Genomic DNA, 57,671 nt, shown 5'->3' with positions numbered 1-57,671 from the left:
CAGCTGGCATATTCAGGTTCGGTGTCGGACATGCTTCGGGACAGATTTCATTTGAAGGCAGATGACATTCAGCCGCGGGCGGATGAAAGCGATACGGATTATGTACGGAAACATAAACACGCAATCTTGCGACAGGCAGTCATCGCACGGGACTGTTATTCGCGTTACTTGGATTCAGTGGCTATTCCAAGCGGAGCTCGCGTCGGATTTTTTGACTTTGTATCTTCGGGAACGTGTCAGAGAATGTTATCCAATGTAGTTGATTTTGAGCTATACGGACTTTATTTCTCTCGGATTAATGCTCAGAGCCAGTATAAGTCCGATTCAAAAATTGAAGCGATGTATGACATTCCCAACATTTATGAACCGAGTTGGCACTTCCTTGATGACTATTTCTTTATGGAGAATATACTTACGTCCTTTGAACCCTCCCTCTTGGAATTCGATAAGGACGGGAAGCCAGTCTTTGCGACTGAGCATCGGACAGCAGAGCAATTCGATCATTTAACCGAAGTTCAGATTGCTATCAAAGATTACGTTCAAGAAACTAAGCTTCGGCTAGAGCAAATAGGCGAGGTGGATTTGGAGATTCCGGATCTGCTTATTCGCTCTTTGCGAGAGCAGTACAGCATCATGCGGACAAACTATTTCGAGACGGAAGCTTTAGTTGATGCGTTTACGAATCGAAACTTCAGTTTGAAGGAAGGGTGAACAGGAAGATGGCTGCAAAGAATCGACTAGGCATCTTCCAGATGCATGATGCAGATGGAGTCGTGGACCGTTACATTGAATATCTGTTGGATGATTTGCGGCGTAATGTTAATCACTTGGTTATTGTTTGCAATGGCGGCATAAATGAAGAGGGCCGGTCTGCTCTTAAGAAATATACAACGGATGTATTCATACGCAAAAACGAAGGGTTCGATGCAGCGGCTATTAAAGAGACGCTGGAGGTTCTATTAGGTTGGGAGAGAGTTTATCAATACGATGAATTAGTGCTTGTTAATAACTCCTGCTTTGGGCCATTGTACCCCTTAGAATCAGTCTTTGAGACGATGGAACAGAAAGACGTTGACTTCTGGGGATTAACAGAGCAGCCTTCTCTTCCTAATTCATTCAGCTCACCGGCAATACATTCGCGATATTTGCCTTCACATATCCAAACTTATTTCTTGGTTATACGCCATAGACTGCTTCATAGTGAAGATTTTAGACGCATTTGGGACACGCTCCCCCAGATTTATAGCTGCGAAGAAGCAGTTATTCACTATGAATTAAGATTTACTGTCTTTTTTTCAGAGCTAGGATACATTCACGATACTTATGTGGATTCCGGACTATTTACCGTGATGAATCCTGAAGATAATTATGAGTATGTTATGTATGAATCCTATAGGCTGATCGCCGAGTGCAAGTGTCCACTAATAAAACGTGAGAATTTTTCCCGCCCCTTGAATAATACTCTGGAGGCTTCAGCCGGCGAGGATATGACGAGGGCTTTCGCCTATATTAGGGACAATACAACTTATAATGTGGACTTGATATGGAATCATCTGTTGCGTGTTTGTAATATTACCGATCTATATGAGATCATGCATTTGAATTTTATATTCCCGACCAAAACAAGGGGAAAATCTGAGTTTATTCATAAAAAATCAGCTATTATTATGCACATGTATTATCCGGACCTGGTCGAGGAATGTTTTAAATACATTAAGGGGATTCCTGAAGAGTTTGATGTGATTGTGACGACTAGTAGAGAGGATACTAAGCAGCAAATCGAGCAGTTGTTAGCTATGCATCGTATCCGTAACGGACGAATCGTATTGTCTCGCAATCGCGGACGGGAAATGAGTGCTTTGCTGGTAGAGTGTAAAGATTTACTCATGCAATATGAGTATCTTTGTTTTGTCCATGACAAGAAAGTAAGTGGGGCAGTGGGCGTTTCAAAAATAGGACAATCGTTCATGGATTTGTTATGGACAAACACACTGAAGAGCTCGGCATATATCTGGAATGTTTTAGATTGCTTTGAGGAGAATGCTCGTCTTGGCTGGCTAGCTCCTCCTGCACCCCACCATGCATCCTATCTAGGAGTAAATGCAGAGGGTTGGACATCAAGTTACCCGGCGACTAAGAATTTATCAGAACGTTTGGGTTTGACTGGCAGGCTAACGGAAGAGAAGGCTCCTTTTGCGCTTGGAACTGCCTTTTGGTGTCGTTCGCAAGCGTTAAGGCCGTTATTTGAACATGGGTTTGAGTATGAGGACTTTGCGGAAGAGCCGATGCCGATTGATGGTACGATTAGCCACGCGATCGAACGTATTTTCCCTTACGTCGCTCAGCACGAAGGATACTATAGCGGAGTAATGATGACGGACGAGTATGCTGCTATTCAGTCAGTAAATTACAGGTATATGCTCAATGAGTTGCTGAAACAAATAAAAAAAGAAAAAGGCATTCCTCACTACAGTTATACCTTTAAACAGGCAATGGATATGGCTAGCAGTGCTCACGTTCGAGAGTTTATTCTTCGACACAAGAAGGTTTTTATATACGGAACAGGAGATATCGCTTCAAGGTATGCTGCCAATTTGGTCGCCGAGAAGATTGATTTTGAAGGGTTTATCGTCTCGAATGGTCATCGTCAACAACAAGAACTCTTTAATCGGCCGGTTTATGAACTCACAAAGGATGAGCTCGACAGCGACATAGGAATTATCGTGGCTTTAAATCCGGTCCATCAGAGAGAAGTACTATTCTCGTTGAAAGAAAAGGGTTATAAGAATTTATTTATTATGTAATTTAAATAACAAATGCGAATGCGCAGGTGAGTTCATGGGGGCGAAAGTCAGCCTTGTTGTCGCTTGTTATAACAAGGCCCTATATCTTGGTGAAACACTTCGTTCAATTATGAATCAGGTGTGGGATAACATTGAAGTCGTACTCGTCAATGATGGTTCTACGGATGAGACAGTGCAGGTTCTCCATAAATGGCGACCGCGGTTGTTAGATAGAGGGTATGATGTCGTCATTATTAGCCAGCCCAATTCAGGGGTGGCAGCTGCACTGAAAAACGGACTGGTTCAATCAAGAGGACAGTATGTTTGTTTTCCAGATGCGGATGACGAATTGGATTCGGAATATGTTTCGTTGATGATTAATGCAATAGAAGCAGATAAAGGAGTTAATTTTGCAGTGTGCGGGTTGGCTGAAAGAAGTGTTGCAAACGGAACGCCGATGCCGATTAACTTCGCAGATAAAATTACGCCGAATACGACCATTGAAGAAGTTTTGTTGCAGAGAGTGCATAGTTCAATATGCGTATATCTCGTCAAACGTGAATATGCTGAGCGATGCGGGTTGACGAGTATGGTTACGGAAGACGCTACCTCGCAAGAACCGCAAATGACCACTCTGCTTTATGCAGGAGGTGGTAAATTAGTTCAGGTTGAAAAGTGCTTATATATCTATAACACCTTCGCAAGTAATTTGGCTGGAGGACGAGGGGAACAAAATGTTTCGGAGCACTACAGGAATCGCTTGAATTTATACAAACGAACAATTGCGCAACTTTCACGAAGCCCGTTTGAAAAGGAGCGGCTTATGGAGTTGGCTGCGATAGGATGCCGATATATGGCCGTCTCTATTGAAGGCGATGGTGAGAATGAAATCTTTTTACGTTCGTTGACTAATCGAATGCTTAGGATTGAGCCTAACCACTTACATTTAACCGGACGTATTATCGCTTACGGTGCACTGGGCCGGGTGGCAAGAAGTTTGTTACCGCTCATGAAAGGAACACCCCTACAGCCGGATATGTTATGGGATGCAGCAGCGGATGCTAGCTCTAAAGATTGCAATGGTTCTGTTGTAGTGAAGCCAGATGAAACGCAAGTAGAACGGGGTTATATTCTGATCTGTTTTCCGAAGTCTCATGTTGTGTTTGAAGAAGCAACGAAACTTGCTGCGTCTAAGGGTGCAAAAGTTCTTTCTTGGAATGATGTTATTGACTATCTTTCGAATTGGTATTATCCGGTGCGGAATGTCGTTTATTAAAGCCCTAAGAAACGAGCGTGAATATGACACAGTATATTTTCCCCTATCGTTCGATAGAAGCGGACAGCAGAATCGTTTTGTATGCTGCAGGCGATGTAGGACAGCAATACTATCGACAATTGCAGGCGACAGGTTACTGCGAAGTTGTACTTTGGTTGGATCGAACGCCCAACGGAAGTAACATTCAGATACCGGAATCCATTACTACACTTTCGAACGAAAGTTACGATTGGGTCGTGATTGCGGTTCAGCGTAAGGATCTAGTGGAGGAAATTAAAAATTCACTTGTCACGCTAGGAGTTCCGCTTTCTAAGATTATAGACGCAGCTCCTGTGGGAGTGTCTTTAAACAGTCATTACTCACGATTGACGCTTCGAGAATGGTTAGATGATACACGACGTGTGAAGGATGAACTATTGAGTTACTTTGTTAGGTCTCAAGGGGAAATTCAGTACTTTGACTGGCTGATACAAGAAATTAAAATAGGTTGTCTGGAAGACCAGCACCTTAAGCCTGTCGTTCAAAGACGTGCAATACAACTTGTCGAAGAAGCATGGGGTTCAACTGAGATGCGGTTAGTGCTTCTACGATTGATGCTTGAGGCAGATTGTTTCGACAAACGAATGATGCAGCTATTCGTAAAACATACCGGCGAGATGCATCATAATTCTGCGCAGAAGTACTGGCTGCTTAATGATATGTCAGGGATTTGGATGCATGCAGATGTTTTGTATGAGGATTTCTGGGTGGATAAACAGCGTGTAATGAAGGAATATGCCGAAGAGCTTGCTTTGATTTGGGATCCTCACCCGTATCGTAAAGAGAACAATAAAACGATATGTATGCTTACGATTGGATTTTATTTCGATTCGCATATGAGATTTACGTCTCCTATGGCGAAGGAGTTAATAAAAAGGAATTATCAGGTACATATTATCGATTTAATTCCATTTCGTAACGACTCGGGCGCTAATTTTTTGCAACCGAAGTATCCTCTGTCACTGTCAAATATTAGTGGGGATCATTATGACCAAATTCGAACGTATTATCCGGAGCCAATTCACCTGCATTATTCAGATGCAGCGACCATGAGGGAACGACAACAAGCTGTATTAGACTTGATTAGCAAGATTAACCCTAATTGTATTTTTGATCTAACAGATGAGTGGGGATTTATCTCGCCTTACTATTACCAAAATTATCCGACAATATATTTCCCAATTCGCAAACTACGAGAGTCGAGCTCGTTTTTTCATCGGTTCGTAATTCCGAATAATCTTCCGATCGAAGTCCAAGGGCCAATCCGGGAAGATCAATTGTTACCTGCCCCAATTCTTGTTGAATACGTAAATCCTAAGCGTGAATTTAAACGCATTGATTATGGATTTGAAAGTGATGACATTCTTGTAGTAACGGCAGGGACACGTCTGAATGTAGATATTAGTCCAGAGCTTATAGACACATTCTGCACGGCGATGAGTACTAATTCCAAGGTGAAGTGGATTTGTGTTGGCTCCGCTGAGCACCGCTATATGGTTGAGAATTATGCCCAATTCATTGGTAGCCAGATCTTTCTGTGGGGTTATGAAGATGACTTGCCGGGACTATATGGTATGTGTGATATCTATCTTAATCCGCAACGATTCGGCGGTGGGTTGAGCATTGCTTGGGCGATGCAGCATGGGCTTGCGCTGGCAACACCGCTAGGAGCCGACGGAGCGATGTTTTATGCGGGGGAAGAATTATCGTTACGAGACGAGAAAGAAGTTATTTCATATGTTATGAATATGGCAACTAATACTGAACTTCTCGTGCATAATCAAACAACTGTACGAGAGAAAACATCTGCTTGGAGTATAGAGAAGTATGTAGATGCGTTGTTAAACGGGGTGAATGACGTAATAGATGAATGTAACTTCGGAGGCGAATGAGTCAATGTACATTCCGTTCAATAAAGCACCAATCGTTGATACGACAATATCTTATATTTCGAAGGCACTAGGTGATCGGCAGGCTGGTGATGGAATTTTCACAGCACAGTGCTCATCTTGGATGGAGTCGCGATTCGATGTTTCAGGTGTGCTTTTGACGACTTCAGGTAGTCACGCTTTGGACATGTCGGCGTATCTATGTGAAATACAACCAGGTGATGAAGTGATTATGGCATCATATACATTCTCTTCGACTGCTAATGCATTCGCAGGACGAGGAGCGAAGATTGTGTTTGTTGACATCCGTCCTGATACGATGAACATAGATGAGTCGTTGATTGAAGAGGCAGTAACAGATCGCACCAAAGTTATAGTACCGATGCACTATGCTGGAGTATCCTGCGAGATGGATATGATTACTGATATCGCGCAGCGTCACGAGCTAATTGTAGTCGAGGATGCTGCGCAAGGTGTTATGTCGACCTATAAGGGCCGATCATTAGGTACAATTGGGGACTTCGGTTGTTATAGTTTCCATGAGACTAAAAACTATAGTATGGGTGAAGGTGGGGCACTTCTGATTCGTGACCCGTCCGTAATTCAGAAGGCAGAGATAATTCGTGAGAAGGGAACAAACCGCAGCCGTTTCTTTCGTGGAGAAATTGATAAGTATTCTTGGGTGGATTGGGGATCATCCTATTTACCCAGCGAGATGAATGCAGCATATTTATGGTCGCAATTAGAAGTAGCAGATGAAATTAATCTGATTCGACTAGCAAGGTGGCAGCAGTATTACGAAGCGCTTAAACCTCTAGAATATAATGGGTTGATTGAACTTCCACATATTCCCGAAGATTGTGTGCACAATGCCCACATGTTCTATATAAAGGTGGTAAATGAGAGTGTGCAGTCTGGATTAATAACTCATCTAAAGCAAATGGGCATCGCTGCAGTGTTTCACTATGTACCGTTGCACAGTTCGGAAGCAGGACGGAGGCTCGGGAGATTTCATGGTGAGGACAGATTCACGACGATTGAAAGCTCGCGACTGATCCGTTTACCGATGTTTTATTCGTTAACTAGTCAAAATGTCCAAGAAATCGTAGCTAGTATATACGGTTACTTTCAGAACTAAATACGCCATTCCAGACGGCTTACAAAGACTCTACAGTAATTTTTCCCAAATCGAATCTTTTTTCTATGCAGTGAAAATCAAATTCATGAAAAGTAGGCATGAATCATGAATCCGACGATTAGTGTACTGATGCCTGTCTATAATGGAGAGCTATACCTCCGAGAGGCTATCGAGAGTATATTAGGTCAAACGTTTACGGACTTCGAGTTTATCATTCTAGATGATGGATCGACGGACTACAGTGTGAATATTATAGAATCTTACCGTGATGCACGCATACAGATAGTCCGTAACAAAATAAATCTAGGTATAGTAGATACCTTAAATAAAGGACTGCAATTAGCTAAGGGTAAATATATCGCGAGAATGGATTGCGATGATATAAGTTTACAGGAACGATTCAGTGAACAAGTAGCGTATCTCGAAGAACACCCATATGTGGGAATTACCGCATCCGATATCCGATTTTTAGATGAGAATAATGAATTACTGGGCGCCTTAACTCCAGACGAAGTGAAATTGCATCTTTTATTTTATTGTTGTCTGGCTCATCCGGCAGTGATGATGCGTAAAAAGATGTTAGACCAGTATCAATTATCGTATAACCATGTTGTTGCGGAGGATTATGACTTATGGGTACGCTCATCTCGTTATTTCCAAGTTACTAGAACAAGCCAGCCTCTATTGCAATATAGAAGGCATGGAAGTCAACTAACCAAAACAAAGATGGTAGAAAATACTGAATCTACTGTCTCAATTCAAAAAAAGCAATTGCGAGAACTAGAAATTACTCCAGGTGCAGCGGACTTACTGATCCACAGCGAGATCGGACTACTATTTAACAGCAAGAAGGAATTGTATTTTTACAAGGATATGCAGATGAAATTAGAATGGCTGCATTTATTGCAGAAACAAAATGAAAAGAAATTATTATATAGTAAAAACAACGTCGTTGAGCTTATCGCTAGAATAGAATCTGAATATGCAAAATATATTCTGATTATTGATATGATTCAACAGAAGTCGAAACTGCATCGACTATATTTGTTTGGCGGTGGGGAAAACGGAGAGCGTTACCTCGAATTATTTAGAAGTTACGCAATTTCAGTAGAAGGCATTATTGATAACGCTGTAACAAAATGGGGTTCAACCATTAGGGGGGTAGAAGTAGTGCCGCCTAATGTATTAATTGAGGAGAAAGGAAATGTGTTTGTTGTTATTACTTCTATTTACGCAGTTGATATGGCAAAACAACTAGAAGGGTTAGGTCTAGTTATTTCAAGAGACTATATAATTCCTCATATAATAACGAATCATTAACGTAGGTATTAAAAGACAATGCTTACCTATAAATCCATTTGTTTGAGCAAGGAACATGAAGGAGGAGAAACGAACCGTTGACAGATAAGAAGTTGCTATGTTTTCTCATGACGGATAAAGGTCTGTCATCTTTGAAATATGCTATATATAGAGGATATAGTGAAAATATCGGCTGTGTCGTGTCCTACAACGATAAAAACATGAAAACGGATGATTCGCAGGGAATCTTCGCGCTTTGCGAGGAACATGGGATTCCGCACTATCTTTGGTTCGAAGTTAAGAACTATTTACCTGACATCATCGTAAATCACAAAATAACAAGTGCTGTGGCAATATCGTGGCAATATTTGATTGATCTGTCGATTAACGCTCTTTTACAAGATGATCTACTCATATTTCATGATTCCCTCCTGCCCAAATACAGGGGATTCGCACCTACTGTGACAGCTATGCTTTGTGGAGATAAGATAACGGGAGTATCTGTTCTTAAGGCATCTGAGCATGTGGATGCCGGCGATATCATTTTACAGGAACAAGTGGAAATATCCGATGCCGATTACATCAAAGATATTATTGAAAAACAGTCCCTGATCTATGCGGAATCCTTTGTAAAGATCATCAACAGATTAAGGAAAGGGAATTTAATAGCTTATCCTCAGGACCATGCCTTGGCAACTTACAGCGTATGGAGATCCTTGGAGGATTGTAAAATTGACTGGTCTCTTACTGCGTATAGGATTCATATCTTAGTTCGCGCCGTTAGTTCCCCATACCCAGGAGCTTATACATTCTACGAAAATAAGAAAATCATTATTAATAGAGCTGAAATGCTAGAAAAAGATATAAACTTTGCCATTCGTGACTTTGGGAAAGTCTGGGCCATCCAAAATGGGATACCCGTTGTAATTTGCGGTAGTGGAATGTTGCAGATTACCGATGCTTCATATGAGAATGGTGAAAAAGTGTTTTTTAATAAGTTACGGGTACGATTGAGTTAGGGAAAGTCGGTTGGTGGTATTATGCAAGTTGTATTCCATCAGAGCGTAATGCGTCATTGATTTGGCATCGCTGGACATGAGGATTAAAGATTACGACGTGAAATGATGGTATGTGAAGTACTTCCACCATAGAAGGCAAGGAGCTTACTATTATTTTAAGAAAGGGTAAGAGGAGCGCTGAGATGTCTACTTACAAGTGCATCGTATGGGGAACCGGTTACGATTATGAAATGCATTACAATGCGCTTAAATACCAAGAGATACTTGGTAATATCGTTATTGAGGGTATAACGTCGAATCAGCCTATATATGAGAAACTCGATGGTCATCGCTTTATATCAAAAAGTGAATTAGAAAATATTCAGTTTGATTTATTGATCGTCGCTAGCTTGGGGAAATTCAGCGAAATTATGCATGAGGCTATGCTATGTGGAGTTGAAGCCAGGAAGATAGTGAATATCAAAATCTTTGCATTGCCTGAACTCCAACTAGATAAATATTTGACACTTAGAAACTCCAATCTAACAATATTCTCTAATAATTGTTGGGGTGGTCTTACCTATAGCCGTCTTGGAATGGAATTCCTATCCCCGTTCATCAACATGTATGAGAGCGTCCCTGATTATTTACGATTCTTGAGAAATTCGAAACATTATTTAAATATTGAGCCCACGTTGGAAAGATACGTGTATGACTCGGTCCTTAAGCGTGAATATCCGGTAGCTCGAATAGATGATGTAGAATTGCATTTTAATCATTATTTCTCTTTTGACGAGGCTATTAACAAATGGAATAGTCGTGTTTCAAAAGTGAACTGGAATAACTTGTTCGTTATGATGTATACAGAAGATTATGAGGAAGCGAGCCAATTTATTGACTTGCCCTATGCGAGTAAAGTTTGTTTCGTTCCCTTTGAAACGTCAGAACCATCGCTGTTGTCTATTTCTTATAGCAGGATCGACGAGATGAGCAAAGTGCCGTTCTGGGCTATAGTAAACGGCTTAGCACAAGGTGCTTACAAGTACTATAACGCGCTCGATTTGCTGCAAGGCAACTTAAATCACGAACGGATCGAATTGCGATATTAGGAGGCTCTACCATGAAGGGCATCATTTTAGCGGGCGGCACTGGCTCACGATTATACCCGTTGACGAAAGTAACGAATAAGCATCTCCTGCCAGTCGGAAAATACCCGATGATATTCCATTCGGTCGCGAAGCTGAAGGAAGCGGATATCACCGATATTCTGATCGTCACAGGGAAGGATCATATGGGCGATGTGGTCAATCTGCTTGGCAGCGGTGCAGAGATGGGCGTCTCTTTCACCTATAAGGTCCAAGATGAAGCGGGCGGCATCGCGCAGGCACTGGGGCTCGCTGAACATTTCGTCAGAGATGACTCGATGGTCGTGATTTTGGGCGATAATGTATTCTCGGACAGCATCGCGCCATATGTGCAGGGATTTCGGGAGCAAGGCAAAGGCGCAAAGCTCCTTATTCAAGAAGTGCATGATCCAAACCGATACGGTGTACCGGAACTTAATGGCGATCAAATCGTCTCTATAGAAGAGAAGCCGCTTGTTCCTAAGAGCAGCTATGCCGTGACCGGTATCTATATGTTCGATTGGCAGGTCTTCAACATAGTGAAGACACTTAAGCCTTCAGCACGGGGCGAGCTGGAGATTACGGATGTAAACAATGCGTATATCGCTCGCGGAGAACTTAAATTCGATGTTCTTAAAGGCTGGTGGACGGATGCTGGCACGCATGCGTCGCTGGCGAAAGCCAATGAGCTGGCGCAGGATCTACTGTTCGGCGAGGAATTCGGCAAACTGAAGTTGTAGGGTTGAAAGGAAGTTGCTTAAGGGATGAAAATCATCGAAACGAAGCTCATAGGCGCGAAGTTGATCGAGTCGGCAGTCTTCGGCGACCAGCGCGGATTCTTCATGGAATCTTACAATGCGCAGCGCTTCGCCGAGCATGGCCTAACCCACGCGTTCGTTCAAGATAATCATGCCTTGTCCGTCGAGGCCGGTGTGCTTAGAGGGCTGCATTATCAGCTAAGCCCTAACGCTCAAACTAAGCTCGTACGCGTTACGGCTGGTGCGGTTTATGATGTCATTGTCGATTTGCGTCGTGGATCTCCTACGTACGGGCAGTGGGAAGACTTTACGCTATCGGCGGAGAACAAGCTTCAGCTGCTTGTCCCCAAGGGGTTCGCCCATGGTTACTGCACGCTTGAACCGAATACGGAGTTTCTGTATAAGGTAGACGACTACTACGCGCCCGAACAGGATCGCGGCATTGCATGGAACGACCCGGCGTTAGCGATTGACTGGCCGATCGTCCAGCCTATCCTGTCGGGCAAGGATGAGAAGCATCCGACGCTCGCGCAAGCCGAGCATAATTTTATATTTGAAGGGTGAGTCTGGCTATGCGTATGTTCATTACCGGCGGAGCCGGATTTATCGGAAGTAACTTTGTGCATTACATGCTGCGCGAACATCCGGAAGATCAGATTATCAATGCGGATTCGCTGACATATGCGGGAAATCTCGAGAATTTGCGCGCCGTCGAACAACAGCCGAACTATCGGTTTGCTCGCGTCGACATTACGGATCGCGAAGCGCTGCGTCCTCTTTTCGAGCAGGGAATCGATGCGGTCGTGAACTTCGCGGCGGAATCTCACGTGGACCGCAGTATCCTGGAACCGGACGTTTTCGTGCGCACGAACATTCTAGGGACGCAGACACTGCTCGACTTAGCAAAGGAATATAAGGTGCGCAAGTTCGTGCAAGTATCGACGGACGAAGTGTACGGCACGCTCGGCGACACGGGACTGTTCAGCGAAACGACGCCGCTTGCCGCGAACAGCCCATACTCCGCCAGCAAAGCTGGCGCCGATCTACTCGTTCGCGCTTACCATGAGACGTTTGGATTGCCTGTGAACATTACGCGATGCTCGAACAACTATGGCCCCTATCAATTCCCGGAGAAATTGATTCCCTTAATGATTCAGAACGCGCTTGCTGACAAGCAGCTGCCGGTGTACGGCGATGGGTTGAACGTGCGCGACTGGCTCTATGTCGAGGATCACTGCAGTGCGATCGATCTCGTGATTCGCAAAGGCGAGAATGGCGAGGTGTACAACGTAGGCGGCAACAACGAGCGAAATAATCTCCAAGTGGTGAGAACGATTCTACAGGAACTGGGCAAGCCGGAGTCGCTCATCACTTACGTAACGGATCGCCCGGGCCATGACCGCAGGTATGCGATTGATGCAACGAAAATTCGCGCGGAGCTGGGTTGGCAGCCGAAGTACGTCTATGAGTCGGGTATCGTCGAGACCATCCGCTGGTATCTGAGCAATCCAGAGTGGATGGAGCAAGTGAAGTCCGGCGGATATCGGGACTATTATGAGAAGCAGTATGGGGAACGGCTGCAAAGCTAACGGAAAAGCACGCAAGCGGCGAAAGAATATCGGTGGCGCGGAGCAGGTGGGTTTCGAATAGGGGGGCTTTTGCTCGTTCGGAGACTTACACAACCCCCGAATCCGATGCCGTACACTGCCTGCTCGGAGATGGTTCACAGAGTGGAGCAATTTGTCACCCGAGTTCAGAAGAATAGATAGATTGCGAGACCGTAATTTACGCGGAAAAAGAAACAGTAGAGAAGCGCAAATGAATTCGCTTACAAAAGTTATTGACAATATTGTGAAGCCTCTGGTATATTTCACTTGTGGGCCACGCTTAGTGATCTCGCAGCTATTTGAAGATGAAGGGAATGTTCTGAATGCAAGGTAAAGTTAAATGGTTCAACGCTGAAAAGGGTTATGGATTCATCGAAACTGAGCAAGGCGGCGACGTATTTGTTCACTTCTCCGCAATCCAATCCGAAGGCTTCAAAACTCTTGAAGAAGGCCAATCCGTAGAGTTCGACATCGTCGAAGGCGCGCGCGGTCCTCAAGCAGCTAACGTAACTAAACTGTAATTATCCCGCTGTTAAGCGGCCACATCATACATGGTATGCGCGCTTAACCGAATGAGATAAGCAACAGCCCCGGGCAACCGGGGCTTTTTGTTTTGCCATGAGCTGTGCGCGGCGTAGATTTCCGGAACGCATCAGTGGCAGGTGCACGCCGTGTCTTGCGATCAAACAATCGAGCCCAGAGTGGATCCGTTCTTTGACCGCGGGCTCTACAAGTACTTGACCCGAGGGTGGGTGCAAGCCCGGAAACAACCCGCGAAGAAGATATCGTTTCGAACGGGGACAGCTCGTTTAAATATTGTAAGAACATTCACAAAATACAGAAAATATCTTTGAGCCGCCCAGAATAAGATGTTATAATAAGAGCATGTAAAGGAGGAATGCCCCATGAAATACAACATTCGAGGTCAACACATCTTGGTGACAGACGCCTTGCGCGATTATGTCGAGAAGAAATTGAACCGCCTGGAAAAGTATTTTGAAGAGCCCTCAGCCTCCGAAACAAATGTAACGTTGAGCGTTACGAAAGGAAGACATTCCGTCGAGGTGACGATCCCGTTAACGAATGCACTGCTAAGAGCGGAAGAGAAAAGCGAGGATATGTACGCTTCGATCGATCTGGTCGTAGACAAACTGGAACGGCAAATACGCAAACATAAAACGAGAATAAATAGTAAATTCCGTAAGGAGAGCGGCATCCGCACGATGTTCAAGGACGACGGTGCTGCGGTTCGCGTGGCAGACGAAGAGGAAGACTTCGAGTTGGTGCGCACGAAGCGGTTTCTGCTCAAGCCGATGGACGTCGAAGAGGCGATCCTCCAGATGAATATGGTCGGTCACTCCTTCTTCATGTTCGCCAATTCGGATACCAAGGAAGTGAATGTCGTCTATAGACGCAGCGACGGCCGATACGGCTTGCTGGAAGCGGATTAATAGGTAGCGCAAGGAAGCCCTGGGCAACCAGGGCTTTTTTGCTCTTCAGGCTTCAGCCTGCTTCAGGTTTACCCATCTTATCCCTATGCCCGCCAACATTGCGGGAACAGCCGCAAACTGTTACAATTTATGCAAACAGGCGTAACATCGAAAGGGGAAGACCATGCTCGGACTTGTAAAGAAATTATTCGGAGACGCCAACGAACGAGAGATTAAGCGTCTTATGCGTACAGTAGAGGAAATTAATGGACTAGAACCGCAGATCGCTCAGCTTTCGGACGAGGGTCTTCGGGATAAAACGGCGGAATTCAGAGGCCGTCTGGAACAAGGAGAGGATATCGACGCTCTGCTCCCGGAGGCGTTCGCCGTTGTAAGAGAAGCATCCAAGCGCGTTCTGGACAAGCGCCACTATGACGTACAGCTGATCGGCGGCATGGTGCTGCATGAAGGGCAAATCGCCGAGATGAAGACCGGTGAAGGTAAAACGCTCGTGGCGACGCTGTCGGTTTACTTGAATGCGTTGCTCGGAAAAGGCGTTCATGTCGTAACCGTCAACGATTATCTCGCGATGCGCGATAGCGAGCAGATGGGACAGCTATATCAATTTCTTGGCATGACCGTCGGTTGTAACCTGCACGGCCTCTCGCACGACGAGAAGCAGGCAGCGTATGCATGCGACATCACATATGGAACGAACAATGAGTTCGGTTTTGACTATTTGCGCGACAACATGGTGCTGTACAAGGAACAGATGGTTCAGCGTCCGTTGTATTATGCGATTATCGACGAAGTGGATTCCATCCTCGTCGATGAGGCGCGTACGCCGCTTATCATTTCGGGTCAGGCTGCAAAGTCGACCGAGATGTATTTTGCCGCGGACCGTTTCGTGCAGCGTATGAAAGAAGAAGAAGATTACACGGTAGACATCAAGGTGCGGTCCGTCACGATGACGGAAGCGGGCGTAGAGAAAGCCGAGAAGGCGTTCGGCATCGAGAACTTGTACGATCATGCCAACGTCCTCATCAATCACCACATTCAACAGGCATTGAAAGCACATGTTATTATGAAGCGCGACGTCGACTACGTCGTTCAAGACGAAGAAGTCGTGATCGTCGATGAATTCACGGGCCGTCTGATGGCGGGCCGTCGCTACAGCGATGGTTTGCACCAAGCGATCGAAGCCAAGGAGCAAATCAAGGTTCAGAACGAGAGCATGACGCTCGCGACGATTACGTTCCAGAACTACTTCCGGATGTACCGCAAGCTGGCCGGCATGACCGGTACGGCGAAGACGGAGGAAGAAGAGTTTAAGAAGATCTACGGTTTGGAAGTTATTCAAGTGCCGACGAACCGGAAGAACATCCGTAACGATATCGCGGATGTCGTGTACAAGACGGAGAACGGCAAGTTCAAGGCCGTCGTCGAAGAGATCGTCAAGCGCCACGCGAATAGGCAGCCGGTGCTGGTCGGTACCGTATCGATCGAGAACTCCGAGAAGCTGTCCGAACTGCTGAAGAAGCGCGGCGTCGAGCACAAAGTGCTTAATGCGAAGTATCATGCCGAGGAAGCGGAGATCATCTCGCGCGCGGGTCAATCGAACTCGGTTACGATCGCGACGAACATGGCCGGCCGCGGTACGGATATTTTGCTGGAAGACATCGTCGGCGGTTTGGGCGGTCTGCATATTATCGGTACGGAACGCCACGAGAGCCGTCGGATTGACAATCAGCTCCGCGGTCGTGCGGGCCGTCAAGGCGATCCGGGTTCGTCGCAGTTCTACCTGTCCCTCGAGGATGATCTGATGCGCCGCTTCGGCTCCGAGAATATCATGGGCATGATGGAGCGCCTCGGCTTCGAGGAAGACCAGCCGATCGAGAGCCGCCTTATCTCGCGTGCGATCGAGTCCGCTCAGAAACGGGTAGAGGGCAATAACTTCGATCAGCGTAAAATCGTCCTTCAATATGATGACGTCATGAACCAGCAGCGCGAAATCATTTACAAGCAGCGCCGCGAAGTGCTCTTCTCCGAGAATATTCGCGAGATCGTTCTTGAGATGATCAAGCCGGTGGTCACGAAGATCGTCGAAGCGCATTGTCCTTCCGACGATGTGCCGGAGAACTGGGAGCTGCAGGAAATCGTCGATTACGCCGAAGGCAATATTTTGAACGACGGCATGATTACGAAGGATGATCTGTGGGGGAAAGAACCGCAGGAAATCATCGAATTCCTGCTCGATAAAGTCAATGCACTGTACAACCAGCGCGAAGAAGAAATCGGAACGGACACGATGCGAGAATTCGAGAAGGTCGTCGTGCTGCGTGCGGTAGACAGCAAATGGATGGATCATATCGATGCCATGGACCAACTGCGTCAAGGTATCCACTTGCGCGCATACGGCGGTACGGATCCGCTTCGCGAGTACCAATTCGAAGGCTTCGAGATGTTCAAGGAAATGATCGAGCATATTCAAGAAGAAGTAACGAAATATATTATGAAGGCGCATGTCGAGAACAACCTCGAGCGTCAAGAAGTCGCTAAAGGCCAAACGGAATCCGGCGGCAGCAGCGAGAATGCGCAGAAGCGCCCGGTCCGCAAGGATGAGCGCGTGAAGCGGAACGATCCGTGCCCATGCGGCAGCGGCAAGAAATACAAGCAGTGCCACGGACTATAAGCCCGGTTTTTGCATAGGTTAGGGCAATGAACCGAATGTTGAGGTGAAGCGATAGTCATGATAGATATCACGGTGAAACAGGATCTGCGTGAAATGGCGAAGCGTCTCCAAGAACTCAGGGGGTCTCTTTGACTTAGATATTAAGCAAGAGATGATTTTGAACTTCGAAGAGAAAATGAGCGCCCCCGACTTCTGGGACGACAACGAGCGCGCCCAAAGCACCATCGCGGAGATGAATGCCGTTAAGTCCGTCGTCGATGAATACGAACGGATGCAAAGCGAGCAGGAAGATCTGGAGACGATGCTGGAGCTGGCGGAAGAGGAAGACGACGAGGAAATGGATGCCGAGCTCAAGAAAAGCGTGGCAGGTCTCGTGGCTAAAGTAGCGGAGTTCGAGCTGCAGCTGCTGCTCTTCGAACCCTACGATAAGCTGAACGCCATCCTCGAGCTGCATCCGGGCGCCGGCGGTACGGAGTCGCAGGACTGGTGCCAGATGCTGTATCGCATGTATACGCGCTGGGCCGAGAAGCACGGCTTCAAGGTAGAACTGCTCGACTATTTGGCCGGCGACGAGGCGGGGATCAAGAGCGTCACGATTTCGGTCAAAGGGCATAATGCTTACGGGTATTTGAAGGCGGAGAAAGGCGTTCACCGTCTCGTGCGGATTTCTCCGTTCGACGCCGCGGGCCGCCGACATACGTCCTTCGTATCCTGCGATATCATGCCGGAGATCGACGACGATATCGAAATCGAGATCCGGAGCGAAGATTTGAAGGTCGACACGTACCGCGCGAGCGGCGCCGGCGGCCAGCATATCAATAAGACGGAGTCGGCGATTCGGATCACGCACGTGCCGTCAGGCATTGTCGTCTCGTGCCAAACGCAGCGTTCGCAGATCCAGAACCGGGAGCGCGCCATGCAGATGCTGCGTTCCAAGCTCTACGAGCGCAAGATCGAAGAACAGCAGAAGCATCTCGCGGAAATCCGCGGCGAACAGTCCGATATCGCATGGGGCAGCCAGATCCGCTCCTATGTGTTCCACCCGTACAGCATGGTGAAGGACCACCGGACTTCGGTGGAAACCGGCAACGTTGGCGCGGTCATGGACGGAGACCTGGATATGTTCATCGACGGCTATCTGCGTAGCAAAATCCGCCATGAGGAGAATTAAGCCGAAGGCGTGCATAGGCTAGGCAAAGAGTTCCGACACTGATAAGTGTTGGAACTCTTTTTTGTGTGTCTTAGGAGGGCGACGGTTCGATAAAGGAGCGGAGATAGATGGACGATCAGAAGGTTAAACGCAGCGGTACAACCAATAAGCGAAAGGCTCGCGCGATGAATCCGAGAGCGGAATCGCTGCTCAGCGTCGTGTTGCTGTTAGCGGGGTCATTCCTCATCGCGGTCAGCTTCAATCTGTTTCTCGTACCGCTCGGCATCGCGTCCGGCGGCGTCTCGGGCATTTCGATCCTCGTCAACCATGAGACGGGCATTCAACCGGCCTATACGCAGTGGGCGCTTAATGTACCCTTGTTTCTGGTGGGGCTATGGCTGCTCGGCAAGCGATTTGCGCTCAAGACCGCCCTCGGGTCCTTCGTGCTGCCGCTGCTCGTCCTGGTCACCTCCAATTGGACGCCGCCGACGAATAATGCGATGCTGGCTTCCATTTACGGCGGAATCGGCGTCGGCGTGGGGCTTGGCTTGGTCTTTCGAGGCAAAGCCTCTACCGGCGGGCTCGACCTGGCGGCGCAGCTGCTGCATCGCTATACAGGCGTGCGTCTGGGACTCGCGGTCGCGGCGTTCGATGGCATCGTCATTGCATCGGCAGGCATTCTGATTGCGCCGGAGAACGCGCTGTATGCGCTGGTCGGCTTGTTCGCTACGAGCAAGACGATCGATTTTGTGCAAACGGGTCTGGCGATTTCGAAGGTGGCGTTCGTCGTATCGGATCATCCGGAGGCGATTACGCAGACGGTATTGCATGATTTGGACCGCGGCCTCACGAAGCTGGACGGTCATGGAGGGTATACGGGGGAATCGCGGGCCGTGCTGATGATCGTCGTCGGCAGGGGGGAGGTATCCAGGTTGAAAAGCCTTGTAAGAGCTGCGGATCCGAGCGCGTTCGTGATCATCAGCGACACCGCGGAAGTGCTCGGCGAAGGCTTCCAATTGCCATGAAAAACAGTCGAATTCAGCGTTGTATTTATATGAATTCGTATGTATAATAATACAGAGCGAAAGCTATTTCCACGATCCTTCCGTTTGTGTACAATGAATTACTAGGAAGGATAAGGATGGGAGAGATCGGATTATGAACACAGTCGTTAGAGCGGCAATTATCGGATCGACCGGTTACGGCGGCGTAGAGCTGATCCGGCTTCTCGCGGGTCACCCGCAGGTAGAAGTGACGTCGGTCGTATCTTCATCGAGCGCGGGCGCGCCGATCGCGGAGGGCTATCCGCATTTGAACGAAATTCGCACCGACTTGTTGGATGACGTCGACCCGGCGCTCCTCAAGAAGAAGGCTGATGTCGTGTTTATCGCTACGCCCGCGGGCGTTGCGTCCAAAATAACTCCTTCGCTCCTTGCCGAGGGCTTGAAGGTCATTGATATTTCCGGCGATCACCGATTGAGGGACCGTTCGGAATACGAGACGTGGTATAAGAAAGAGGCTGCGGCGCAGGAATACTTGGATCAAGCTGTTTTCGGCCTGTGCGAGGTGTACGGCGATTCCGTGCGCGGCGCGGAGTTCGTCTCGAACCCGGGCTGCTTCCCGACGGCGACGCTGCTTGGACTGGTGCCTGCCGTCAAAGCGGGTCTCATCGATCCGGCATCGATCATTATCGATGCCAAATCCGGCGTATCAGGTGCGGGACGCGGCGTAAGCCTCGGCAACCACTACGCGGAAATCAACGAGAATTTCAAGGCTTACAAGCTCAACAAGCATCAGCATATTCCCGAAATCGAGCAAGTGCTGTCGGACATCGCCGGTAAGAAAGTCGTGACGACCTTCTCCACGCATCTCGTTCCGATGACGCGCGGAATCATGAGCACGATGTACGCGTCGGTCAACGGCAAGGCTTCCAATGAAGATTTCGTGTCGTTGTACCGCAATTATTACGAAGGCCGTCCGTTCGTGCGCGTTCGCCAAGAAGGCACGTATCCGGCGACCAAGGAAGTCTCGGGATCGAACTACTGCGACATCGGCTTCTCCGTCGATCCGCGCACGAACCGCGTCACGATCGTATCGGTCATCGATAATCTCGTGAAAGGCGCAGCGGGCCAGGCCATTCAGAACCTCAATTTGATGATGGGCTGGGACGAGTCGCTGGGCCTCCGCTTCGTACCGGTTTATCCGTAAAATAGTACTTACACTGCCGAGAAGGAGAAGCGATTGAACAATGGGACAGGGGAACACATCCGCATCATACACCGTCGTACCGAATGGCTCGGTCACGACGCCCAAAGGCTTTAAAGCCGCTGGCCTGCACTGCGGCCTGAAGAAAACGACGCGCCATGACCTGGGCGCCATCGTCTGCGACGTACCCGCGGCGGCGGCCGGCGTGTACACGACGAACGCGTTCCAGGCGGCGCCCATCGCCGTCACGCGCGAGAGCATCGGCGCGGGCGGCAAGCTGCGCGCGGTCATTGTCAACAGCGGCAACGCCAATGCTTGCACCGGCAAGCAGGGCGAAGCCGATGCCTACGAGATGCGCAGCGCGTTCGCGTCCGCGGTCGGCATACCGGCGGAGCAGGTGGCCGTAGCGTCCACGGGCGTCATCGGGGAGCTGCTGAAGATGGACCGCGTACGCGGCGGTATCGCGGAGCTGCCAGCGCGGCTCGGCGATTCCTACCAGGCGGCGGATGATTTCTGCCAGGCGATTCTGACGACCGACCTCGTGAAGAAGGAAGTGTGCGTCTCCGTTACGGTCGACGGCCGTACGGTTCATATTGCCGGCGCGTCCAAAGGGAGCGGCATGATTCACCCCAACATGGCGACGATGCTCGGTTTCGTGACGACGGATGCGGCGATCGGCAGCGAGACGCTGCATAAGCTGCTTCGCCAAGTGACGGACCTGACATTCAACATGATCACGGTGGACGGCGACACAAGCACGAACGATATGCTGGTCGCGATGGCGAGCGGGCTGGCGGGCAACGAAGAGTTGACGGAAGCGCATGCGGATCTTGCTGCATTCGCCGAAGGGCTCCGCTACGTATGCGAAGTGTTGGCCAAAGCGATCGCGCGCGACGGCGAAGGCGCCACTAAGCTCGTCGAGGTGCAAGTGCGCGGCGCGGAGAACGACTTGTCGGCGCAAGCGATCGCGAAGACGGTCATCGGCTCTTCACTCGTGAAATCCGCCGTATTCGGTGCGGATGCCAACTGGGGCCGAATCATCGCGGCGGTCGGCCGTGCCGGCGTGCCGGTCAATCCCGAGACGGTCGACATCGCGCTCGGCGATATCGTGACGCTGGCGCAGTCCCGTCCCGTGGCGTTCGACGAGGACGCCGCGCTGGAGTATCTGAAGGGCGATACGGTCGTCATTCACGTCGATCTGCATATGGGCGAAGGCGCCGCGACGGCTTGGGGCTGCGATCTTACCTATGATTACGTCCGCATCAATGCGGCGTATCGGACTTAATCGGCAGAAGGGAACGGAACAATCCTATGGAAACGCGGTTTGTCATGAAATGCGGAGGCAGCACGCTGGCGGCGCTGCCGGCTTCTTTCTTCGAAGATTTGCGCGACCTGCAGGCGCGCGGCGTCAAAGCGGTCATCGTACACGGCGGCGGGCCGGCGATCTCCGAGACGCTCGGCAAGCTCGGCATCGAGAGCGAGTTCGTAGGCGGCCTGCGCAAGACGAGCAATGAAGTCCTGGACGTGGTAGAGATGGTGCTCGCGGGACGCATCAACAAAGAAATCGTTCGCCGCATCCAGCAGAGCGGGGCGAAGGCGCTCGGCCTCTCCGGCGTGGACGGCGAGCTGATCATGGCGCAGCCGGTAGCGAACGCCGCGGAGATCGGCTTCGTCGGCGACGTGACGGACGTGAACGCAGCGATTATCGAGGGCGTTATGGGGATGGGCTACATCCCCGTCATCGCTCCGATCGGCATCGACGCAGCGGCGCAGCGCTATAATATCAACGCGGATACGGCGGCGGGAGCGGTCGCTTCCCATCTCGGCGTAGAGCGGATGATCGTCGTGACCGACGTACCGGGCATCATGAACGGCGAGAAGCGGGTGCTTCCTACGGTAACCTTGGAGGAGATCGAAGCGATGATCGCGAGCGGCGAGATTTACGGCGGCATGATTCCGAAGGTGCGCGCGGCGATCGCCTGCATCCAAGGCGACGTGAAGGAAGTCGTGATCGTGAACGGCGACATGCCGGGCGTACTTAGCAAAGCCGTGCTCGAAGGCGGCATCGGCACGCGAATCGTACGGCAATAATTCATTTATTCCTAATGAGAGGGTGAACGTAAGATGAGCGATTTGTACAAAAGCGCGGCGGCCAACGAGGGGAGCTCGCTGTTCCCGACGTACGCAAGATATCCGATCTCCCTGGTGAAGGGCGAAGGCAGCTGGCTGTGGGATGACCAAGGCAACAAGTATCTGGACTTTATGTGCGGCATTGCGGTCACGAACCTCGGCCACGCGCCGAAGCAGGTGAAGGACGCACTCGTAAAGCAGCTCGACGAGCTGTGGCATGTCTCCAACCTGTTCCACATTCCGAACCAGGAAGCGGCGGCGAAGCTGCTCACGGACAACAGCCACGCGGACGCGGTCTTCTTCTGCAGCACGGGCGCGGAAGCCAACGAAGCAGCGATCAAGCTCGCTCGCCGTTATCAGCAGAAAGTGAAAGGCAACGGCCGCTACGAGATTCTTACGTTCGCCCAATCCTTCCACGGACGGACGCTGGCGACGCTGACGGCGACCGGCCAAGAGAAAGTGAAAGAAGGCTTCCTTCCGCTGCCGGAGGGCTTCCGCTACATTCCGCTGCATGACATCGAAGCGCTGGAAGCGGCGATTACCGACAAGACGGCTGCGGTCATGATCGAGACGATCCAAGCCGAAGGCGGCATTATCCCGGTAGAACCGGCCTTCCTTCAGCATTTGGCGAAGATGTGCAAAGAGCACGGCGTTTTGCTTATCGTTGACGAGATTCAAACAGGCATGGGCCGTACCGGTAAAATGTTCGGCTTCCAGCACTACGGCATCGAGCCGGATATTTTCACGCTGGCCAAAGGTCTCGGAAGCGGCTTCCCCGTCGGCGCGATGCTGGCGAAGGGCGAGCTGGCCGAGGCGTTCTCGGCAGGCAGCCACGGCTCCACGTTCGGCGGAACGCCGATCGCAACGGCTGTCGTGAAAGCGACGATCGAAACGCTGTTGAAGGAAAAAGCGACCGACCGCGCAGCGGAAACGGGCGAATACCTGATGAATGAATTGCGCGCCAAGCTGGCCGGCAATCCGTTCGTGAAGGAAGTTCGCGGCAAAGGCTTGTTAGTGGGCATTGAGTGCGCAGGACCGGTCGCGCCGATCATTTCGGAAGGACAGCAACGCGGCTTGCTCGTCATCACGGCAGGACCAAACGTCGTTCGTCTGCTCCCAAGCCTGCTCGTATCGCGTGAGGAAGTCGATCAAGCGGTAAGCATCCTGACCTCGATTTTCGCAGACCAAACGGCTACGGCGCAGTTGTAACGAGAGGAGATTCACCATGTCCCAATTGTTAAAAGAAGAGCTCGCGGTCAGCCTCAAGGGCCGCGATTTTATAGAACTGTCCGATTACACGCCGGATGAAATCCGGTACTTAATCGATCTGGCGATCGAACTGAAGCGCAAGCTGAAAGCGGGCGAGACCCATCATCCGCTGAAGGGCAAGACGCTCGGCATGATTTTCGAGAAATCCTCGACACGTACGCGCGTCTCCTTCGAAGTCGGCATGTACCAACTGGGCGGCCAAGCGCTGTTCCTCAGCCGCAACGATCTTCAGATCGGCCGCGGCGAGACGGTGTCCGACACCGCGCAGACGTTGTCGCGCTACCTCGACGGCATGATGATCCGCACCTTCGCGCACCGCACGGTCATCGAGCTTGCGCGCGCAGCGACGGTTCCGGTCATTAACGGCCTTACGGACCTGGCGCATCCGTGCCAAGTGCTGGCCGATTACCAAGCGGTGCTGGAGCATAAAGGCCGCCTGGAAGGTCTCAAAATCGCCTATATCGGCGACGGCAACAACATGGTGCACTCGCTGCTCATCGGCGCTGCCAAGCTCGGCATGCATATGTCGGTGGCGACGCCGGAAGGCTACGAGCCGGACGAGGACGTCGTCCGAATGACGAAGGAATACGCGGCCGAGACCGGCTCGCGCATCCATGTCTGCCGCGATCCGCGCGAAGCGGTGGCCGACGCGGACGTCATCTACACGGACGTATGGGCGAGCATGGGCTTCGAGGCGGAACAGAAAGAACGCGAGCTCGCGTTCGCGAACTTCCAGGTCAACGAAGAGCTGGTCAGCCACGCGAAGAGCGACTTCATCTTCATGCACTGCCTGCCCGCGCACCGCGGCGAGGAAGTCAGCGAAGGCATCATCGACGGCAAGCATTCCATCATTTTCGACCAAGCGGAGAATCGCCTGCACGCGCAGAAGGCCATCATGGCTGCGATCATGGGCTAAGGTCGTTAAGCATATCTGAGGGTTTGAGAGTGTTTTGATTGTTGAGTATTTGATTGTTGAGTATTTGATTGCATGGTTTTGAGATTTGATTGTATGGCTTTGAGATTTGCCTCGGCCCCGAATTGGAACAAGTTGTAACCCAAGTCACGGGCTTGTCCCCCCAGCTCACTCCGGGAATTTGTCAAGAAGTGCCCGGAGGTGGAGTGGAGTCGAAGCAACGAAGTGATCGCCTTTGTAGTCGGATTATTTCCCATTAATATTTTAGGTAATCAAAATAATCCGACTACAACAGCGAGCGTAGACCCACTCCACCGCAGGGCATGCCCTTCCAAACTTCCCGAAATTATCATCCTTTAAGGAGCGTACTTATGGCTAAGGAAAAAATCGTACTCGCATACTCCGGCGGACTCGACACGTCGGTCATTCTAAAATGGCTCAAAGAAACCTACGACGCGGAGATCATCGCCTTCACCGCCGATATCGGGCAGAAGGACGAGCTCGACGGCCTGGAAGCGAAAGCGCTGGCTACGGGCGCATCCAAAGTGTACATCGACGACCTGCGCGACGAGTTCGCGCAAGACTTCATCTACCCGATGTTCCAATCGGGCGCGCTGTATGAAGGCCAGTACCTGCTCGGCACGTCGATCGCGCGTCCGCTGATCGCGAAACGCATGGTCGATATCGCCCGCGCCGAAGGCGCAACGGCGATCGCGCATGGCGCGACCGGCAAAGGCAACGACCAAGTCCGCTTCGAGCTGACGGCGGCCGCATTGGCGCCGGACATCGCCGTCATCGCGCCTTGGCGACTCGAAGAATTCCGCGAGCAATTCCCGGGCCGTGCCGAGATGATCGCCTACGCCGAGAAGCACAACATCCCGGTACAAGCGTCAGCGGCGAAGCCGTACTCGATGGACCGCAACCTGCTGCATATCAGTTTCGAGAGCGGCATGCTGGAGGATCCGTGGTTCGATCCGAGCAGCGACGAGAACAAAGGCATGTTCGTTCTGTCCGTAGCGCCAGAGGATGCGCCGGATCAATCCGAATACGTCGAGCTGACATTCGAAGCCGGCAACTGTATCGCAGTGAACGGCGAACAGCTGAGCCCGCTGCAAGTGATGGAGAAGCTGAACGAGCTGGGCGGCAAGCACGGCATCGGACGCGTCGACATGGTCGAGAACCGTTTCGTCGGCATGAAGAGCCGCGGCGTGTACGAGACGCCGGGCGGTACGATACTGTTCACGGCGCACCGCAAAATGGAATCCCTTACGATGGATCGCGATGTCATGCACCTGCGCGATTCCTTGATTTCGAAATACGCTTCGCTCGTCTACAACGGGTTCTGGTTCGCGCCTGAACGCCTTGCGCTGCAAGCCCTTGTATTGGAAAGCCAGAAGAACGTGACGGGCGTCGTTCGCCTGAAGCTGTACAAAGGCAACGTCATCGGCGCAGGCGTCAAGAGCCCTGTCAGCCTGTACAACCCGGATATCGCGACCATGGAAGCCGATCCGTCCAAAGCGTACGACCAAGGCGACGCAACCGGCTTTATTCGCTTGAACGCGCTGCGCTTGAAAGTTTCTTCCGGCGTGGAACAGAACAAGAAGTAAGCAGCGTTACGAGGCGGCCCCCGGGCGCGCCATATCGGCGAACCAGGCCAGGTCGGCCTGAGCTCGCCCGTCCAACTGACCCGGTCCGGGGTGAATCGCCGGGCCGGGTCATTCGGCAATAAGGCATGAAACGATAAAGGAGTGCACCGTTGTGAGCAAATTGTGGGGCGGACGGTTTACGAAGAAGACCGACCAGTTGGTAGAAGAATATACGGCATCGATTACGTTCGATAAAGAGTTGGCGGAAGAAGATATTCAAGGCAGCTTGGCGCATGTCACGATGCTGGGCAAACAGGGCATCCTGCCGGCGGCGGACGTGGAGACGATCAAGGACGGTCTGCACCGCGTGCTGCAGCGCATCAAGCGGGGCGACCTGGAGTTTGCCATCGCCGACGAAGACATTCATATGAACATCGAGAAAACGCTGATCGACGACGTCGGCCCGGTCGGCGGCAAGCTGCATACGGGACGCAGCCGCAACGACCAAGTGGCCACGGATATGCACCTGTATCTGCGCAAGCGCGTCGTCGAGTTCGTCGAGCTGCTGCGGAAGCTGCAGGAAGCGCTCGTGCAGCAGGCCAAAGCGAACATCGATACGATCCTCCCGGGCTATACGCATCTGCAGCGCGCGCAGCCGATTCTGTTCGCGCATCATATGATGGCCTACGTCAGCATGTTCGGCCGCGACATCGAGCGTCTGCAGGACAGCTACAAGCGCGTGAACATGCTGCCGCTCGGCGCGGGCGCGCTGGCGGGCACGACGTTTCCGATCGACCGCCATTTCGTGGCGAGCCAGCTCAAATTCGACCGTGTCTACGAGAACAGCCTGGATGCGGTAAGCGATCGCGACTTCATCCTGGAATTCCTGTCGCATGCGTCGATCATCATGATGCATCTGTCGCGCCTGAGCGAAGAGCTTATCCTTTGGTCGAGCACGGAGTTTCATTTCGTGGAGCTGGATGACGCGTTCTGCACGGGCAGCAGCATTATGCCGCAGAAGAAGAACCCGGATGTGCCCGAGCTTGTCCGCGGCAAGACCGGTCGCGTCTACGGCAATCTCGTCGGCTTGCTGACCGTGTTGAAGTCGCTGCCGCTCGCGTACAACAAAGACATGCAGGAAGACAAGGAAGGCATGTTCGATACGGTCCGCACGCTGCAAGGCGCGCTTCAGCTGTTCGCGCCGATGATCGCGACCATGAAGGTCAACAAGGATCGCATGCGCCAGGCCGTCAACCAGGACTTCTCCAATGCGACGGACATCGCCGATTTCCTCGTCGGCAAAGGCCTGCCTTTCCGCCAAGCGCATGAAGTCATCGGCAAGACGGTGCTCTACTGCATCCAGCAGGGCAAATATTTGCTCGATCTGACGCTGGACGAGTTCAAGCAGTTCTCCTCGCTGTTCGACGATCGGATCTACGCCGTGCTGCAGCCGGAAAATGTCGTGAACGCCCGCGACGTATACGGCGGCACGGCAACGAAGCAAGTCGCGGACGCTATCGTCCGTGCGGATAATGAGCTGGCCGGTACGGCGGCTTGGGTCGCGGAATACGCGGAGCGCAGCAACTAATCGCTGCTTAAGCGTGGTTACATGACAGAAAGCCCCTTCTCGGGCCGACCTTACGCGGTCGGCATCGGGAAGGGGCTTTTATCATCAGGAGGCTTTCCTTGCTCCAACCATTACGCACTTACTCGCCGCTTACCCCGCACATGCCCCGCCATCTATTCCGCCACCCCATCCTCCAGCAGCGGTTTCTCATCGTCCTCTTTGCTTCCGGGAGAGGATTGCTCAGGCGCAACGGCATAGACGGCTGGCTGCGCTTTGTACGTATCCCGCGATATCCGGCTGCTGGCAACGACCTTTCCGTCCACGAGCTTGGAGCGGAACGTCTCGACGACGTAGCCCGACTTGCCTGGCGTGAGCAGCAGCCGCGATCCGGGTTCGAGTGAAGCCCGCGCGACTTCTTTGATCGTTGGCGCGATCGTGCTAAGCGTCTTGGACGTGATTTTATAGCTGACGTTCTTCGGCATCGTCCCGAACAGCTTGACGGTCAGCTGGCGGTTGTTCACGACGGTGCGGACGATCAGCGTTTTGCCCGTCGTGTTTTTGAAGCGGAAATTGATCGCGCCTTCCGCGAAGGTCGCGTCCTGACCCATCGGCAGATAAGCGACGGGCAGCGAATGGTTCCGCCGCTCCACTAGCTCGAGCCCCGCCCGAAGCACCGCGTTGTACAGCGTGCTGGACACCTGGCAGATGCCGCCGCCGACGCCATCGACGAACGCGCCGTTCAAGATGACGGGAGCCGCGCGGTAACCGTAATGCTCGTTCGTGGCCGCGACGACCTTGCTGTAATCGAACACTTCGCCGGGAGCGAGCTCCCAATCGTTCAGGGAGCGGGCCGTCATTTCGACGTTATAGGCGCGCCCGGAGCCGCTTGTGCGGAAATTCGTCGTGAACGACGAAATCATGCGGGTAACGCCTTCGGCCTTCAGGCGATCGAGCGTAATGGCGGGATGCACGACCTTCAACTCTATAGGGATGGCAATCGGCTTCAGGCTGCCGCTCCAATCCTGCCCGAGCACTTGTCCCAGTGCCTGCGCGGCTCGCGAGAACATGGTGTCGGGATCCAGTCGGAAGGCGTCTTTGTGCGGCGTATAGACGATGCTGTCGTCATCGCGGATCGTCCGCTTGGCATCCACGGGCTCTCCGGCCTCGAGGTAGCCCCATGCATTGCGCATCTTCTTGAGGAATACGGTCCGGTCCCAGCTAATGGAGAGCGACAATCGATCGGGAAAATGCCAGCGTGCATCGGCACGGGCCATGAGGCTGCCGTTCTCCAGCGTTTCGAGTGCCGCGATCGCCGGCTTTATATTGACGGTGAAGCCCAGATCCGCCAGGGCCCATGAGTTTCGCAGGTTATTGGAGGGACCGCCGGCCGCGGTCAGGCGAAGCTGTTCCAGCGCGGTTTTACGATCGGCCAGTTTTTGCTTCGCTTCCGGGATGTCGAGACCGCCGAGGTCGATGGCCGTCCCGCCTTCCGGCAGAATGGTCTTGGTCTTATCCGCACGAGCGGCATCGATCCGCAATTCAAGCGCTCTCGGCACGGATTGCTGCGAGGCATAGATCCACACGCCGCCCCAGCCGGAGGAAAACAGCAGCAGGCACAGCACGGTCAATGTCCATACGATATGGATTCCCTTCGTTTTCAAGGCTCGTCAACTCCTTGGGCGATGATTCTTACATGTATATGCACGTCCGGCCGGCGTTTTGCCAAAAGCTTTCCTAATTTGAACGTTTGTCGAAAAATCTTCATTTTCATCCCCGTTTTTGCTGGAAATACCTTCATGAGAATTATGAAAATTGGAGAAATCAGGACTTTCGTAGAGGATTTCCCGCGCTTATGTCGAATATCTAGAAGCTGACTACCTACAGGATGTGATAAAGTGATCGAGCTTCAAGACATTTGGAAAACGTACGCAGACGGCACCCATGCGCTTCGCGGCGTTTCCGTTCTTATAGAGCGCAATGAATTCGTTTACCTGGTCGGGCCTTCCGGGGCCGGCAAATCGACCTTCATGAAATTAATATACCGGGAGGAAATTCCGACCAAAGGGCAGATTTCCGTCAACGGTTTTAATATAGGCAAGCTCAAACCGCGCAAGATCCCATACGTTCGCCGCAACATCGGCGTTATTTTTCAAGATTATCGGCTCCTGCCGAAGCTGACCGTATATGAAAATATCGCCTTCGCGATGGAAGTTATCGAAGCACCCAAGCGCATCATCAAGAAGAGAACCATGGAAGTGCTCGAGCTTGTCGGGCTTCGCGGGAAGCACGCCAGCCTGCCGCAGCAGTTGTCCGGCGGCGAACAGCAGCGCGTCGCCATCGCGCGCGCCATCGTCAATAACCCGTCCGTCATCGTGGCGGATGAGCCGACGGGCAACCTCGATCCCGAGACCTCTTGGGGCATCATGAACCTCTTGGAAGAGATTAATTTCCGCGGCACGACCATCGTCATGGCAACGCATAACAAGGAAATCGTCAATACGCTCCGCAAACGCGTCATCGCCATCGAGAACGGCACGATCGTGCGAGACGAAGCGAGAGGAGAGTACGGGTATGAAAATTAGCACCGTGCTGCGCCACCTGCGGGAAGGCATCAAGAACGTGGTACGCAACGGATGGATGACCTTCGCCTCCGTGAGCTCTATCGTCATTTCGCTGTTCATCCTTGGCGTATTCCTGCTGCTCGCGCTGAACGTCAATAACTTGGCCGATCAGATCGAGAGCCAGGTTCAAATTCGGGTTTACTTGCAGCTAGGCACGCCGGAGGCCAAGGTGAACGAGCTTAAGAACGCCATCGGCAATATTCCGGAAGTGAAGAAAGTCGTTTTCGTTTCCAAAGAACAGGGACTCAAGGATTTGCGCACCAGCATCGGCGCGGACGGCTCGGAGCTGCTCGAGGGTTACGACGACACGAACAATCCGCTGCCGGATTCGTTCACGGTCGACGTGTTCGACCCGCAGAATATCGCCTATGCGGCGAAGAAGATCGACGCGATCGGCAGCGCGGATGCGAGCAAGCCGATTTCGAGCGTCAAATACGGGAAGGGAACGGTCGAGACGCTGTTCAGAGTGACGAACGCCGTCCGTAACATCGGCCTTGTCGTCGTCATCGGGCTCGCGGTGACCGCCATGTTCCTCATTTCCAATACGATTAAAATGACGATACTGGCACGCCGCCGCGAGATCGGCATCATGAAGCTTGTGGGGGCGACCAACAACTTTATTCGCTGGCCATTCTTCATCGAAGGCGCCTTGATCGGCGTTATGGGCTCGGTGATCACGACCGTCCTGCTGCTGTTCGGGTATTCGGAGCTGGTTCAGGCTTCCCAGTTCGAGCTGGGCCTGATGATGATCAAGCTGGTGACGCTGAGGGACGCGGGCTTGACCGTTTCGGCCGTGACGCTGGCGCTTGGCACGTTGATCGGCATTTGGGGAAGTACGTTATCCGTTCGGAAATATTTGAAAGTGTAGGTGACTGTGGACGTGAAGAAAGGCTTATTGGCTGTCGCGATCATCGTTTTGGCCGTATACATCTTTCAACCGACGCAAGGCGAGGCCTCATCGCAGCTGGACAAGATCAATAAAGAGCTCGCGAAGGTCCGTCAGGAGATGAGCGCGGCTACGCATAACCGCAATCAAGCGGATAAAGACAAAGCATACATCTTGTCGATGAAGGACAAGACGGCGAAATCCGTTACGGAGATCGTCTCGCAAATCAACGAAGTCGGCGGCCAGCTGAACAAAGTGCAGTCGCAGATCGACGATAAGGAAACGCAGGTCAAGCAGGCTGGCGCGGATCTCGAAGCCGCGGAGAACAGAATCGTGAAGCAGGACAAGCTGCTGCAGTCGCGCGTCCGTCTCATGTACACGAATGGTCTCGTATCGTATCTGGACGTGCTGCTGAGCGCGACGAGCTTCAGCGATTTCATTGACCGCATGGATTCGCTGTCGTCCATTCTCGGTCAGGATCGCGAGATTCTGGCAAGCCGCAAGAAAGACAAAGTGCTGGTCGAAGAGAAGAAGCAGGAAGTCGAGAACTCGCTGGCCGAAGTGAAGACCATGTACGGCAAGCTGGCCGGGTATCACGATCTTCTGAAGGACAAGGAAAAGCAGAAGGAAGTCATGGTGCTGAAGTATAAGGACCAGGCGGACGAACTCGATGAAATCAGCAGCGATCAGGAAGAGCTGCTCATGAAATTGGCGAAGCAAGTGTCCGATTTGGAAGCCAAGAAGAAGACGATTAAAGTGTACTATAATCCGGGCGGCAAGCTCGGCATGCCGCTCCGCGCCAGCTGGCATCTCAGCTCGCCGTTCGGCTACCGGATCCATCCGATCACCGGCGCCAAGAAGCTGCATACCGGCATGGATATGGCGGTTCCCAAGGGAACGCCGATCTACGCGGCGGAGTCCGGCGTCGTCATCGTCGCCCAGTGGTGGAGCGACTACGGCAACTGCGTCATCATCGACCACGGCGGCGGCTTATGGACCATTTATGGCCATATTCGCGACGGCGGCATCAAGGTCGAGAAGGGACAAGCGGTCAAGCGCGGACAGAAGATCGCGGAAGTCGGCAGCACGGGCATGTCGACGGGGAATCATCTTCATTTCGAAGTGAGATTGAACGAGAAGGCCGTCAATCCGGCGCCATACTTGAAATAAATAACGGGCTCGAGCTCACAAGCTCCATGCCGATGACATCGCCGCACCCGAGAGCTTAATAATTGGGTGCGGCTTGTCATATACTAGGAAAGTTGGGAATACCGCCGCGGCCGTGCCGGGGCTTATAAAGGGGTGTTAACGTGCAATTTAAAGGACGAACAGTGGCGGCGTTTATTCTGCTTACGATGGTGGCTTCCGTACTGGTCACGCTGACGGTCGCGGATCGTTTCATCGTCATTGGAAGCGAAGGGACGGCGGCAAGAGCGGCGTCATCAGACTCGTCCGAACCATATGGGTTAAACGAGAAGGAGCTTCGTAAATTAAATACCGTGCTCGGATTAATCGAGACGAAATATTTCCGCGGCGTGGACCGCGCGAAGGTCATGGACGGCGCGGTGAACGGCATGATGACGGCGCTCGGCGACCCGTATTCGGTCTATATGGAGAAGAGCGTAGCGAAGCAGTTCTCCGAAACGATCGAGGGCTCGTTCACGGGTATCGGGGCAGGCGTTCAGATCAAGGAAGGTAAAATCACCGTGGAATCGGCGATCAAAGGCTCGCCGGCGGAGCGGGCCGGCGTACTCCCGAACGACGTTCTGCTCTCGGTGAACGGCGAGAAGCTTGCGGGGCTGTCCCTGAACGACGCCGTGGCGAAGATTCGCGGACCGAAGGGCTCGAAGGTCAAGCTCTCGATTCAGCGCTCGGGTCTGTCCCAGCCGCTGCAGCTGACGATCGTCCGCGACGATATCGATTACGAGACCGTCTATGCTCATCTCCGCGGCGACGGGATCGGCGTGATCGAAATCCGCCAATTCTCCCTGAATACGGGCGACCGTTTCGCTGAGGAACTGGACAAGCTGGAGAAGCAGCATATGAAGGGGCTTATCATTGACGTGCGCGGCAACCCCGGCGGCGTGCTGCCCGTCGTCGTATCCGTCGCCCAGCCGTTCGTGCCCAAGGGCAAACCCATCGTGCAGGTGGAGGATAAGAACGGGCATCGGGAGAAGACGGTTTCGAAGGGAACGGGCAAGAAGTATCCCGTGGCCGTCCTTATGAACAAAGGCAGCGCAAGCGCCTCCGAGGTGTTGGCGGGTGCGCTCAAGGAAGAAGCGAATGCCGTATTGGTCGGCGAAACGTCGTTCGGCAAAGGCACGGTTCAAGTCAGCTACGACAAACAGCTGGCCGACGGCAGTTTGATCAAGATGACGATCGCGAAGTGGCTGACGCCGCTTGGCAACTGGGTGCACGAGAAAGGTCTGAAGCCGGATGTCGCGGTGAATCCGCCGGATTACTATACCGCGGCGCGTATGTCCAAGACCAAGACCCTCATGCCGAACACGATCGACGAGAATACGAAGAGCCTTCAGATCATGCTGGCAGGCCTGGGTTACAGCGTTGACCGCAAAGACGGTTATTACAGCCCGGCGACGGCAGACAGCGTTCGTTCGTTCCAGTCGAAGGCGGGATTGCCTGCGACCGGCAATACGGACGTCGCGACGGCCGAGAAGATCGAGCAGCAGCTGATTGCGAAGATCCGCGACGAGAAGAGCGATACGCAGCTGCAGAAAGCCGTCGGCGTTCTGCAAGCCAAGCTGGGGAATGCAAATTAATCCAGCAGGGATTGCGCCCTAGATGTCGAATAAGTAGAAGGTTGGCATTCGCTTGTTTAGGGATACGGCCTTCTTTTTTATTTGCGGCTCGTATTGGTGAGATAGGGTCTTGAACGCAAGGAGGGGAGCGAAGCGATTGGATGCGGTGTTGGATGTGCTTCAACTAGCGGGATCGGCGGCCCTTGGGCTGCTGTTGTCTCCGTTTTATTATATCGGCGTACTGCTTATCATGCTGCAATATTTTCGCCAGACCCGGCTTGAACGCAAGCTGTTCCATGTGCGCTTGCACGCGTGGCCGAACCAATTGGCCCGAACGATGGGCGCGGGACTGGGCGTCGGCGTGCTGCTTACGCTGGCGGGTTTGTTTCTCGGCGTGACCGTGGACGGCGATGCGGTGCTCTGGCTGTGGGGAACGGCGGTCGTGCTGCTGCTCGTTCGCGTACGCTATCTCTGTTTTGCTTACAGCGCGGGAATGCTTGGCCTGCTTCAGTGGGGGCTTGGCTGGGCGGCGCTCGACGGAAGAGGCGATTGGCTGGGAGAGGCGGCCCGCTCCATCGCTGCGCTGGATATACCGGGGCTGCTCGTGCTGGTTGCATTGATGCATATTGCCGAAGGGCTGCTGGTGCGCTGGCAGGGCGCGCAGTTCGCAAGTCCGCTCTTCCTGGAGGGCAAACGCGGCAAGCTCGTGGGCGGTTATATGCTGCAGGGCTATTGGCCGGTGCCGATGCTCCTTCTAGTGCCGGCTGCTGCCGGAAGCGGGGGCGTGGACTTATCTTGGTCGCTGCTGCTGGGCGATGGTTCCGCGTGGAGCCATGGCGTAACGATGATCGGTTTTCCGATGATGATCGGCTTTACGGAGCTGACGCGGACGATGCTGCCGGAGGCCAAAGCCCGCAGCGCCTCGAAAGCGCTGCTGGTTTACGGCGTAATCGTTGGCGCCGCTGCCGTTGCGGCCTCTCTCTGGTCGCCGTTCATGCTTGCTGCCGCGCTCTGTGCGCTGCTGCTCCATGAGGCGCTTGTCGCGGTCAGCTATTATAAGGAAGACGCGAATTCGCCGCTGTATGTCCATGACGACCGCGGTTTGCGGATCTTGGCCATCATACCGGGTACCCCGGCGGAAGCCATGGGGCTGCAGGCAGGCGAGATTATCCGGAAGGTCAACGGAACGCGCGTGAGGACCAAAGAAGAGCTTCACGCCGCGCTGCATATCAATTCGGCCTTCTGCAAATTAGAGGCCATCAATCTGGAAGGACATGTGAAATTCGTGCAGCGCGCGCGATTCGCGGGCGAACATCATCAGCTCGGCGTCGTTCTCTCGCCGGACGACCAGGCGGGTTATTATGCCGCCGCATCGCCGGCTTCGCTGTTCGATCTGCTCCGCAAGCGAACGGCGAAGAGCCGCAACCGTCAGGCATCAACATCGTCCTCTTTATAAGCTGAATTGTAAGCCCGCCAGCTGTCCTTTCGGACAGTAGGTGGGTTTTTTCGTCTCGCATGGCGCCAATTCCCATGGGTGGGAATCCATAACCGCTCATTGCATCGCCAAAGGGAACACGGTATAATATACAAGAATGGGAACACATATTCTTATGCCGGCTTGCGTATCGCGGCTGCTAACCGACATGGATTTCAAGGGTTTGTTTACGGGTCCTTCGGATACGTGTAAATTACGATAGCCGTCTATTTTTTGAAGGCATAATGGGCATACAAGTTAATAGGCCTTTTTCATAGAAGACATAGGATTGGGGTGTAGTGAATTTATGGTTGAACAGCAGGATCAAGGCAGGCTTTTCGAGCTGAAGTCGGATTATACGCCTCAAGGCGATCAGCCGAAAGCGATCCAGCAGCTTCTGGAAGGCGTGAAAGCGGGCGCGGTGCATCAGACGCTGCTCGGCGCGACCGGCACGGGTAAGACGTACACGATCGCCAATACGATCGCGAAGCTGAACCGCCCCACGCTCGTTATCGCGCACAACAAGACGCTGGCTGCGCAGCTCTGCAGCGAGTTCAAGGAATTTTTCCCGGACAACGCGGTCTCTTATTTCGTCAGCTATTATGATTACTATCAACCGGAAGCCTACATCCCGTCCTCGGATACGTTCATCGAGAAGGATTCCAGCATTAACGACGAGATCGACAAGCTGCGCCACTCCGCGACGAGCTCGCTGTTCGAACGCCGCGATGTCATTATCGTGGCGAGCGTATCCTGCATCTACGGTCTCGGTTCTCCGATCGAATACGGAAAGCTGGTACTCAGTCTGCGCGTCGGCATGGAGAAGTCGCGGGATGCGATTCTGCATAAGCTTGTCGACATTCAATACCAGCGCAACGATATTAACTTCATTCGCGGTACTTTCCGCGTTCGCGGCGACATCATCGAGATTTTCCCGGTCGCGAATAACGAGCGCGCGATGCGCGTGGAGCTGTTCGGCGACGAAATCGAACGGATTACGGAGATCGACGTGCTGACCGGCGAGATCGTCGGCGAGCGCGATCATGTCGCGATATTCCCGGCTTCTCACTTCGTTACGCACGAAGATACGATGAAGGTGGCCATCAAGAATATCGAGCGCGAGCTGGAAGAACGCCTCGCGGAGTTTCGCGAGCAGGGCAAGCTTCTGGAGCTGCAGCGGCTGGAGCAGCGGACGCGCTACGATTTGGAGATGATGCAGGAGATGGGCTTCTGCAGCGGGATCGAGAACTACTCCGGTCCGCTCACCTTCCGCGAGCGAGGCGCTACGCCTTATACGCTGATGGATTATTTCCCCGACGACATGCTCATCGTCATCGACGAATCGCACGTGACTCTTCCGCAGATTCGCGCCATGTATAACGGTGACCGCGCGCGCAAAGAAGTGCTCGTGGACCACGGGTTCCGACTGCCGTCCGCCATGGACAACCGGCCGCTGCGGTTCGAGGAATTCGAGAAGAAAGTGAAACAGGCAATTTACGTCTCGGCAACGCCGGGTCCTTACGAACTGGAGCATTGTCCGGAGATGATCCAACAGATCATCCGTCCGACGGGGCTCCTGGATCCGATCGTCGAGGTACGCAAGACCAAAGGGCAGATCGACGACCTGCTCACCGAGATCCGCGATCGCATCGCCAAGGATGAGCGCGTGCTCGTCACGACGCTGACGAAGAAGATGTCGGAGGACCTGACCGATTACTTGAAGGATGTCGGCATCAAGGTTCGGTATCTGCATTCCGATATCAAGACGCTGGAGCGTTTGGCGATCCTTCGCGATCTGCGGATGGGCACGTTCCATGTGCTCGTAGGGATTAACCTGCTTCGGGAAGGCTTGGATTTGCCGGAGGTCTCGCTGGTCGCCATCTTGGATGCCGACAAGGAAGGCTTCCTTCGTTCGGAACGGTCGCTGATTCAGACGATGGGCCGGGCAGCCCGTAATTCCGAGGGCCGGGTCATCATGTACGCCGACCGATATACGGATTCCATGAATACCGCCATCGGGGAGACCGAACGCCGGCGCGCCATTCAAATCGCGTATAACGAGAAGCATGGCATTACGCCGCAGACGATTCGCAAGAAAGTGCATGACGTTATCGAAGCTACCAAGGCGGCCGAGCAGAAGAGCGATTATTTGACGGGCGTCGGCGTCGACAAGATGTCGAAGAAAGAGCGCCAGTCGCTGCTGCAGCGTTTGGAAGCAGAGATGAAGGAAGCGGCCAAGAGCCTGCAATTCGAGCGTGCGGCCGAGCTTCGCGACGCGCTTCTGGAGCTTAAAGCGGAGTTGGGCCTGTAGGCCGGGAGGAGAGGTAAGACAGTGGCTAGTGATTCAATCGTAATTAAAGGGGCGCGAGCCCATAATCTCAAAAATATCGACGTGACGATTCCGCGCGACAAATTCGTCGTATTGACGGGACTCAGCGGTTCCGGCAAGTCTTCCTTGGCCTTCGACACCATCTATGCGGAAGGACAGCGCCGTTACGTCGAGTCGCTGTCGGCGTATGCGCGCCAATTTCTTGGCCAGATGGAGAAGCCGGACGTTGATTCGATCGACGGGCTGTCGCCCGCCATTTCCATTGACCAGAAGACGACGAGCCGCAACCCGCGTTCCACCGTCGGGACGGTAACGGAAATCTACGATTATCTGCGGCTGTTGTTCGCGCGCGTCGGCAAGCCGCATTGTCCGGAGCACGGCATCGAGATTACGTCGCAGACGGTGGAGCAGATGGTCGACCGCATAATGGAATATCCGGAGCGGACGCGGCTGCAAATCATGGCTCCGATCGTGTCGGGCCGCAAGGGCGAGCATACTAAACTGCTGCAGGACGTGCAGAAGCAGGGATTCGTTCGTATCCGCGTCAACGGCGAGCTTCGCGAGTTGAGCGATAACATCGAGCTCGAGAAGAACAAGAAGCATAATATCGAGGTCGTCGTCGACCGGATCGTCGTGAAGGAAGACATTCACAGCCGGTTGGCCGATTCGCTCGAGACCGCATTGAAGCTGTCCGGCGGCCAGGTGCTTGTCGACGTCATGGAGAAGGAAGAGCTGTTGTTCAGCTCCAATTTGGCTTGTCCGATCTGCGGATTCAGCATCGACGAGCTGGCGCCGCGGATGTTCTCGTTCAACAGTCCTTACGGCGCATGCCCGGATTGCGACGGCTTGGGAGCCAAAATGATCGTCGATCCCGATCTGCTCGTGCCGGATACGAGCAAGTCGATCGAGGAAGGCGCGTTCGAAGCGTGGGCGGGTAGCACGTCCAATTATTATCCGCAGTTTCTCGAGGCCGTCTGCAAGCATTACGGCATCCCGCGTAATGTGCCCGTCAGCGAGCTGACAGCCGAACAGATGAAGAAACTGTTGAATGGGACGGGCGGCGAACGGGTCCGCTTCCGCTACCAGAATGATTTCGGACACTCCAAGGAAGCGCTCGTGCCGTTCGAAGGCATCGTGAACAATCTGGAGCGCCGCTATCGGGAGACGGGTTCGGAAGGCATTCGCGAGCATATCGAGCAGTATATGAGCGCCAAACCGTGCTCCGGCTGCAAAGGCCATCGGCTGCGGAAGGAAAGCCTGGCAGTGACGATCGGCAGCCAGAACATCTCGTTCGTCACTTCGCTGTCCATCGGCGAAGCGGAACGTTTCTTCAACGGTCTGGATCTGACGGAGAAAGAATTGATGATCGCCAATCTGATCCTCAAAGAAATCAATAGCCGGCTCGGGTTCCTCGTGAACGTAGGACTGGAGTACTTGTCGCTGAACCGTGCCGCGGGTACGCTCTCCGGCGGAGAGGCGCAGCGGATCCGATTGGCGACGCAAATCGGTTCAAGCCTGATGGGCGTGCTCTATATCCTTGACGAGCCGAGTATCGGTCTTCATCAGCGCGATAATGACAAGCTCATTCAGACGCTGGAGCATATGCGCAATCTAGGCAACACGCTCATCGTCGTCGAGCATGACGAAGATACGATGCTGGCCAGCGATTATATTATCGATATCGGACCGGGCGCAGGCATCCACGGCGGGCAAGTCGTCTCGATGGGAACGCCGAAGGAAGTGATGGCGGACGAGAACTCGCTTACGGGCGCTTACTTAAGCGGCCGCAAGTTCATTCCGGTTCCGCTGAAGCGTCGGGAGACGAATGACAAGTGGCTGGAAGTCCGCGGCGCCAAGGAAAACAACCTGCGCAGCGTCAATGCCAAGTTCCCGCTCGGCGTGTTTACGGCCGTGACAGGCGTATCCGGCTCCGGCAAATCGACATTGGTCAATGAGATTCTATACAAGACGCTTGCGCGTGATCTCAACAAGGCGAAAGTTCGCCCCGGCGAACATAAGGAAATCCGCGGGCTCGAGCATATCGAGAAAGTCATCGATATCGACCAATCGCCGATCGGCCGGACGCCGCGGTCTAACCCTGCCACCTATACGGGCGTATTCGACGATATTCGCGATCTGTACGCGTCGACGAACGAAGCGAAGGTGCGCGGGTACAAGAAGGGCCGCTTCAGCTTCAATGTGAAAGGCGGCCGCTGCGAGTCCTGCCGCGGCGACGGCATCATCAAGATCGAGATGCATTTCCTTCCGGATGTGTACGTGCCTTGCGAGATTTGCAAAGGCAAACGCTACAATCGCGAGACGCTTGACGTGAAATACAAGGGCAAGAGCATTGCGGACCTGCTTGAGATGACGATCGAGGACGCTTGCGAGTTCTTCCGCAATGTGCCCCGTATTCATCGCAAGCTGCAGACGCTCCTCGATGTCGGTCTTGGTTATATGAATCTGGGTCAACCTGCGACGACGTTGTCCGGCGGCGAAGCGCAGCGCGTGAAGCTGGCAGCGGAGCTTTATCGCCGCAGCACAGGCAAGATGCTGTACATTCTCGATGAGCCGACGACGGGATTGCATGTCGATGACATCGACCGGCTGCTTGTCGTACTTCACCGCCTAGTAGATTCCGGGGAATCGGTACTGGTTATCGAGCATAACCTCGACGTCATCAAGACCGCAGACTATATCGTGGATCTCGGACCCGAAGGCGGCAATGGCGGCGGCATGATCGTCGCAACCGGTTCTCCGGAGAAAGTCGTCAACGTAGAGGCTTCGTACACGGGGCGCTACTTGAAACCAATTCTGGAGCGCGACCGCGAGCGGACGCTTGCCCAGCAGCGAGTGATGCAGAGCGTCGCTGCCGAATAGGGCGAACTACACGGCAGTAAGCATGTCGCTAGACGGCAGCATTGGAAAGCCCCTTTTGGACAACGAATGATGGAGAAGCGGATCTGCCTTTCAGCCGCTTCTCCATCTTCGCTCCCGAAAGGGGTTTTTGATCGTTCTCCCGACTTATCACAAAAAAGACGGTTCCAGTGAAGGAACCGCCGAATCTGAAAGTTTGTTTTTAGGTTAAAAACCTAGCCAGCTAGAATCGCCGTCAATCTGTCTTGGAATGCCGGCACGCCGACACGGTTGACATAGTTATGGAACGTCTCGCCTGCCTCGCGGCCTTCTTTATAGAAGTGAATGAGTTGAACGAGCACGCCGCCAAGGTCGTCGCCTTTGACGCGGCCTTTCAATGCCGTGTTGAACTGGGCCCCTGGTCCAAGAATACCGCCTACTGCGATGTCGAACGCATCGACCATGCCTTCGGGCGTCTTCACGAGCGCGCCTTGCAGGCCGATGTCCGCGATATGCTTCTGGCCGCAAGCGTTAGGGCAGCCGATGAAGTGAATGCGGATTTTCTCGTCCAGCTGAACATGCTCGTCCAAGTATTCGGCAACGCGTAAGGCGCGTACTTTCGTCTCGACGACGGCCAGGTTGCAGAACTCGTTGCCCGTGCAGGATACCGTGCGGCTCATGAACGGCTTCGCATTCGGCGACAGACGTTTCAGCACCGGTACCTGCAGCGCCGCTTCGACTTTATCGTCCGGAATGCTGGCAAGAATGATGTTTTGCGACATGGTCGTACGAATCATGCCGTCACCGAACTCGTCGGCTGCGTCCGCGAGCTGCTCCAGCTCCGAAGAGTTGGTACGGCCCACCGGCACGTTCAAGCCGATGAAGTTCAAGCCGGCTTCCTTTTGCGGATAGACGCCGTCATAGTAAACGGCATTCCATCCGACCATTTTGCTTTCGCCGGCGGAAGGCATGTCGCCGATGATTTCTTTCAGCTTCTCGAGGAATTTCTCCGGCCCCCAATCCGCGACCAGGAATTTTAAGCGGGCTTGGTGGCGCTTCTCGCGATACCCGTAATCGCGGAAGATTGTCGTAACGCCGATCGATACCTTCAATACATCCTCGGGACGAACGAACAGATCCAGTTCTTTTGCCAGATGCGGTTTCGCGGACAAGCCGCCGCCGACAAAGACGTGGAACCCGACGACTTCTTCGCCGTCGATGACTTTCGTAGCCGGCACGTACGCCAAATCGTTGATCTCTGCATTGGCGTTGTTATAGATATTGGACGAGATGGACATTTTATATTTACGCGGCAAATTGGAGAAATCGCGGTTCATCAAGTAGAAGTCGTTGACTTGCTCGACGATCTCGCGCGTATCCATGAGCTCGTCGCGATCGATGCCGGCAAGCGGATTGCCGACGATCGTGCGCGGGCAGTCGCCGCATGCTTCATAGGAGTACAGGCCGACAGCTTCCAGGCGGTTGAAAATGTCCGGCATGTCTTCGATCTTCAGCCAGTGGTACTGAATCGCTTGGCGCGTCGTTACGTCGATCAGATCGCGGCCATAGTCGCGGCCGATCGAAGCGATCGCACGCGCTTGCGCGGAAGTCATGATCCCGGTGTTGATCCGGATCCGCATCATGAAGTAGCCGTCGCGCGGCTTTTGCTCGTACACGCCGGCCCATTTGAACCGGTTCATGTCATCTTCGGGAATGGAAGCATAGCCTTCCTTCGAATATTTGTCGATGATCGTGCGAATGACGTCGAGACCGTCTTTTTCAGCTTTGATAAATTCGAATTTATTTAATTTGGAAGGGTCGTTCATCCAGATCGCTTCATAGGCCACTTTTGTCGTTCCTCCTTGTGTATTGTCGCCTGGTGCAGGCAAACGCGAAAATCCGACGATTTTCGTATGAAATCACTTTAATGAATGTACCATAATTAAGATGAAGCGACAACGAAAAGCACGTATTGTATTATAAGAAATTATTATATTTAAAGACAGGTCTGTTTATAATAAAAGCACCCCTTTTAGAAATGGTGACAAACTTGTTACGATTGTCGATTGTGACTTGCAACGGACTCGTGATGAGGCTAACATAGGTAACATAGGCTACGTGCGAAAATGAAGGAGGATTTCACCCATGTTTCTTGCAGAGAACGCATCGACGGCACTCGCGAAGTTCGATCCCATGGATATCATGATGCTGTTGTTTACGATTGTTATTTTCATCGGATGGATTCGTTTGATCATGGCTCGTCCGAAGAAAAACGTATTCGCGATCGGATTTACGACAGTTGCGCTGCTCGTGTTCCTTTTCGCCAATTACGTCATGATTTTCAAAGTTTGGATGTCGTAATACGCGTTTCGCACACATATGAACGGATGCTTGGACGATACTGCCGCCGCCAATCTTGGACCTCAAGATTGCGGCGGTTTTTCGTTATGTCGACGAATGCCATTTGACCAGTCTAAGCTTCAGCCATGCGATGATTACAGCCATCAAAAGAAGAAGCCTCCGCTGACAGGTCAGCGGAGGCTTCTATAATATGCGCGGTGATGATGAACTTACACCCACCACATCTCGCCAAGCGGCTCGCGGATCAGGATGGATTGGAGATTTTGAACGGCTTTCGTGAAGCCCTCGTCCACGGACATCAGGCCGTCTTCGTGCTCGATGCTGACGACGTAGTCGTAGCCGACGAGGCGAAGCGCGCTGATAATGTCGGACCAGACTTTCATGTCGTGTCCATAGCCGACCGTACGGAACTGCCAAGCGCGGTCAAGCATAAGCGCGTACGACTGCATGTCCGTAACGCCGTGTTTGTTAACGTTGATCGGATCGATCGACGTGTCTTTCGCATGGAAATGGTGGATCGCGCCGGCGCGGCCCAGGATATGGATCGCTTGAACCGGATCGATGCCCTGCCACCACATATGGCTCGGATCAAGGTTGGCGCCGATCGCGTCGCCGGCAGCTTCGCGAAGGCGAAGCAAGGTAGCAGGCGTATGGACGGAGAAGCCGCCATGCAGCTCGAGGCCGATTTTAACGTTGCTTTCCGTTGCGAGCTTTCCGATCTCCGTCCAGTAAGGGATGACTTTGTTCTCCCACTGCCAGTCGAGGATTTCTTGATAATCGTTCGGCCAAGGGGCAACCGGCCAGTTCGGATATTTAGCGTCCTCGTGGTCGCCGGGGCAGCCGGAGAACGTATTGACAACCGAAACGCCCAGCTTGGAAGCCAATTGGATCGTTTTGCGGATGATGGCGTCGTGTTCGCTTGAGATCGCTTTCTGCGGGTGCAGGGGGTTAGCGTGGCAGCTAAGCGCGCTGATCGTGAGTCCGCGCGCGTCGATGGCGTCTTTGAACGCCTTCAGCTTGCTTTCGTCGGCAAGCAGGACGTCCGGATCGCAGTGTGCGTTGCCAGGGTAACCGCCCGTGCCGATTTCAATGGCATCCAGACCTTTGGAAGCGATGTAGTCCAGTGCGTCTTCAAACGATTTCTGAGCAAATAGAACGGAAAATACGCCGAGTTTCATACGAGTATAGTTACCTCCCAATGGTTATGTACTTCAAGTCTCTATCCATTATAGCATGGGCAATATGCCAGGTTAAGATTCGGAAGGGCCAATGACAAAAAAACATACATAAAGGACAAAAATGAAAACGCTTATTCAAGAAAAGCAAAAGGCTCAGTCCAGCGAGGGCCATGCGCTTCGGAAATCATTTTTTTTCCTATTAAGTAATGGCCGCGATTGAGAGGTGCATAATCGCAGAGAGCGGAGATTATCGGCTGCCCAGCCGTTTCCTGCAGGTTAGCGGCTTTTGTTTATACCTGCGCTCTGTTAAAATGAAAGAAAATACGTGATTTGCAAGATAGGATGGCGGACGTTTACATGAATATGATGAAACGGCAAGATGTCGAGCTGCTGGCTCCGGCCGGTGACTGGGACTGCATGCGGGCGGCGGTGGCGAATGGTGCCGATGCCATTTTTTTCGGCGTGGAGAAGTTCAACGCGCGGGCGCGGGCGAACAATTTTCAAACCGACGAGCTGCCGGAAATTATGGCGTTCCTGCACAGCTATGGCGTGAAAGGGTTTTTGACCTTTAATATATTGGTGTTTCAAAATGAGCTGGAAGACGCGAAACGGCTAATCGATTCCTGCATCGATGCGGGCGTCGACGCCGTGATCGTCCAGGATCTGGGGCTCGTAAAACTGATCAGGGAGCTGTCGCCAGACTTCCCGATCCATGGCTCTACGCAGATGACGATCACCTCGCCGGAGGCGGTCGAATTCACGAAGCCGTTCGATATCGAGCGGGTTGTGCTTGGACGGGAGAATAACCTGAAGCAAATCAAGACGATCGGCGAGCAGGCGAAGCTGCCGATGGAGGTGTTCGTGCACGGAGCGCTGTGCGTTTCGTACTCCGGACAGTGTCTGACCTCCGAAATGTGGGGCGGCCGATCCGCGAATCGGGGCGAGTGCGCGCAAGCTTGCCGCTTGCCGTACGATTTAATGGTGGACGGCGAGCATAAGCCGATGGGCGACATCGCCTATCTGCTTTCGCCGAAGGACCTCGCGGCCGTGGAGCTTGTGCCTGACCTCATTGAAGCAGGCGTGACGTCCTTCAAGATCGAAGGACGGTTGAAGAGCCCCGAGTACGTGGCGAACGTTGTCAGCAAATACCGGCGCGCGATCGACAAATATTTCGACGGCGACCGCTCGGCGCCCTCGAAGGAAGAGATCCGCGAGCTGCAGCAGAGCTTCTCCCGCGGGTTCACGTCCGGTTTTCTCGAGGGGACGAACAACAAGAAGCTTGTGGAAGGCACGTTTCCGAAGAGCCGCGGCGTCTACCTCGGACGCGTGGAGCGCATTCTGCGCGATGCCATCGTGTGCCGGATCGAAGCGCCGTTGAAGCGGGGAGACGGCATCGTGTTCGACGCCGGCGACCCGACGAAGAAGGAAGAGGGCGGCCGCGTGTACGACGTCCGCAGACAGGGCGTCAAGCTGGAAGGCGAAGCGCAGGAAGGGACCGTGATCGAGATCGTTCCCGGCCGCAGCGACGTCGACCTGCACCGCGTTCACGTTGGAGACCGCGTCTGGAAGACAAGCGACCCGGCATTGGACAGACGGCTTCGCGCGACCTTCGAGACGGAGAAGCCTTATCGCGTGTTTCCGTTGAACCTGAAAGTCGTGGGCGAACTCGGTCAGCCGCTGCGGACCTGGTGGACCGACGTGGAGAAAGGCAACACGGTCGAGGTTACATCGGAACTGCTGCTCGAGCATGCTCAGAAGCGCCCGATGGACGAAGCTTTGCTGCGTGAACAGCTTGGCCGGCTGGGCGGCACGGTGTACCAGCTGGAGACGCTCGACGTCGAGCTGGACGGCGACCTGATCGTGCCGATGCGCGAGCTGAACCGGATGCGGCGCGAGGCTGCGGAAGCGCTGGCGGGCGAACGTCCGAAGCCGCCCGTGTACGTGAAGCGCAGCGTCGAGACGTACGGCGACGCGCATGGCGGCAGCGCCGCGGGCCATACGCGCGGCGGCGGAGCTACGCTTTCCGCCGCGGCGGACCGCACGGCCAAGCTGACGGTGCTATGCCGCAGCCTGCCGCAATTGGAAGCGGCGGTGCGCTCCGAGAAGGTTGGCATGGTTTATGCCGATTTCGAGTTCATTAAGCAGTTCCCTGCCGCCATGGAGCTTGCGCGGAGCGCGGGCAAGCCGATTGCTTTGGCGACGCCGCGGATTCATATGCCGGGCGAGAACGGCTATCACGCCAACATTCTTAAGCTGAAGCCTGATGCGGTACTGGTAAGGAATACGGGTGCGTTGTATTACTACTTGCGCGCCAAGGCCGCCAATCCGAACGAGCCCTTCCCGCGGCTGATCGGCGATTTTTCGCTGAATGTCGCTAACCATAAGGCATCGGATTTGTTCCTGGATGCGGGCTGCGATCTCATCACGCCATCGTACGACCTGAACGTCCAGCAAATGTTCGATTTGCTGAGTGCGAGCGATACGTCGCGGACCGAGATCGTCATTCATCAGCATCTGCCGATGTTCCATACGGAGCATTGCGTATATTGCACGTTCATGAGCGAGGGCACCGACTATACGAACTGCGGACGTCCGTGCGAGGAGCACCGCGCTTCCCTACAGGACCGGATCGGTATGTCCCATCCCGTCCGGGTCGACGAAGGCTGCCGGAATACCGTTTACAACGCCATCGAGCAGTCCGGCGCGGAATATATGGTGCAGTTCAAGGATTTGGGCGTTTCGTCATTTCGTATTGAATTTTTGGAAGAAACGGCCGATAAAGTAGAAGAGGTTATCGAGCTGTACAGCGACGCGCTTGCCGGACGCATCGGCGGTACGCAGGTGTGGCGCAGTCTGAAAGCGATCAATCAGCTGGGCGTTACGAGGGGCCAGTTGGTGAAATAGACGTATCGTGGGAGAGACCTTTAACGGGGTCTCTCTTTTCTTTTTTTGGGTAATAAGGAGTACAAGAAACGTTTCATTTCGACAATCCCGAGAGGAATTTGCCCAATGGGAAGCGAATTATAGCAACTATTAGCGCCATTTGGGACAAAACGACGGTTTGAAGTTCATATTGACCTGGATGAATAAACGAAGCGCGGTGAGGGTGCCAATGAATCAGAACAACAATCAAGGATCGCAGCATGATCAATGGCTGGGTCAAGTAATGAAAGCAGAACAAACGATCCTAGATGGGCAGATGCCGTCAATCGAGCAGCTTATGGCCATTCCTTCAGAGATAAGAATGAAGTCCCCCCTGCTGCTTCGCGCCGAATGCGAACATAGACTGTTGAACGGACAGCCGATGGAAACGAAGCAAAGGCTGGAAGCCGCGCTTCGCGGTTTTGCCGCGCAGGCCGACGAGTCCGCGATGCTGACGATGATGGCGATGCTGGGGCTCTTGTATATTCAGGTTGGAGATCTGCACGAATCCAAGCCTTTCATGACGCTGCTCGAGCAAGAATGGGCGCGCAACCGGGAGCATTGCAGCGGTTTCGTCCCATGGGCGCTGGCCCGATCGGCGGCGAGCGCGCCGAACCATCCATCCCGATTCGAAGAAGCGCTGGGACTGATGATGGCTGCGGTAGAACGATTTCGGGAAGAAGGCAGGCCGCTGTGGACCGGCTTTGCCCTGCTGGACAGCCGGATCTTCGATCCGCGGGTACAGTCGAATCCGGACTGGCCGTTCTGGTTGAATTGGTTGAAACGGCATACGGCGGAGCAGCCGCTGGCCGCCGCGGTCTTGGATCTGCTCGGCAGTCCGAAGCCCGATGCGTCCATGTGCGAACGGCTGCCTGTTCGATACGCTTATTTAAGCAAGGCCGTCGTAATGGGAGAAGCTGAAGAGCGCCTGCCGGAGGAACTTGCCGATGATATCGAGTGCGGCATTTATGCCGCAGGGGCCTTAGCGAGACGGATGTTGGCGGAGAAACGGCTCGAGGCGGCAGCGGAAGCGCTGCGGCTGTTTGAACGCAGACAGCGGCTCTTGTCGACGCCTGCCGCCCATCGGCTGGCGGTCGAATTGCAGGAGCGGCTGGCTGCGGCGACGGTTGATGCTACGGCTGCAGCTGCCCGGCCCGGAGAAAGTCTGCGTCCCATTGCTGATGGTTCCCGCGGGCTCGGAACCGGAAGGCAAAACGATTTCCCGCAGCAATCACCTCCCGCGGCGGAACAATCGAACGCCAGCGCGGGCGCAAGTGCAGGTTCGAAGTGGAGAATCAAGCTGTTTGGCGGCATCGGCTTCAGCACGGAGGATGGCCAGCAGGCCGAACCGGTTTGGAAGCGGCGCAAAGCCGGCGAGTTATTCACCTACCTGCTTCTGCAGCCGGCATATAAATCCAATCGCGAGCAGGTCATCGAGCGGGTTTTCGGCGAGGGCGACCCCGCGAAGCGCTCCAATCAACTGTACGTAACGCTGCATGACCTGCGCAATGCGCTCAAGGAGATCGGCCTGCACGAGGAAGCTGTGTACGCCAAGCGAGGGGTGGTGGGTATAGCGGAGCAGGCGGTCGAATCCGTAGACGTCGAGACGTTCATAACGCTATCCCGCGTGGGGGACCAGCTATGGATGGACGACCACGAGGCTGCCAGCCGGCTGTATGAGAAGGCGATACCGCTCTACGGTCTCCTTGCGACTGAGCTCCCTTACGCGGAGTGGCTGGAGCGCACCAGGGAACAGCTGCTGGACAGGCAGACCACGATGCTCAAAAGACTGGCGGCGTTCTATGCCGATCAGAAAGACGAAGCGCGCGAAGAACAGCGGCTGTCCGATTGGATCGCGCTGCGGCCTGAACACGAGGAGGCGTTCGAAGCCATGATCAGGCTTTGCTTGCGCGGCAACCGCCGCGTCGAGGCGATCAGCTGGTATCGCCGGCTTGAACGCGTTTGGAAGGAAGAACTCGGTATCGAGCCGTTGGAAGAAGTCAGGAAGCTGCTATGGAAATGACGACGCGGCAGAAAAAACCGCCTGTGTACTACAACGGGATGCTGCTCAATCGTCTGCTTGCCGTCTTCTTGATTACGATGCTTGCCGGCGTGCTCATCGTGCGGGCCGAAGCGCTGCTGGATGCCTACTTTAATAAAATGTTCCCGTTTCCGGTAGTGATCCTGGGCTTGGGAGCGCTTTTTCTGGGCTTGCTGCTCCTGTGCATATCCGTCATAAGGCTTCAGCCGGTTTTCAGTATATTGCAAGCGCAATTCAGGCCGGCAGGCGGACAAAGCCAAGAGAGTCAGACCAACAGGGCGCTTCTGCGGCTGTACCGGCTTCCGTATGAGCTCTTCGCCGGCATGTGTTTGTTTGGCTTGCTGCTTTCGGTCTTGTTCCATGGCATGGATATCGCAGCGTATATCATGCAGGAGCAGACTGACGGCTTGCGTCTTCTCGGGACGGTCGTGGGGGAGCAAGGCCTGTTTATCTTCATGGCCATTATTTTGTTTACTTCGGTACGCCGCACGCTCAGACCGGTTCTCATGCGGCTCCAGCCGCTGCCGAGCGGATTCGACGGCCGGGCATCCGTCGCCCAGCCGCTCGTGATCACCTATACGAGCACGTTCATCGTGACGATCCTGAGCCTGCTTCAGCTGGCGATTGTGACGGCTAGCCCCCATGAACCGACCGATCCGTACAAGTTTGGCATCATGGCCATGTTTTATTTTATAATGGGATTAAGCTTGTTCAGTTACGTAACGATGCAATTCAGGGAAGAGCTGAGAAGGCTGATCCGCGGCATCCGCGGACTGGTGGGCGGCTATGACTTGCCGAGAAACGAAGCGGCGGCCATTCTCCATGACGAAGCGGGGGAACTGGCCGTTGCTTTCAATGAACTGCAAAACCGGATTAATCGAGAATACGAGTCGCTGGAACGCGAGCTGAAACTGGCCTACAATGTGCAGCAGAAGCTTCTGCCGCCCGGCGACCTGACGATCGGTTCGTACCGGATTACGGCCCGCTGCCAGCCTTATCGCGAGGTAGGCGGGGACTTCTTCGACGTCGTGTCGCTCGGACCGAGCCGGTTCGCGATCATGATCGGCGACGTATCCGGCAAAGGCCTGCCTGCCGCGCTCCTCATGTCCGCGCAGCTGCTCGTCTTCCGGTCCGAGATCCGGCGAAGCGGCAGCCCCTCGGAGGTGCTTGCCCGCATGAACCGGCAACTTTGCGAAGCCATGGGCGATGACGGTTCCGTCACGATCGGCGTCGGCGTCATCGATTTAACCAATAATCACGTGCAATACGCCAGCGCAGGGCATCTGTCGCCCTACGTTGTTTCTAAAGAAGGCCAATATAAGGCAGTGGACTGCAGCTCGCTTCCCATCGGTATCGATCCGGATGCCGAATACGAGGAATTGAGTCTGCAGTTGGAGGACGGCGACCGGTTTCTGCTATATACCGACGGATTAATTGAGGCGATTAACCAACAAGGAACGATGTACAGCTTCGAGGGCCTGGAAGCGGAGCTTGCCACATGGAAGCCTGCGATGGACCTGGCTGTGGTTATTGACGACTGGCTTGCCCGGGTCGACCAGGAATGCGGTCCGGGTCAAGACGACAGAACCGTCGTCGTTCTCGAGCTGGCGGGGGAGTATCGCAGCTTGCTTGCCAAGCTGAACCTGTCGCAGGTCGAGCAGGGTTCGGTCTCCGGACATTTCGATAATCCCTTTCTGTCCAGGGAATGGTCGCTGCGCAGCCATCTGGGCAGCGAGCGCCTGATCGCCATGAAGCTTGGCGATTGGATGGAGGAACGTTGGCCGGAATGCGACATCCGCGAAGACGTGCAAAGCGCGATATGCGAAGCGATGATTAATGCCATTGAACATGGCAACGGACTGCAGCCGAATAAATACGTGACGCTGATTGCCCAAATCGGCGGCATGCTTGCGGTATGCCGAGTTTATGATGAAGGCGGCGGCTATTTCCCCCGTCTCAACCGAGACGAAGAAGAGATGCGCAAGAAGCTGGAATCCGAGGATCCGCGCGGCTGGGGGCTCGTCATGATCGATTCGCTTGCCGACTATTGGACGACGGGACGGGATGAGCGCGGCTTCTATACCGAGCTGTATTTTATGCGTAAACCGAGAAACGCTCCGGGAGAGCATTCGATATAGAAGAGGAGGCAACACAGTGGCAGAACAACCTTTTTCGATGCATACGCGTAAATTCGAGGGCGGGATGGTACTTGAGCTGAACGGCGATTTGACGAAATCGGCGGAGGCAAAGCTGATTTCGGTCTTGGAGCAGGAGACGGAGCTGGGCCTCGGTGTTCGATTCCTGGCGCTGGATTTGACGAAGGTGGAGTATATCAACAGCGGCGGCATGGCCGTGCTGATCCGCCTGGCCCGCATGGGCAGCAAGGCCGGGGTGCATACGTTTTCCTGGGGCGTGACGCCTCATTACGAGAAGCTGTTCCGTATGGTGGGGTTGACGGAGTATATGATGATTTATCCCAACGAGTTCGCGGTCATGCAGCGAATCGAGGCGCTTAATCTTTAATGGCATCAAGCGTGAAGAAGATGGAGGGTAACATGGAGTTTCAAGCGATATACGAAACATGGCGTCATGTCTTCAAGCTCGATCCGGAACGTGCGATCAGCGACGAACAGTTGGACGCGATTTGCATGTCCGGCACGGACGCCGTGATCGTCGGCGGCTCGACGGGCGTGACGTTCGACAATACGGTCGACCTCATGTCCCGCATTCGGCGGTACGAGGTGCCTTGCGCGCTTGAGGTTTCCAGCGAAGAGGCAGCCGTTCCCGGCTTCGACCATTATTTCATACCGCTTGTCCTGAACACGGATCGGGCGGAGTGGATGGCGGGCAGGCAGATCGGCGCGCTGCGCGCGTTCGGTGCGTTCATTCCTTGGGAGATCACTTCGGCGGAAGGATATTTGATCCTGAACGGAGAAGCCGAGGCGGCGAAGCTGACTGGAGCGAACGCGGCGCTTGATGCGGAGTCGGTAACGGCGCATATCTATATGGCGGATAGGCTGATGAGGCTGCCGATTATTTATATGGAGTACAGCGGCAAGTTCGGCGATATGGAATTGGTCAAGAGAGCGGGGAGAATAACCGCGGCTGCAAGATTGTTCTACGGCGGAGGCATCGACAATGCCGACAAAGCGCGGCTGGCCGCGGAAGCGGCGCACACCGTCATCGTCGGGAACGCGATTTACGATGACTTGGCGGCTGCGTTATCGACGGTTGCCGCGGTTGCCGAAGTACCCTACAGCGGTAAATAACCACCATTTTATACGGCTTTGATGACGAAATCGGGCGTTGCGCCGCATCCCTTTCGTATCAAGGCCGTTTTCTTTTTCCTCGAACCTCTAATTGACACATCCCGGGCGGTTGTCTAGACTGGAGAATAGGCGAACAAATGCGAACAAAGGGGATTTGTGTTCACTATGTTGAATGAATTTAGCATCGATCAGGCTGTCAGCAAGCTGAATCCGCCGCAGCGTGCGGCCGTGCAAGCGACAGAAGGTCCGCTGCTCATTATGGCGGGAGCGGGCAGCGGCAAAACGCGCGTGCTGACGCACCGAATAGCTTATCTGATGGAGAAAAGACGCGTCGCGCCATGGAGCATTCTGGCGATTACGTTTACGAATAAAGCAGCGAGAGAAATGCAGCTGCGGGTAGGCTCGCTCGTCGGTCCTTCCGCGAACGATATTTGGGTATCCACCTTTCACTCCATGTGCGTGCGGATTTTGCGCAGGGATATCGGCCGGATCGGATTTACGAACAGCTTCTCCATCCTGGATTCTGCCGATCAGCTGTCTGTCATTCGCAATTGCATGAAGGAACAGAACATCGATACGAAGAAATTCGAACCGAAGAGCGTGCAAGCCGCGATCGGCGGGGCCAAGAACGAACTGATCTCGCCCGAGCAATTCGAGCAGAAGATCGGGGATTATTTCGATGGCATCGTGTCGAAGATCTACGCGTCCTACCAGAAGAAACTGAAGAGCAACAACTCGCTCGATTTCGACGATTTGATCATGAAGACGATCCAGTTGTTCAAGGACGAACCGGACGTGCTGACCTTCTACCAGAACAAATTCCGTTATATCCACGTCGACGAGTATCAGGATACGAACCGTGCGCAGTATATGCTGTGCAACATGCTTGCCGATAAACATCACAATATCTGCGTGGTCGGCGACAGCGACCAGTCGATTTACCGCTGGCGCGGCGCCGACATTACGAATATTTTGAACTTCGAGGAAGACTATCCGGAGGCGAAGGCGATTCTGCTGGAACAGAATTACCGTTCGACGTCCAACATATTGAATGCGGCCAATGCCGTCATCAGACTGAACAGTTCCCGTAAGGATAAGAAGCTGTGGACGGATCAAGGCGAAGGCGATGCCATCATGGTCTATCAAGCGGATACGGAGCATGACGAAGGCTATTTCGTGACCGGGCAAATTCGCCAGCAGGTGAATAAAGGCCGCAAATACGCAGATCACGCCATACTGTACCGAACCAATGCCCAGTCGCGGGTGATAGAGGAAATGCTCATCAAATCCGATATTCCCTACCAAATCGTAGGCGGCGTGAAGTTCTACGATCGCAAGGAGATCAAGGATCTGCTCGCCTACCTGCGGCTTATTTCCAATCCGGACGACGATGTTTGTTTCCAACGGATCGTTAACGTGCCGAAACGGGGGATCGGGGATACCACGGTTGCGAAGCTCATGGACGAAGCGGGCTTGCGCGGCGTCTCCGTCTTCAATCTGCTCGAACAGCTCGACTGGCTGGACGTGACGGGACGCGCCCGAACGGCGCTCCGGGAGTTCCAAGAGATCATCTTGAACCTGACTCGTATGGTGGAGTACTTATCCGTAACGGAATTAACGGAGAAGATATTGGAGATGAGCGGCTACCGCGAGGAACTGCAGCGCGAGAATACGCTGGAGTCGAAGGCGCGCCTCGAGAATATCGACGAGTTCCTGTCCGTGACGCAAGACTTCGAGAAGCGCAACGAGGACAAATCGCTGGTCTCGTTCCTGACGGACCTTGCGCTGATCGCCGACATCGATTCGATGGACGAGGATGAGCCGGAGGGCGGCGTGAAGGATGCCGTCGTGCTGATGACTATGCACAGCGCCAAGGGATTGGAATTCCCGATTGTCTTCATCGTGGGCATGGAGGAAGGCGTGTTCCCGCACAGCCGGGCGTTGAACGACAACGACGAGCTTGAGGAAGAAAGGCGATTGGCTTACGTGGGCATCACCCGCGCGGAGAAGCAGCTATTCCTGACCTGCGCGCGAATGCGCACGCTGTTCGGCCGGACCAACGCCAATATGCCATCGCGCTTCCTGAAAGAAGTGCCTGACGAGCTCAAGACGGACGCTTCGGCCGTGGGGCGCGGCAGGCCGGCAGGCGGAGGAAGCAGTTTTGCCGGAGGCGGATTCGGGGCAAGCAGGCCAGCCGGGTCGACTGGCAGCGGGTTCGGTTTCCGCGGGCCGGCGGCATCGCCGCAACGACCGGGGGCCCCTGCTGGCGGCGGCGTGCGTACGAGTCCCGCGGCAGGCGTAGTTCGTCCTGCTCTCCCGGGCAGAACGCCGGATGCGGCAGCATCCGCCGGAGTAAGCTTCTCCGTCGGAGATAAGGTATCCCACGGTAAGTGGGGCATAGGAACAGTCGTTGACGCTCGAGGAGCGGTCGGCGAGCAGGAGCTCAAAGTCGCTTTCGAAGCGCCGACCGGCATTCGCAAGCTGATGGCCGCTTACGCGCCGATTCACAAGGTTTAACCGTCTTAAGCGCATAGCGCACGGAGAGATTGATTTGAATATGAGAGGGAGGACGTCAATGACGACTGCGATGGAACCGGGACAAAACGCCGATTCGGCAAGCCTGGCGCGCATGCGCGAACTGGTCGATCAGCTTACGCTCCACAGCCATAACTATTACACGCTGGATCGGCCGACGATCAGCGACAAGCAGTATGACGAGCTCTATGACGAGCTTGTGCAGCTGGAGCTGCAGACCGGACAGGCGCTTCCGGATTCTCCGACCCAGCGGGTTGGCGGAGATATTTTGAAGGGCTTCGAGCCGTACCGCCACCGCGCGCGCTTGTGGAGCTTGGACAAGGCGCAGGACGCCGAGGATTTGCTGGCCTGGAATGCCCGCGTACGCCGAGCGGTTGCCGACTATAACGCCAAGAATCCCGATACGGATCCGCTCCCTGAGCCTTCCTACGTCATTGAGCTGAAGTTTGACGGTCTAACCCTGAACCTGACTTATGAGGACGGCAATCTCGTGCAGGCTTCCACGCGCGGCAACGGCGTCGTGGGCGAAGGCATCCTCGCGCAGGTCAAGACCATTCGTTCCATTCCGCTTACCATTCCGTTCTCGGATGGCATTATTGAAGTCCAAGGCGAAGGCATTATGAATTTGTCGGTGCTGGAAGCGTACAACCGAACGGCGGCGGAGCCGCTCAAGAATGCCCGCAATGCCGCTGCCGGAGCTTTGCGTAACCAGAACCCGAAGATTACGGCAGAGCGCAAGCTAAGCGCATACTTCTATAATGTCGGTTATGCGGACGGCGTTTCGTTCGATACCCATCAAGAGATGATTCAATTTTTGCAGGATAACCGCTTCAAGGTGAATGCCTATACGAGTTATTGGTCTACGATCGAAGAGGTGCAGGCGGAGCTCGAGCGCGTGGCCGAAGGGCGGCATGAGCATGATTTTCTGATCGATGGCGCCGTTGTCAAACTAACGGATATGCGCACGCGCGAGGCCCTGGGCTATACCGACAAATTCCCGCGGTGGGCGGTAGCGTTCAAATTCGAAGCGGAGGAAACGACGACAATCTTGGAATCCGTCTCGTGGGAAGTCGGCCGTACCGGTAAAATCACGCCGGTAGCGCGCGTCGAAGCCGTCGACTTGGCCGGGGTAACCGTTCAGAACTGCACGTTGAATAACATTGGCGATATCGAACGCAAGAACTTGAAGTTTGCGCTCGGTACCCATGTCTTCATCCGGCGGTCTAACGATGTCATACCGGAGATCCTGGGCAAAGCGGACGATGAACCCGGACAAGAAATCCTCGTGCCGGAGATTTGTCCGTCCTGCGGCACGCTGCTGGAACTGCGCGGCGCGCATCTCTTCTGCACGAACAAGCTCGGATGCCGGCCGCAAACGATAGCGCGCATTACGCATTTCTCCTCGCGCGACGCGATGGACATCGAGTCCTTCAGCATTATGACGGCTGAGCAGCTCTTCGACGAATGCGGCGTGCGCGATCCAGCGGATCTTTACGCGTTGTCTTATGACGACCTTATCGGTCTCGAGCGCTTCGGCGACCGCAAAGCCCGTAAGCTGGTGGAAGCGCTGGAGAAGTCTAAAGACCGTGATCTTGCTGCTTTCTTGTTTGCGCTAGGGATCCCGAATACGGGTAAAGCGACGACCAAAATGCTCGCTGATCATTTTGGGCAATTGGCTGCGATTCGATCAGCGGAGGTTGAAGAACTAGTCGGCTTGCCCGACGTGGGCGGTATCGTGGCCGAGAGTATCTACAGTTATTTCCGTGATCCGGTGGCTTCCGATAACATAGACCGGATGCTTGCCCTCGGTGTTAAGGCCGAGGCGGAGAATGCCGCTCCAGCAAGAACGGACAGCATCTTCAGCGGCAAAACCGTCGTGCTGACCGGGACGCTCTCCCTCATGACTAGGGACGAGGCAGGGAAGAAGCTGGAGGCGCTCGGCGCCAAGATCAGCGGCAGCGTTTCGAAGAAAACCGATTTCGTCATCGCGGGCGAGAGCGCCGGCAGTAAACTGACAAAAGCCAAGGAGCTCGGCGTTACGGTTATCGAAGATGAGCAGGAATTCTTGAAATTGTTAGGCGAATAAAGATACAAAGGCCGTACTTGAGCATGCATGCTCAAGTACGGCCTTTGTCATTTTTTACAAGTTGTAATCCGCTTTTAGATATGGTAAATTACTTCTTGTCGCTTTTGAGGCGCACGCCAACATCGAACGAAACGCTTTCGACAAGAAAGAAAAAAATGTTGACGAACGAGTGGAAAGCTGATAATATAATTTCTTGTGACCACGCAAGTGATCACAGCAAAACAAGTTCTTTGAAAACTGAACATATGGATCACGTCAGAATCCAACAAATGCTTTAAAGCGATTGATTCGTCAATCGTACAAGCTAGCAAAGTAATGAGCTAACAAGCTTGTTCTATACAATGGCTTCGGCCACTTTTATGGAGAGTTTGATCCTGGCTCAGGACGAACGCTGGCGGCGTGCCTAATACATGCAAGTCGAGCGGAGTTATTCCTTCGGGAATAGCTTAGCGGCGGACGGGTGAGTAACACGTAGGCAACCTGCCTGGAAGACCGGGATAA

41 protein-coding genes and 1 rRNA gene (1 of these 42 running past the window's edge) are annotated in these 57,671 nt (G+C 53.7%); 39 read left to right on the top strand and 3 right to left on the bottom strand.

The genetic code is table 11. The features are described from left to right. The 23 genes from GT003_RS29655 to argH all read left to right on the top strand — a co-directional run. Positions 1–711: the end of a hypothetical protein gene (locus tag GT003_RS29655; protein WP_161704847.1), read on the top strand. It extends 1,419 nt beyond the left edge of the window; 711 of the gene's 2,130 nt are visible here — the last part of the coding sequence; its start codon lies beyond the left edge, outside the window; its stop codon occupies positions 709–711. 8 nt (positions 712–719) lie between these two features. Continuing rightward, positions 720–2,804, top strand: coding sequence for a rhamnan synthesis F family protein (locus GT003_RS29650; protein WP_161704845.1), 2,085 nt, complete (start codon positions 720–722; stop codon positions 2,802–2,804). 34 nt (positions 2,805–2,838) lie between these two features. Then, positions 2,839–4,059: a glycosyltransferase family 2 protein gene (locus tag GT003_RS29645; protein WP_161704844.1), complete on the top strand. Its 1,221-nt coding sequence runs from the start codon at positions 2,839–2,841 to the stop codon at positions 4,057–4,059. Between the two features lie 23 nt (positions 4,060–4,082). After that, a complete protein-coding gene (locus tag GT003_RS29640; RefSeq protein ID WP_161704842.1) occupies positions 4,083–5,990 on the top strand; it encodes a glycosyltransferase family protein in 1,908 nt (635 codons plus the stop codon). Positions 5,991–5,994: 4 nt separating this feature from the next. Continuing rightward, positions 5,995–7,125, top strand: a complete 1,131-nt coding sequence (rffA, locus tag GT003_RS29635; protein ID WP_161704840.1) for a dTDP-4-amino-4,6-dideoxygalactose transaminase — start codon at positions 5,995–5,997, stop codon at positions 7,123–7,125. 105 nt (positions 7,126–7,230) lie between these two features. After that, positions 7,231–8,445 (top strand): glycosyltransferase family 2 protein, encoded by a 1,215-nt coding sequence (locus tag GT003_RS29630; RefSeq protein ID WP_161704838.1) that lies wholly within the window; start codon positions 7,231–7,233, stop codon positions 8,443–8,445. Between the two features lie 77 nt (positions 8,446–8,522). After that, positions 8,523–9,443: a methionyl-tRNA formyltransferase gene (locus tag GT003_RS29625; RefSeq protein WP_161704836.1), complete on the top strand. Its 921-nt coding sequence runs from the start codon at positions 8,523–8,525 to the stop codon at positions 9,441–9,443. A gap of 182 nt (positions 9,444–9,625) precedes the next feature. After that, the gene (locus tag GT003_RS29620; RefSeq protein WP_161704834.1) at positions 9,626–10,531 is read left to right on the top strand and encodes a DUF1919 domain-containing protein; all 906 of its coding nucleotides are present in this window, start codon (positions 9,626–9,628) and stop codon (positions 10,529–10,531) included. An 11-nt stretch (positions 10,532–10,542) separates the two neighbouring features. After that, positions 10,543–11,286: a sugar phosphate nucleotidyltransferase gene (locus tag GT003_RS29615; protein WP_161704832.1), complete on the top strand. Its 744-nt coding sequence runs from the start codon at positions 10,543–10,545 to the stop codon at positions 11,284–11,286. Positions 11,287–11,310: 24 nt separating this feature from the next. Continuing rightward, positions 11,311–11,868, top strand: coding sequence for a dTDP-4-dehydrorhamnose 3,5-epimerase (gene rfbC, locus GT003_RS29610; RefSeq protein WP_161704830.1), 558 nt, complete (start codon positions 11,311–11,313; stop codon positions 11,866–11,868). Between the two features lie 8 nt (positions 11,869–11,876). Then, a complete protein-coding gene (gene rfbB / locus GT003_RS29605) occupies positions 11,877–12,893 on the top strand; it encodes a dTDP-glucose 4,6-dehydratase (protein WP_161704828.1) in 1,017 nt (338 codons plus the stop codon). A 341-nt stretch (positions 12,894–13,234) separates the two neighbouring features. Then, the gene (locus GT003_RS29600; RefSeq protein WP_090575545.1) at positions 13,235–13,432 is read left to right on the top strand and encodes a cold shock domain-containing protein; all 198 of its coding nucleotides are present in this window, start codon (positions 13,235–13,237) and stop codon (positions 13,430–13,432) included. Positions 13,433–13,816: 384 nt separating this feature from the next. Beyond that, on the top strand, positions 13,817–14,362 hold the full coding sequence (gene hpf, locus GT003_RS29595) for a ribosome hibernation-promoting factor, HPF/YfiA family (protein WP_161704826.1): 546 nt from the start codon (positions 13,817–13,819) through the stop codon (positions 14,360–14,362). 163 nt (positions 14,363–14,525) lie between these two features. Continuing rightward, positions 14,526–17,033: a preprotein translocase subunit SecA gene (gene secA / locus GT003_RS29590; protein WP_161704824.1), complete on the top strand. Its 2,508-nt coding sequence runs from the start codon at positions 14,526–14,528 to the stop codon at positions 17,031–17,033. Between the two features lie 57 nt (positions 17,034–17,090). Then, positions 17,091–18,204, top strand: a protein-coding gene (gene prfB / locus GT003_RS29585) for a peptide chain release factor 2 (protein ID WP_161704822.1) whose coding sequence is annotated in 2 segments (ribosomal slippage) — positions 17,091–17,162 and positions 17,164–18,204 — 1,113 coding nt in all. Because the reading frame shifts where the segments join, the coding sequence is not laid out codon by codon here. Between the two features lie 107 nt (positions 18,205–18,311). Beyond that, on the top strand, positions 18,312–19,208 hold the full coding sequence (locus GT003_RS29580) for a YitT family protein (RefSeq protein WP_161704820.1): 897 nt from the start codon (positions 18,312–18,314) through the stop codon (positions 19,206–19,208). A 133-nt stretch (positions 19,209–19,341) separates the two neighbouring features. Beyond that, complete coding sequence (gene argC, locus GT003_RS29575; protein ID WP_161704818.1) at positions 19,342–20,391, top strand: N-acetyl-gamma-glutamyl-phosphate reductase; 1,050 nt, start codon at positions 19,342–19,344, stop codon at positions 20,389–20,391. 40 nt (positions 20,392–20,431) lie between these two features. Further along, positions 20,432–21,673, top strand: coding sequence for a bifunctional ornithine acetyltransferase/N-acetylglutamate synthase (gene argJ / locus GT003_RS29570; RefSeq protein WP_161704816.1), 1,242 nt, complete (start codon positions 20,432–20,434; stop codon positions 21,671–21,673). A gap of 26 nt (positions 21,674–21,699) precedes the next feature. Beyond that, positions 21,700–22,479, top strand: coding sequence for an acetylglutamate kinase (argB, locus tag GT003_RS29565; protein ID WP_161704814.1), 780 nt, complete (start codon positions 21,700–21,702; stop codon positions 22,477–22,479). 33 nt (positions 22,480–22,512) lie between these two features. After that, a complete protein-coding gene (argD, locus tag GT003_RS29560; protein ID WP_161704812.1) occupies positions 22,513–23,727 on the top strand; it encodes an acetylornithine transaminase in 1,215 nt (404 codons plus the stop codon). A gap of 16 nt (positions 23,728–23,743) precedes the next feature. Then, positions 23,744–24,703, top strand: coding sequence for an ornithine carbamoyltransferase (argF, locus tag GT003_RS29555; RefSeq protein WP_161704810.1), 960 nt, complete (start codon positions 23,744–23,746; stop codon positions 24,701–24,703). Between the two features lie 368 nt (positions 24,704–25,071). Further along, complete coding sequence (locus GT003_RS29550; RefSeq protein ID WP_161704808.1) at positions 25,072–26,307, top strand: argininosuccinate synthase; 1,236 nt, start codon at positions 25,072–25,074, stop codon at positions 26,305–26,307. Between the two features lie 151 nt (positions 26,308–26,458). Next, complete coding sequence (argH, locus tag GT003_RS29545; protein WP_161704806.1) at positions 26,459–27,874, top strand: argininosuccinate lyase; 1,416 nt, start codon at positions 26,459–26,461, stop codon at positions 27,872–27,874. Positions 27,875–28,026: 152 nt separating this feature from the next. Here argH and GT003_RS29540 read toward each other — a convergent pair whose 3' ends face one another. Beyond that, complete coding sequence (locus GT003_RS29540; protein WP_161704804.1) at positions 28,027–29,514, bottom strand: VanW family protein; 1,488 nt, start codon at positions 29,512–29,514, stop codon at positions 28,027–28,029. 234 nt (positions 29,515–29,748) lie between these two features. On the opposite strand from GT003_RS29540, the gene ftsE reads away from it, so the two are divergent. The 7 genes from ftsE to uvrA all read left to right on the top strand — a co-directional run bounded on the left by ftsE (position 29,749) and on the right by uvrA (position 40,802). After that, a complete protein-coding gene (ftsE, locus tag GT003_RS29535) occupies positions 29,749–30,435 on the top strand; it encodes a cell division ATP-binding protein FtsE (protein ID WP_161704802.1) in 687 nt (228 codons plus the stop codon). Continuing rightward, a complete protein-coding gene (gene ftsX / locus GT003_RS29530) occupies positions 30,425–31,342 on the top strand; it encodes a permease-like cell division protein FtsX (protein ID WP_161704800.1) in 918 nt (305 codons plus the stop codon). The genes ftsE and ftsX overlap by 11 nt, the downstream gene beginning before the upstream one ends. Before the next feature lie 12 nt (positions 31,343–31,354). Beyond that, positions 31,355–32,530, top strand: a complete 1,176-nt coding sequence (locus GT003_RS29525) for a peptidoglycan DD-metalloendopeptidase family protein (RefSeq protein ID WP_161704798.1) — start codon at positions 31,355–31,357, stop codon at positions 32,528–32,530. 140 nt (positions 32,531–32,670) lie between these two features. Then, on the top strand, positions 32,671–34,140 hold the full coding sequence (locus GT003_RS29520) for a S41 family peptidase (protein WP_161704796.1): 1,470 nt from the start codon (positions 32,671–32,673) through the stop codon (positions 34,138–34,140). Between the two features lie 145 nt (positions 34,141–34,285). Next, positions 34,286–35,575: a PDZ domain-containing protein gene (locus GT003_RS29515; protein ID WP_338045959.1), complete on the top strand. Its 1,290-nt coding sequence runs from the start codon at positions 34,286–34,288 to the stop codon at positions 35,573–35,575. 325 nt (positions 35,576–35,900) lie between these two features. Continuing rightward, complete coding sequence (gene uvrB, locus GT003_RS29510; RefSeq protein ID WP_161704792.1) at positions 35,901–37,904, top strand: excinuclease ABC subunit UvrB; 2,004 nt, start codon at positions 35,901–35,903, stop codon at positions 37,902–37,904. A gap of 21 nt (positions 37,905–37,925) precedes the next feature. Continuing rightward, entirely contained in the window at positions 37,926–40,802 is a 2,877-nt protein-coding gene (uvrA, locus tag GT003_RS29505; RefSeq protein WP_161704790.1) for an excinuclease ABC subunit UvrA, read from the top strand. Between the two features lie 212 nt (positions 40,803–41,014). Here the strand turns inward: uvrA and GT003_RS29500 are convergent, their stop codons facing one another. After that, complete coding sequence (locus GT003_RS29500) at positions 41,015–42,625, bottom strand: nitrite/sulfite reductase (protein ID WP_161704788.1); 1,611 nt, start codon at positions 42,623–42,625, stop codon at positions 41,015–41,017. Between the two features lie 298 nt (positions 42,626–42,923). On the opposite strand from GT003_RS29500, the gene GT003_RS29495 reads away from it, so the two are divergent. Beyond that, positions 42,924–43,139 carry a hypothetical protein gene (locus GT003_RS29495; RefSeq protein WP_161704786.1) on the top strand — a complete coding sequence of 72 codons (216 nt, stop codon included), beginning with the start codon at positions 42,924–42,926 and terminating at the stop codon, positions 43,137–43,139. A gap of 209 nt (positions 43,140–43,348) precedes the next feature. Here the strand turns inward: GT003_RS29495 and GT003_RS29490 are convergent, their stop codons facing one another. Continuing rightward, positions 43,349–44,317 (bottom strand): sugar phosphate isomerase/epimerase family protein, encoded by a 969-nt coding sequence (locus GT003_RS29490; protein WP_161704784.1) that lies wholly within the window; start codon positions 44,315–44,317, stop codon positions 43,349–43,351. A gap of 357 nt (positions 44,318–44,674) precedes the next feature. On the opposite strand from GT003_RS29490, the gene GT003_RS29485 reads away from it, so the two are divergent. The 8 genes from GT003_RS29485 to GT003_RS29450 form a co-directional block, all read left to right on the top strand. Then, positions 44,675–47,221, top strand: a complete 2,547-nt coding sequence (locus GT003_RS29485) for a U32 family peptidase (RefSeq protein ID WP_161704782.1) — start codon at positions 44,675–44,677, stop codon at positions 47,219–47,221. 208 nt (positions 47,222–47,429) lie between these two features. After that, positions 47,430–49,262: an ATP-binding protein gene (locus tag GT003_RS29480; RefSeq protein ID WP_161704780.1), complete on the top strand. Its 1,833-nt coding sequence runs from the start codon at positions 47,430–47,432 to the stop codon at positions 49,260–49,262. Further along, positions 49,253–51,418 carry an ATP-binding SpoIIE family protein phosphatase gene (locus tag GT003_RS29475; RefSeq protein WP_161704778.1) on the top strand — a complete coding sequence of 722 codons (2,166 nt, stop codon included), beginning with the start codon at positions 49,253–49,255 and terminating at the stop codon, positions 51,416–51,418. Before GT003_RS29480 ends, GT003_RS29475 begins: the two co-directional genes overlap by 10 nt. Positions 51,419–51,434: 16 nt before the next feature. Further along, the gene (locus tag GT003_RS29470; protein ID WP_338045950.1) at positions 51,435–51,803 is read left to right on the top strand and encodes an STAS domain-containing protein; all 369 of its coding nucleotides are present in this window, start codon (positions 51,435–51,437) and stop codon (positions 51,801–51,803) included. 32 nt (positions 51,804–51,835) lie between these two features. Next, positions 51,836–52,549 (top strand): heptaprenylglyceryl phosphate synthase, encoded by a 714-nt coding sequence (pcrB, locus tag GT003_RS29465; RefSeq protein ID WP_161704776.1) that lies wholly within the window; start codon positions 51,836–51,838, stop codon positions 52,547–52,549. A gap of 165 nt (positions 52,550–52,714) precedes the next feature. Next, a complete protein-coding gene (gene pcrA, locus GT003_RS29460; protein WP_161704774.1) occupies positions 52,715–55,066 on the top strand; it encodes a DNA helicase PcrA in 2,352 nt (783 codons plus the stop codon). 58 nt (positions 55,067–55,124) lie between these two features. Beyond that, positions 55,125–57,170, top strand: coding sequence for an NAD-dependent DNA ligase LigA (gene ligA, locus GT003_RS29455; RefSeq protein WP_239565906.1), 2,046 nt, complete (start codon positions 55,125–55,127; stop codon positions 57,168–57,170). 356 nt (positions 57,171–57,526) lie between these two features. Then, positions 57,527–57,671 (top strand): 16S ribosomal RNA (locus GT003_RS29450); the annotation flags it as partial.

Source organism: Paenibacillus sacheonensis (assembly GCF_009909195.1).
Lineage (GTDB): Bacteria > Bacillota > Bacilli > Paenibacillales > Paenibacillaceae > Paenibacillus_Z > Paenibacillus_Z sacheonensis.
This window is presented reverse-complemented; position numbering and strand designations above follow the sequence as displayed.

Excerpts from the sequence above, each read along its gene's own strand:
- uvrB (WP_161704792.1), top strand. The coding sequence starts at position 35,901 with ATGGTTGAACAGCAGGATCAAGGCAGGCTTTTCGAGCTGAAGTCGGAT.
- GT003_RS29580 (WP_161704820.1), top strand. The coding sequence starts at position 18,312 with ATGGACGATCAGAAGGTTAAACGCAGCGGTACAACCAATAAGCGAAAG.
- pcrB (WP_161704776.1), top strand. The coding sequence starts at position 51,836 with ATGGAGTTTCAAGCGATATACGAAACATGGCGTCATGTCTTCAAGCTC.
- ftsX (WP_161704800.1), top strand. The coding sequence starts at position 30,425 with ATGAAAATTAGCACCGTGCTGCGCCACCTGCGGGAAGGCATCAAGAAC.
- GT003_RS29550 (WP_161704808.1), top strand. The coding sequence starts at position 25,072 with ATGGCTAAGGAAAAAATCGTACTCGCATACTCCGGCGGACTCGACACG.
- GT003_RS29480 (WP_161704780.1), top strand. The coding sequence starts at position 47,430 with ATGAATCAGAACAACAATCAAGGATCGCAGCATGATCAATGGCTGGGT.
- GT003_RS29495 (WP_161704786.1), top strand. The coding sequence starts at position 42,924 with ATGTTTCTTGCAGAGAACGCATCGACGGCACTCGCGAAGTTCGATCCC.
- GT003_RS29650 (WP_161704845.1), top strand. The coding sequence starts at position 720 with ATGGCTGCAAAGAATCGACTAGGCATCTTCCAGATGCATGATGCAGAT.
- rfbC (WP_161704830.1), top strand. The coding sequence starts at position 11,311 with ATGAAAATCATCGAAACGAAGCTCATAGGCGCGAAGTTGATCGAGTCG.
- GT003_RS29620 (WP_161704834.1), top strand. The coding sequence starts at position 9,626 with ATGTCTACTTACAAGTGCATCGTATGGGGAACCGGTTACGATTATGAA.
- GT003_RS29645 (WP_161704844.1), top strand. The coding sequence starts at position 2,839 with ATGGGGGCGAAAGTCAGCCTTGTTGTCGCTTGTTATAACAAGGCCCTA.
- argJ (WP_161704816.1), top strand. The coding sequence starts at position 20,432 with ATGGGACAGGGGAACACATCCGCATCATACACCGTCGTACCGAATGGC.
- GT003_RS29600 (WP_090575545.1), top strand. The coding sequence starts at position 13,235 with ATGCAAGGTAAAGTTAAATGGTTCAACGCTGAAAAGGGTTATGGATTC.
- GT003_RS29485 (WP_161704782.1), top strand. The coding sequence starts at position 44,675 with ATGAATATGATGAAACGGCAAGATGTCGAGCTGCTGGCTCCGGCCGGT.
- rfbB (WP_161704828.1), top strand. The coding sequence starts at position 11,877 with ATGCGTATGTTCATTACCGGCGGAGCCGGATTTATCGGAAGTAACTTT.
- GT003_RS29640 (WP_161704842.1), top strand. The coding sequence starts at position 4,083 with ATGACACAGTATATTTTCCCCTATCGTTCGATAGAAGCGGACAGCAGA.
- GT003_RS29475 (WP_161704778.1), top strand. The coding sequence starts at position 49,253 with ATGGAAATGACGACGCGGCAGAAAAAACCGCCTGTGTACTACAACGGG.
- pcrA (WP_161704774.1), top strand. The coding sequence starts at position 52,715 with ATGTTGAATGAATTTAGCATCGATCAGGCTGTCAGCAAGCTGAATCCG.
- rffA (WP_161704840.1), top strand. The coding sequence starts at position 5,995 with ATGTACATTCCGTTCAATAAAGCACCAATCGTTGATACGACAATATCT.
- GT003_RS29615 (WP_161704832.1), top strand. The coding sequence starts at position 10,543 with ATGAAGGGCATCATTTTAGCGGGCGGCACTGGCTCACGATTATACCCG.
- argB (WP_161704814.1), top strand. The coding sequence starts at position 21,700 with ATGGAAACGCGGTTTGTCATGAAATGCGGAGGCAGCACGCTGGCGGCG.
- argD (WP_161704812.1), top strand. The coding sequence starts at position 22,513 with ATGAGCGATTTGTACAAAAGCGCGGCGGCCAACGAGGGGAGCTCGCTG.
- GT003_RS29490 (WP_161704784.1), bottom strand. The coding sequence starts at position 44,317 with ATGAAACTCGGCGTATTTTCCGTTCTATTTGCTCAGAAATCGTTTGAA.
- GT003_RS29630 (WP_161704838.1), top strand. The coding sequence starts at position 7,231 with ATGAATCCGACGATTAGTGTACTGATGCCTGTCTATAATGGAGAGCTA.
- argC (WP_161704818.1), top strand. The coding sequence starts at position 19,342 with ATGAACACAGTCGTTAGAGCGGCAATTATCGGATCGACCGGTTACGGC.
- ligA (WP_239565906.1), top strand. The coding sequence starts at position 55,125 with ATGACGACTGCGATGGAACCGGGACAAAACGCCGATTCGGCAAGCCTG.
- secA (WP_161704824.1), top strand. The coding sequence starts at position 14,526 with ATGCTCGGACTTGTAAAGAAATTATTCGGAGACGCCAACGAACGAGAG.
- argF (WP_161704810.1), top strand. The coding sequence starts at position 23,744 with ATGTCCCAATTGTTAAAAGAAGAGCTCGCGGTCAGCCTCAAGGGCCGC.
- hpf (WP_161704826.1), top strand. The coding sequence starts at position 13,817 with ATGAAATACAACATTCGAGGTCAACACATCTTGGTGACAGACGCCTTG.